The organism is Tenacibaculum sp. M341, from assembly GCF_004337695.1.
Taxonomy (GTDB): Bacteria; Bacteroidota; Bacteroidia; order Flavobacteriales; family Flavobacteriaceae; genus Polaribacter.
Genome location: NZ_SJXJ01000004.1, coordinates 1 through 57,671, shown reverse-complemented (window position 1 = coordinate 57,671; position 57,671 = coordinate 1). Strand labels below are relative to the sequence as shown.

The window sequence follows — 57,671 nt, the reverse complement described above, 5'->3', positions numbered from 1 at the left end:
TAGATGATCTACCTCCTACATTATCAGTATTACCTTCAATTCTTACACGTGCATTCGCAAACGCTTTTGCAATTTTAGTAAACTGAATATCTATTAACTGCTTTGCATTTTCTGTAAGTTGAAATTGACCTGTATTAAAGCTAATACTAACTTTTTTAGATGATAAAGATTCTTTTTTAATTAATTGCTCACTTACTTCTGAGAATTGTTTTTGACCTTCATCTTCATGATTTGCTCCAGTTAATGAAGTTGTTTTCGCTACTAAATCTTTTGTAGATAATAATCTCCAACTTTTAGCTCCAGTAGTACTAAATCCTAAATCATTATACTTCACTTTCATGTCGTTATATAAAGACTCACCAGTTACTCCATTATAATTAGGATTTAATCCGAAGAAATCTTTATTATCTCCATGCGTAGTTAAACGTACATTATTAATAGCATCGTAACAAAAATCTTCTGGTTGAGATAATCCTTCTGCTAAGATTTTAGCAGCTTCTCTTTTTTTAGCGTCTGAACCATTTAATTCAGAAGCACCAATCATCCAACCTTCATATAAATCACGTAACTGTTGTTTGTTATTTTCAATAAAATCTTTCTTAGCTACAAAAACATCTGCAATAATATGAGTTGCATTTTTAGTACTTTCTAATACTCTTGCACCAGCTACTTTGCTTACACAATCTGCATCATCTGGACTCCAAACAACAGCTGCATCAACAGTACCACTTTTAAAAGCATCTGCTGCATCAATTGCACTTGGTACCTGTACTAAAGTAACATCTTTAAAATCAATATCACCCGCTTCTAATAACCAAATTAAGAATGAGTGAGAAGGTGTCATGGGTGCAACGGCAATTTTCTTACCTTTTAAATCTCTTACTTTATTAATTCCTCTACGAGCAACAATAGCATCTCCACCACGACTCCAGTCTGCTTGGAAAACTACCTGAGGTTGGTATTGTGCTAAACCTTCTACTTCTGTTGGAAAAGCATCAATAGTAGCCCACATTAAATCGATATCTCCATTTTTAAATGCATCTCTTGAAGCATCAAAATCATCTATTACTTTAAATTTTACTTTAAATCCGTAATCTTTATAAAAACGAGAATTTGTATTAGCATCAAACCCTTGGTTAAAATATTGTCCACCTGCATAACCACCCCAAGTAACTACACCGATATTAATTACATCTTTGTAACCTTCTTTTGTTTTTCCTCCTTTTGAAGAAGAAGAAGAAGTTACTTCGTTAATTTTATCTTTTACATCTGGATTTCTCAATTGCATTAGTAAAAAATAAACTGCACCTACAATAGCGGCAACTATTAAGATTTTAGAAAATGGAGTAAGCCTCTTTCTTGCCATAATATATTAATTTGATTAATTGTTATAAGTTGAATAAATCAGAATACTGATTATTTTGATCTCTATTTGTTTTTAAAATTGGAGCATCTAAGTCTACACTATGACTATCGTTTACCAATAAATCTTTATCGTTTCCTAAGATTAATGAAACTCCTTCTTTTTCCCATTTGTCAAGAAGTTCTAAACCTTCTTCTTCGAAAACACCATTTTGTAAATCGATAGAATCCATGAAGTTGTTAGACATTTCCATGAAACGTTCCATTTCTCCTATTTTCATGCTTACATCATCAGCAATTGCTTCTAAAGCTCTATCAAACATTTCTTTTTTATCAGAATTACCAGCAATAATATTCATGGCAGATTTCATAGCTGAATGACTGGCTCTAATCGCTTTTCTTTCTTGCTGTTTCACCATTACTTGGTCTTCTATATCTTCTAATAAAATTTCAGAATTCTCATACATTTTGAATAATACTCTGTATAAAATTTCCATTTTTTTATACAACCCATCTAACTTTAAATTAGAATCTTTTAATCGTCCTGCTTTTCTAGACTTCAGAATCATAATTCCTTTTTTGTCTTTCTCTTTAGCAGCACTTGCTAATTTTAAGTTATTATTGATGTTCTTTTTATTTTCATGCATAATTTGCTGTAATCTTTTCATCTGACCTTTCAATACAGCAATTTGTTTGTTCATTTTTCGTAAGTTATCTTTTAAATCATCAATATAACTTTTAAGAATACCTATAGGATCTATCTGAATAAAAATTCCTGTAATCCATCTCATTAATGATTTATAAACGTAAAAAATAAGATTACGCATTTTAGGATCTAAAACAACATAAATTAAAGCTGCTAAACCACATAATAAAAAACCTAATTGTAACGTGTTTTCAACAATATTTATTAAAAAAGGTAACGATTTGTATAAACCATATAAAGCACCAGCACCAAATAGTCCAGTAAGCAGCATTCCTGTTTTTCCTTCGGGTCTTTCCCAAAAAGATTTTGGTTTTAAATTTTCCATTATTTTAAATATTGTTTCATTTTTTCAACATCTTGCTCTAATTGAGATCGTAGGTGTAAATACGATACTTTAAAGTCGTTTCTAGTTTTATCTATTTTAGACTTACTTTCTGCAACCGTCTTTTTTAATTCCTCTATTTGAGTTTGGTGCCTTGTAATCTCTTCAGTAAGTTTTTTTATTTGTTCTGATTTTTCTTTGATAATCGCATCAAATTGAGTGATTTCTTTTTCTTTATCTCCAACATTTGAAGTTAATTGACCTTCAAAAGCTTTTAAAAAAGTAGTGTTTTCATTTTCTAAAATAGATATGTAATGTCCTGTAGATGCTACAAGTTTATCTAAAGTAACTCCTAAAGTTGAAGCTGTAGCAAAAGTAGATCTGAATTTAGTAGCTTCATCCATTGGCATTTTTTCTAAAGCTTTAATCGCTTTTTTAAATTCTAAATAGTCAAAACCTTCTAAATTATTCTTTTCTATAGCTCCTAGTAATTTTTCTATAATTTTTCCATCCACACCTCCTGATGTATCAGTATTAGTGTATGTTTTTGGAGAAACGTTACTAGTTTCTTCTACATTTTTTTGTGAAACCTCTTTTTCAGCTTTCGCTTGTTTCGGAGTTTCTTTCTTTTCCTCTGTAGTTTCTTCAACTATAAAAAGAGATTTTAAGTTTTTTAGCATAAATAAAACATTTTAAAACAAAGTTAAAAAAAATAAGGAATAATCAGTCTTTTATAGGGTTAGCTTTATTTTATCACTTTATCCCAACCTATTTTCACAATCACAAGTAACACTATAAAAATGACCAATAATTGTGTTATACTTCCTATAAAAAAGATTCCTATAAATATTTTTTGAATTAGATACGTAATTAAAAATGTAACCACAATTATTGCAAACAATCCTGATATTTTATCGAAACCAGGAATTCTTTTTAACGGAATTGTTTTATTGATAATTACAAACAACACCAACATTGCAATAATTGGCAGATAATAAGTTAGTACTTCTAATTGCATTAAATTAGCTCGCAAATAGAAAAAATTATAAACCAATAATATGATTGCTAAAATACCTGGTATGGCTACAGCATAAACTAATGCAGTATAGAAATAATTAATAGGTGCTTTAAAATTTTTAGGTGTTACAATTAACATTCCCATCAAAGCCAATACCAATAAAGCGATGTAGTAATTAAGAATTGTAGAAGAATTACTGCTTAATTGGTTTATTAAATCTTGTACTGTCATTTTTTTCTTTGCAATGTAGTAACTTTATCTGAAAAATTAACATACTCAATATAGGTGCGTGTACAATTAGGTGTTTTTATCCGAGTTTCACTTCATATTTGTAATTACCCCAAAAAACATGAATGCACATTTTTTACTTCATTTTACCACTAAATCCCCGCGAAAATACATTGAAAGCTTGTTAAAAAAATAAAAAGGCTACATTTGAGTACAAAAAAGAGTTATATGGAAGCTATTATTTTTCTAATTCTACTTATTGGTTTTATTAGTATTAACAACAATATTAATTCGAAATTTAAAAAACTTGAGAATACTATTGGTACATTAAATGCTCGAATTCGATCTTTACAAGAAAAGCTTAAAACACAACAGTACTCAGCTCCGGAAAAGAAAAGTACTGAACCTGTTATGGTTAAAGATCCAGAACCAATACAACCAGATATTCCTGAACAGAAACCGACTTTTGTTTTTGATGAACCCAAAAAAGAGGAACCTATTAAACAACCTATTGAAAAAGTTTCTTTTGAACATTCTTTTAAAGAAGAGAAAAAAACAATTGAAGAAAAAGCAACTCCAAAACCTCAAAAAACCTATACACCTAAAAAATCTTGGTTTGAAACTTTCAAAGAGAAAAATCCTGATTTAGAAAAATTCATTGGTGAAAATCTAATCAATAAAATCGGAATTCTAATTTTAGTATTAGGTATTAGTTTCTTTGTTAAATATGCAATTGATAAAGATTGGATTAACGAACCAGCTAGAGTTGGCATTGGAATTTTAAGTGGTGCTTTAGTAATGGGAATTGCTCATAAACTGAAGAAAAATTATGCTTCTTTTAGTTCTGTTTTAGTTGCAGGAGCTATTAGTATTTTTTACTTCACTATTTATATCGGTTTTCACGAATATCAATTATTCAACCAAACCATTGCTTTCTCTATAATGACAGTAATTACTGCTTTTAGTGCTTTAGTTTCTATTTCTTATAACCGACAAGAATTGGCTGTACTTTCATTAATTGGTGGGTTTGCAGCTCCATTTATGGTTAGTACTGGCGAAGGAAACTACGTTGTGCTCTTTAGTTATATTGCTATTTTAAATATTGGAATTCTTGCAATCTCATACTTCAGAAAATGGAAACTGGTTACAATACTCGATTTTATCTTTACCATTTTACTATTCTCTGGTTGGCTATTATCAACTATGTATGAAGAAAAATTCTCACATAACGGTGCCTTAATTTTTGCCACATTATTCTATTTCATTTTTAGCATTACCATTGTTTTAAATAATTTAAGAAACAAAGGTGTTTTCTCTAAAATTGAATACTTCATTTTAATAGCAAATACTTTTTATTTCTTCGGAATTGGAATGACTATTTTAAAAGATTTAGATTCTAATTTAACTGGGTTATTTACACTTTCGTTAGCTATTTACAACGTAGTTTATGCGGCTATTTTATACAAGAAATTCGGATTGGATAAAAATGCCATTTATCTTTTAATTGGCTTGGCTTTAACTTTTGTAACCTTAACCGTTCCTATTCAGTTTGAAGGAAATCAAATTACAATTTTCTGGGCTTTAGAAGTGGTATTATTATTTTGGTTATCTAAAAAATCAAAAATTGGTTCGTTTAAAATAGGTGCAGTTATTGTTCAAGTCCTAACGATTATAAGTCTATTTATGGACTGGTATAAATACACTTATCTAGAACAGGAGTACGCCATTGTTTTAAATCCATTATTTATCTCTGGATTTGTTACTAGTATTTCTCTTTTTGTAACCTATCTAGTTTTAAAAGGTGAAAAAGATTTTGAAAGCACTTTATTTATCTTAGATATTAAATTTTATCGATCTCTTATTTTTGTTGTTGGAATTATCATAAGCTACTTAACAGGGCTTTTAGAAATCAATTATCAAGCTTACCAATATATTCAGAATTACTATTCTGCATTTGCTTTACCTATAACATATCATTTTATTGTCATAGCCTTACTATTGTTCTTAGTCACAAAATTCAAAACAGCATTTACAAAAGGAGTACTATTTTTTAGTGTATTATCAATAGCTTTTTATATTGTCTTTGTGTATAGTTTACCTAAAAACGAACTTATTCAGAATTTTGCTTTAGGAACACAAACTAAGTATGCTTTTTACTTTCATTACATAATATTTGCCTGCTTAATTTACTTTGGGTATCAATTATTCAAAAATGCATCAACAAACGAAACTCTTTTAAATAAGAAATGGTTGCCATGGATCGCTGTTTTTGCTATCGTTTATATTTTTAGTAATGAAGTAATGATTCACGGATTATCTTTTTCAAATTCTGTCGATACAACAGAATTAGCAAGCAAATTCTCTGAAGGAAGTGAAAATTATTATGCTAAAAACAGATATATTTCATCTGAAATAAAGGACACTCAAAATCAAATTATAAAAATTGGATATCCTATTTTATGGGGACTTTTTTCTTTTATATTTTTGATTATTGGTATTAAAAAGCAATGGAAAACATTGCGAATTATAGCATTATCGCTATTAGGCATCACTATTTTAAAACTCTTCTTGTACGATATTAAAAATGTATCTGAAACAGGAAAAATAATAGCATTTATTCTTTTAGGTGTTTTAATTCTGATTATTTCTTTTGTGTATCAGAAAATTAAAAAATTAGTTATTGAAGAAGACCAAGAAAACAATACAGATGAAAATATATAACTACATATTTGCTTTTTTCTTTTTATTGAACGGATTTAGCCAAACTCACAAAGGCGCTATTGATAATATTAAGGAAGATGGATTGCATAAAATAAAACTTTCGCAAGAGGTAAGATCGGCTATTAATGATAAGTTTAGCTCTTTTAGAATTAAAGACAAACAAAACAATGAAGTTCCATATGTTTTAGTCTTTAATTCTGATAGAAAATTCTCAAAATTTACGCCAATTACCATTGCTTCTAAAAAGATTATTAAAGACTCTGTTACGTCTATTATTTTAGAAAATAAACTAGGCAAAAAACAAGAGCATATCATTTTAAAAATCGCAAATACAGATATTGTAAAAAGCTATACAATCTCAGGAAGTAATGATGGAGAAAACTGGTTCGGATTGGTATCTCACAAAAGATTAAAACCTATAAACCTGCCTGAAAAACCAGTATTTGAAAAAACCATATATTTCCCTTTAAATACCTACAAGCTTTTGCGTATTGATTTTGATGATTCTTACTCATTACCTATTGAAATTTTAGAAGCAGGTACTTATGAAAGTGAAATTTTTAAACAAAGTCCTGTTGAAGTCAATAGCTATGAATTCAGTAGTACACAGAATAACGAACAGAAAACAACTGTTTTAAACTTTTCTGCTGATAATGCTTCTCAAATCAATTATATTTCTTTTGATATTAACACAAAGTTCTACTTAAGAAAAGCTAAAATATTTGTAAAAAGAGCTCGTAAAATAAAAAAGCGTACAGAAACTTACGATCAATTAATTGATCAAATTGAGCTAAACTACAACAACGATAATACTTTTTCTTTTAGCAATTTAAACGAAAAAGAGTTTAGTATAGAAATTGAAAACAAAGACAATCCTCCTTTAGAAATTACCAATATTCAACTATATCAAAAACCTGTACACGTAATTGCTAATTTTGAAAAAGACAATGCTTATTACATTGAAGTAGATGATTCATTTAATAAACCTTCATACGATTTAGGTAACTTTATCTCAAACAAAACAAAAGGAATAAAAAGTGCTAGTATTACTAACTTTCACAAACTAACAAAAGAGCTAGAAGAAACTACAACTACTTCTTTTTGGCAAACTGCTACTTTTATGTGGATTTGTATTATTGTTGGTGGTATTTTTGTTACGTATTTTGCTTTAAGTTTATTAAAAGATATGGGGAAGAATTAATTCTTCAATTACGAATTACGAATAATGAATTATGAATTTTGTCCTACTTATACCCCCCTTAACTCCTTAACTCCTAAAAACTAAATCAACCCATGAAAACAATTACGTTACTCTTAGCATTTATTTTTTCAGTTCAATTATTCAGTCAAGAAATAACAGGAAAGGAACTATTAGACAAAGCCATTGCATATCACGATCCGAATAATAATTGGAACACTTTTAATGGTACTTTAATGGTTACTATGAAAACTCCTGGTAAAAACGAGCGAAAGAGTGAAATTAAAATAAATTTACCCGAAGAGTATTTTTATGTAAAAGCTTCTAGAGGTGAAAACACTACCGAATACACAGTAAATAAAAATGATTGTACCATCCGTTTTAATGGAGTAGAAAATCCTTCTTCAGAAATTAAAAAAGAACACAACTTAAGCTGTAAAAGAGCCAATTTATTTAAAAACTACTACACATACTTGTATGGTTTACCCATGAAATTAAAAGATTCAGGAACCATTATTGATGAAAAAGTTACTCGTAAAACATTTAAAGGAAAAGAATACTTGGTATTGAAAGCTACGTATACCAAAGAAGTTGGTAAAGACACTTGGTACTTTTATTTTAACCCGAAAACCTATGCAATGGAAGTATATCAGTTTTTTAAAGAAGCAAAAGACAGTGGTGAGTATATTTTACTTTCAGGAGAAGAAACTATCAACGGAATAAAAATGCCAAAAAGCAGAGCTTGGTATTACAATAAAAACGATGGTTATTTAGGTACTGATGATTTGACTAAATAACCATTGTTTCTCATTTATTATCGAGTACACAAAAAATAAGGTTCAGGATATGTTTTTATAGGCAAATTGTTTGTTAAGCAAAAAGCAATATTGGTAACCAAAGCGGCTGCTAAATTAGATCCTACAACTAACTGCGGAGGCGTTATTTTTGCTGAATTCTTTTTGTATGCTTTATAAAAATCGTAAAACCAATCTAGATTCATGTCTTTATTATTTTCAAAATATGTAAGCATATTCTGAATTAACACTAATTCAAACCTACCTGTTTCTCTAGCAACATCGTAAATTTGTTCACTTGTTGGTGTTACAACATAAGCTGCTCCTGCCCAACCAAAATTTAGCGGATGAATTACTGGAACACCTAATTCTTTACAATATTCATCAAACACAAAAGGAGTTTCTAATGTATCAAAATCAATCGCATTGATTGCTATATCACAACCAGACACATAGTGTTTTATGGTATCTGGAGCTAAAAACAAGTGATGATACTCAATTTGAACATCTGGATTAATTGCTTTTAACCTATTCGTAATTGCTTCAACTTTTGAAGTATTTACATCATTATCCGTATAATTCTGTCTATTTAAGTTTGATTGCTCTACTTCATCTCCATCAATGAAAACAAAATTCTCAAATCCTAATCTTAGTAATGCTTCTGCAATTACACTCCCTAAACCAACACCACCAAAAACAATTTTAATATCTTTAATCTTGTCTTGTTCTTCTGGAGTTATATATAACACATTCTTATGATATCTGGAACTAGAATGCATTTCTTCTAACGCTTTATTTTCTGTACTCATTTTATAATTTTAATTTGAAAATGCCATGTGATTCGCTAACCAGTTTTGTATGGTTTTAGCTGTAAGCATGACTGGGTAAGTTGGACTTCCTAAAAAATATCTCTTTTCTCCTATAATTTCCATGTGCAGCCCTAATTCGTCAAAAATCTTATGAATTAAAACATCTGACTCAGCCAACATAATATCGTTATCATTTTTAGCTATATGATTTAATGAATGAAGTAGTAAATTCTGAATAACTTCTTTACTAGAAACTAAAGGAAAATCTCTTTTCAAAATTTCTGAAGCTATTGCCAGTCTTCCTAAATGCCAAACATTTCCTACAGAAAAATCTAGCTTAGTTATTAATTCGTCTAACTGAATATTAAAATCTTTTTCTATAGAAAGTTCTTCGTTTCCTTTTTTGCCGACTTTCATTGTTCCTAAAAAGTTTCCTTCAGCATCTCTAAAACCATAATAAACAGAATTTTCATACTGATTCGCATCGGCTTTATTCATCTCTTTCTGAACTGATTCTTCAGGATTCCAATTATATTTTTTGTGGTAATGATAGGCGTATTTTTTATATACAAAATTTGAAAATGACTCAATATTTTCACTTCCAATTTTATACAAATACATTCCTTTATAAACTTCTACAAGTCTATCTTTTTTCATGGTCTTTTTTCTTCTTTAAGGGGATTAAATAATAAACTTTTTCAAGGCTAAAAAACCTCAAAAAAACTTCTTTTCACGCTGCAAAAGTAAAATGACATCTAGAAAAAAATATCACCCAAAATGGGTGATATTATAACTTGTGAATAATTTGAATATACAGAGATAAATACTACAGGTGTTCAGATTTCACTCTTATAAGTAAGTGATTCAAAAACAACCTCTACTCCTCTAAAACACTGATAACCTTGTCTGGAAAATCGGTAAAACAACCATCAACATTTGCCTCTTCTAATAAAACTTTTATATTTTCTTGAAAAGAAGAAAATTCACCTAATTGATCTGCTCTTAATGTATAAGTATGTACTTTTAATCCTAGTTTGTGTGCATCTGCTACTAAAGATGTAAAAACCCATTCACCATTTTCTTTTTTATCTACAATTTGTTTGTACCAAGGACCTACTCCATCAGCATACGTTGCAAAATGCGAAAATTGCTTTGTTTCTTCAGGAAACTCAATTAACTGTACTAAAAACAACTGAGATTTTAACTCTTTTCGAACTCTTTCTAATTCTTTAGCGTCAAAACACTGAAAAATACATTTATCATCTTTGGTGTTATAACCATATTTAGACAATACATCTAACGTAATTTTAGCTATATCCTTTCCGTTTTTATGATGAAAAGCAGGATTTTTAATTTCTGGATAAATTCCAATTGTATGACCAGTACTCTTATTCAATCCTTGAATTAGTTCTATTTCTTGCTGAAGAGAATGCAATTTAAAACTTGAAATACCCTTTGGAAAACGATTTGGATAAAACTGTTTTCCGTCTTTTGTATTAAAACGTTCAGTAACATTTAATTTTTGTAATTCCTCAAAAGTAAAATCAATAACATAGTAACGACCATCCTCTCTTTTTCTCTCCGGAAAAACACTTTCTACATTGGTAACATCATCTAAATAAATATCATGAATCACAACAGGCACATCATCCTTACTCAACACTAAATCTTGCTCAATATAATCTGGTTGCATAGCATATGCCATTGCTTTGGCAGCTATAGTGTGTTCTGGTAAATAACCGGAAGCTCCTCTATGAGCCACTACTATCTTATCGGTTCTTTTTAATTTTTCTTTTGAATTATCAGATACCTTACAACTACCAATTGATAAAACAGTTAGTATTATTAATACATATTTCATTGTTCTAATACAAATAATTTTAAATTTTATATCCTAACTATTAATCTGTTTGTGTCTTTATCAAAAACACTTTCAAAACCTTTAACCTCAACATTCTTTATTCCTTCTGAACAACACCCTGTTGAAACGTTTTTAGTTGTTAAGATCTCTATCTTTTTTTCATTTTTAATACGAATTAATAAACTGTCAAAATAAGGTATATCGACTAAAGTCTCTCCTTTTTCATTCAAGAAAAATTCACCATTATACTTAATTTTCTCTCCTTCTACAAAGAATTCAAAATCGGATATTTCTAATTGATTACTTGCGATATAATCAGTATTGTCAGCATCATTAACCAATAACATATAAAGTCTAGGTTGATCACAATAAATAGTAGAACAATCTTCTTGATTAGTACAAGAAATTAATAATAGGATTAAAGAAAAAAAATGTATTGCTTTCATATTGATTTAATTTTTCCTGCAAAAATGCTCTAAAAAAAATAAAAGCATGTAAAGTTTGTGTGAAAACTTTTATTACTCACATTCAAAAAAACCAGCTTCAATATTACACATTACAAAAATCATTCTGATTTATACAATGATAATTTTATTTAAACATAAGTTAACATTGTATCACTACAATTAACATATATTCATTATTTAAAGCCTGTTTTTAACACTTTTACACCAAAAACATATATTTTTTTGCATTTTCTCATTTTTTTTCATTGATTTGTCGATCCAAATAACAAAATGTAAACAAAAAATGAAATTAAAAACCCTAATTTGTATTTCACTTTCTTTTCTTATGTTTAGTTGTGCTGTTGACGAAACAGACAACCTGATAGAAAACGAAACCACCGAAGTTAATGTAAGTAACAGAAGCGCCGATTTTTTAGATTATGGAGTGTATTGGTTTAATTCGCAAAACCAATCTGCAAAAGCATTTGACGAAAGAACAAACAGAAAAATAAACGTTTCTTCTTCTTTTTACGATCCTTCAAAACCTACTGTTGTATACTTTCATGGATGGCAATTAAACAGTTCTAGTAACAATTACGAAAGAGAGAATTTTCAATTTGTTGATGCCTCAAATAATGTAAACGTAAATACTGCTCAAATATGGAAGAAAAAGGGATGGAATGTTGCTATTTTCTACTGGAATCAATTTGCTGATGAACTTGAACTTAAAAATGCAGAAGCTAAAATTTGGAGTACTAATGGTAACAAAAAAATGCGTTATCGTTTAAGCGATGGTAGCTACTCTGAAAGACAAGCGCCTACAAATTCATTAGGAATTGAAGCTTTTAACCAACTTAGCGCACTTTTAGCGAATAACACTAGTAACAACATCCGATTTGTTGGACATTCATTAGGTAATCAATTAGCAACTTATACTTCTTTTCTTTTTAGTACTGCGGTTAAAAAAGGAAATTTAAGTGCTCGATTAATGCCTAATAGATTAGAATTATTAGATCCGTTTTGGAGTAAAGGACGTAAAAATTATTTAGGAGATTACAACAACGATGGCTCTAATGATTGGACTGGAGAGCGTGTAAGATGGTATGTACAAGAAATGAAAAACAGAAATAATTTAGCAACTACTTGGTACTCTTCTTCATTAATTTTAAATGCTGGAATTGGAGATTCTAACAATCGTTTAAAAGACATTGCAGCTTTTCAAAGTGTTAGATATTGGTATGTAAATGCTATTGACATTCCTGCTAAACATGTAAATGCTAGACATTCTTATTTCTGGGGATTAGATTTTGACGCTCCTGCTGAAGTTAGAGTAAACTGGCGTTTACAACGTACTAAAACTGGTAGAGTTGCTGCATCTGCAAGTACTTCTACTAGCAGAATCAGGCAAATGATGGGAAGCGCTAACTTATGGGATCAAGTAGAAGGAAGATATACTGCTACACCAGAAGATGACATGTTTCAAATAAAATAGTATCACAAAACAATTTGTATACAAACAAAAAAGATCTGTTGCTTTTTAGTCAACAGATCTTTTTTATGTATAGTGGCTATAACCAATTATCTTCTAATTTTCCTTTTGAGATTTCTTATCGTTGGAGAACTTAAATAATACAAATAAAAGCCAGAAAATATGGTTAACAATCCTAATACAGAGAAAATTCGTAATGTCCAATTGGTAATATGATCTCTGGTTTCAAAATCCATTACGTGTAACATCCATAAAAAGTCAAAACGCCTCCAATTATCATTTCTTACGGTTGTAATTTTTGCTAACTGCGGATGCACATATACTTTTGTATTGGTAGGATGGTCTAAATGAACAGCATACGCAGGCAAAGGCTTCCCTCTATACTCATGTCCTTTAGAAATATCTTTTTCAGTTAAAAAAGTTATTTCCTTTATAGCTATTTCCTCTTTTAATCTACTTTTAACAAAAGCTGTTACCTCTTCTTTAGTAATTTCTTTCTGTGTTGAATAATGATTCTTATTTAACTTTAATAGTTTGCTACCTTTAGACGTATGCAAACGCAACAGACTATCTTTGTTTACAACAATTGCTTCTATTTTTTCTATTGGATCATTAACTATACCTAAAAGCTTTCTTACTGGTTCGTTATATTGAAAAGCAAATGTTTTTTCCGATTTATCAATAAGTGTTTTACCATGAACATCTTTCATGTTATTCCAACTAAAATACAATCCACCAACAGTCCAAAATAAAAACTGAATTCCAATAAACAATCCTAAATAGCGATGAAGTTTACGTGTTCGTAAATGTAATTTTCTTGACATTATATGTGGTGATTAAGTATTATTTAATAAACGAAACGTAAATTTATTTATAAAAAACAAAAAACTCCGTACATAAAAGTACAGAGTTGTTATTTTTTACTAAGTTAAATTCTTTTAATTACAGTACGCTACTGTAAAAAGACCGTCTACAACATTATCTGAGCTAGAGTTAGATTTTACCTTTACCATTATTTGAGAATCGGTTACAGAAGTAATTTCTACGGTACTTTGAAGTACATTTAACGGAGTTTCTCCTTCTTTATGAAAAGAAACATTTGTGTTTTCATATACTCCTACTTTAGCAGGCACTGTAGCTGAAATGTACAGATTGTAATCTAACACCGATGAAGAACAAACTGCAGTTACTTCATTTGTAATATTTATTGAAACATTTTCACCCGAATCAAAAGCTTTTCCGCCTAATGCAACAAAAGTCTCCCCAAACACGCTTCCTTTTAATGGCTCGTTTGAAACTGTACCACCAACATTTTCATCGTCAGAACACGCTACAAAACACACTAACAGAAACAAACAGGTAATTTTAAATATATTTTTCATACTATATGATTTTTTTATGTTTGTAAATCTAGCTAATATCTTCTAATCATGCAGAATAAATGTTTTAATTTTTATAACGCTACTTAAAATCAAGGCATGATATTAACATCTACACAAAAACTATAGTCATTCAGTTTTATTGATATTGTTATTTTTTTCTAGACAACAATGAATTAAAATTTTGACTCAATATATTTTCTTAATTTTTTCTTCTTCTTTTTCTTTATTAATTTTTTTATATCAGTACTCTTTTCTAGAAACTTTTCATTTTTCTGATAAAAATCTATCATTCTATTAGTACCAGATAAAGCTCCTTCAATCTTATTCTTCGAATAATCATTCTCTAAGCTATATTTTGTCCATCCAGCTAAAAAAGACATCAAACACTCTTTACAATCTAAAGGAACTACTCCTCCAATTAACTCTATAGAAACAGAAGGGCTTCCCATCATCCATTTCATTAAGAAAGCATTTACGTCCTTTCTTTTTTCAATATTTTTATCAAGACTTGTATTCTGAATCCAATCTATAGCCTTAAGTACTAAGGCTTCTTGTTTTTTATAATCTTCTTTTGAGTTGAGTTGAACATTTGCAGGTATTTCAATACTTTGACTATTTAAACCTGTACTTAATGCTATGAATAATACTAAAATTACTTTTTTCATATTTATCTATTTTTGGTTAATACTTTCTCTTTTTACACATATTTTAAAACTTAATTATTAAAATATCATGACGATAAAGTTAGATATATTGAACTACATTATCAAATATTAAAAAAGGTTGTTTCAGTTTTACAACCAAAACAACCTTGTATTATATTATTGAAAATTTGTTATCCTACAATATTAATAATCTTTCCTGGTACAATAATCACTTTCTTTGGCTCTCTACCTTGTAATTGTTGCTGAGTTTTTTCATAAGCCATTACTGTTTTCTCAATATCTTCTTTGCTCATATCTAAAGGTAACTCTAAAGTAAAACGCATTTTTCCGTTAAAAGAAACAGGGTAATTTTTAGAACTCTCTACTAAATATTTCTCTTCAAATGTTGGGAAAGGTGCAAAAGCAATAGAACCTTCATTTCCTAATTTGTTCCATAATTCTTCTGTAATATGAGGTGCATACGGAGAAATTAACACTAATAATTGCTCTAAAATAGCTTTGTTATTACACTTTAATTTTCCTAACTCATTTACCGCAATCATAAACGTAGAAACCGACGTATTGAAAGAGAAATTCTCAATATCTTCCTCTACCTTCTTAATTGTTTTATGTAATGTTTTCAATGCATCTTTACTTGGCTCTCCTTCAGAAACCTCAAAATTATCTCCGTTATAAAATAACTTCCATAACTTCTTTAAGAAAGAATACACTCCAGAAATACCTGATGTTTTCCATGGTTTAGATTGCTCTAACGGACCTAAAAACATTTCAAATAAACGTAAACTATCTGCACCGTACTCTTCACAAATATCATCAGGATTTACAACATTAAACCAACGCTTAGACATTTTCTCTACCTCACGCCCAACAATATATTTACCATCTTCTAATTCAAACTCAGCGTCTGCAAATTGTGGCTGCCAGTTTTTTAATCCTTCAACATCTAGCTCATCAGAAGAATTAATCAACTTTACATCTACACGTAACTCTTGTAACTCCTCTGCTTTGTAATTATCTTTTAATCCTAAAGAAACATATTTATTGGTTTCTGCCACTCTATACACAACAGCAGAAGTCCCTAAAATCATTCCTTGATTGATTAGCTTTTTTGCAAATTCATCTACTGGTAAAATTCCTTTATCAAATAAAAACTTTTGCCAAAAACGAGCGTATAATAAGTGTCCTGTAGCATGCTCAGAACCTCCAATATATAAATCAACTTCTTTCCAGTAATCAACCGCTTCTTTACTTACAAACTCACCATCGTTTGTAGCATCCATGTAACGATTAAAGTACCAAGAACTCCCTGCCCAACCTGGCATTGTATTTAATTCTAACGGAAACACACTAGTGTGATTTATTTTTTCATTACTCACAACTAAATTAGTCTCAGTGCACCATGCCCAAACATCAGCATTCCCTAAAGGTGGTTTACCATCTTCTGTAGGCAAGTACTTTTCAACCTCAGGTAATACAATTGGTAAATGCTTCGCATCAATCATTTGAGGCATTCCATCTTTGTAATACACTGGGAAAGGCTCACCCCAATAACGTTGACGACTAAATACAGCATCACGTAAACGATAATTGATTTTTCCATAACCAAATCCGCGTTGCTCCATTTCATAAATAGCCAACTTCATCGCTTTCTTATACTTCAATCCATTTAAGAAATCAGAATTTGCGATCACCGTTTTGCTTTTATCAGAAAACGCTTCTTCAGAAATATCAACACCTTCAAAAATATTCGGAATCTCAATTCCAAAATGCTTTGCAAAAGCATAATCACGCTCATCACCACATGGTACGGCCATTACAGCACCTGTTCCATAACTAGCTAACACATAATCACCAATCCAAATTGGCACTAATTTTCCAGAAAAAGGATGCACTGCATATGCCCCTGTAAACACACCAGAAATAGTTTTTACATCTGCCATTCTATCTCTTTCAGAACGTTTTGCAGTTGCTTCTACATAAGCTTCCACTGCTTCTTTTTGATCAGCAGTTGTAATCTTTGCTACTAACTCATGTTCAGGAGCTAAAGTCATAAAACTTACTCCGTAAATAGTATCAGGACGTGTCGTAAATACGTCTATTTTATATGGCTTCTCGACTGCGCTCGAAGTGACATTATTTTCAACTTCAAAAGTTACCATTGCTCCTTGACTTCTTCCAATCCAGTTGGTTTGAATATCTTTTAAAGGTTGTGGCCAATCAATACCATTTAACCCATCTAATAAACGCTGTGCATACGCAGAAATTCGCATAGACCATTGGGTCATTTTTTTACGAACTACCGGATGCCCTCCACGTTCAGAAACTCCGTTTACAATTTCATCATTTGCTAATACCGTACCTAATTCTGGACACCAGTTTACTTCAGTATCAGATAAAAATGTTAAACGATATTGTAATAATATTTCTTGCTTTTTAGTTTCAGAAAATCCTTTCCACTCATCCGCCGTAAACGACACTATATCTTCATCACAAACTGCATTTACAGCTGCATTTCCTTCTGCTTCAAATTTAGCTACTAACGTTGCAACATCTTCAGCTTTATCAGTGTCTTTATTATACCAAGAATTAAATAATTGAATAAAAATCCACTGCGTCCACTTATAATAATCAGGATTTGAAGTACGTACTTCACGAGACCAATCAAATGAAAATCCGATTTTATCTAACTGTCCTCTATACGTTTTTATATTCGTTTCGGTAGTAATTGCTGGGTGTTGCCCTGTTTGAATTGCATATTGCTCAGCAGGTAAACCAAAAGAATCATATCCTTGAGGATGCAATACATTAAATCCTTTATGGCGCTTATAACGTGCATAAATATCACTTGCAATGTATCCTAATGGGTGCCCAACATGCAATCCTGCTCCAGACGGATAAGGAAACATATCTAATACATAATACTTAGGCTTATCACTAGCATTGCTTGCTTTAAAAGTTTGGTTTGTTGCCCAATACTCTTGCCACTTTTTTTCGATTTCTTGATGATTGTATTGCATCTTTAACTTCTTAGTTTAAAAGATGCAAATTTACAATTCTAGTTGAGATGTGGAAAGTTATTTTAACATCAGTTCATAAGGCAAATATCTGCACTTGGGCGTTCCCTAAAGGGCGGGCTTTCTGCAGTCGCTTTTAAATGTATTTGCCATACATTATAAAGAGCTTCAACAAATGCTTCAATCCCTAACGCAAGGTTATTTTAAACATTAGCCTTTACATTTAAATTCCTTTTTTCCCTGAAAACAGTGGAACGTAATTTTTCTATATCTATTATTTTTGATATTGTAAAATAATAGCAAGCAGTAATTAACTCAAAGGAAAGAATATCAAATGAAATGTACTAGTATTGAAGAGGCTTTAAAAAATTACAATGAAGTTACCAATCTTTATTTAAAAGGTGAAGAATGTCAAAAGGCGTATACTGACGAAATTGAGAAATTTACCAATTTAAAATCGCTTCATTTTTTACCCAGAAGTACAGAATGGTCTGAGTTTCCTAAAAGTTTTAAAAAACTTAATCTTGATACATTACATATTTCTGGTGTTCGTGTTAACGAACTTTTAGGGGTAAATGTAAAAAGTTTAGGTATTAGTATAGCTAACATAGATATGCTACCACTTTGTAAAAACTTTCCAAATATTGAAGAGCTGTCATTATCATTTGAAAAAGCTGAGTTTTCTATTCCAAAAGAAATTGAGCAATTCAAAAAACTTAAGAAACTAACTATTAAAAACGGAACTTTAATAGAGGTTGCTGATGAAATTAAGAATTTAACATCACTTACCACTCTTCATCTAGAACGTTTAGGCTTTGAAGAGTTACCTATACAGTTCACAAAAATTCCAAATCTTACAGAAGTATCTCTAGACCATTTTTTCAAACTAACTCAATTACCTAAAGAAATTAAAAACTGGACTGCGTTAGAAAAAATTTCTTTCAAGTTTTGTTTTAAAAATAGACAAGAGAAAAGTTTTGATGAAGAACTTTTTATAGAAGAAAAACCTATATCATTACCCAAAAATATTTCAGAATTAAAAAGTTTAAAACAATTTCATGTTACTTTTTGCCCTATTCAAAATCTAGATCCTCTTGCTAAACTCACACAATTAGAAGAAATATGTGTTACTCAAGCAAAACTCAATAATATTGATGCTGTTAAAAACTTAACGGAATTAAAAAAATTAGACCTTCAGAATTCTTACGATCTTCATTCTATTGATGCCGTAGCTCAACTTACAAATTTAACCTACTTAGACATTTCTAATGTAAATGTTAAAGATTTACACCCATTGAGTAAATTAACAAAGCTTGAATATTTAAACATTACTGGATCTACATTAGATAAAAGTAATTTTAAAGTAAAAAATGCACTTTTACCTTTGTATCATTTTGAAAATCTGAAAACAATAAAATCATCTCATCTTACAGAAGAAGAATGGGAAAAAAGAGACAAGAATGAAGCTTCTATAAAAAAAATGAGTCCAGAAGAGATTATTGCTGTCTTAGAAAATAAAGATGTTAATCTTACTACTTTAGAAGAAACGCTTTTGGCAATTGGTGATCTGGAATTTGTTTTTGGAGTAAACAAATACGATGCTTATGATAGAACTTTAGCAATACCTGTTCTAGATACTGCGGTATCTTCTCATATTGGTGAACTAAGTGAAAAGGTATTGCAACAATTAATTTCTGTAAGCTTTTCAGATACTGGTTTGTCTGATAGTTACGAGGTAACCGCTATCGTAATTCAAGAATTTATAAACCGTAAATCTATTGAAGGGCAACATCATGTTGTGGACGCATTTCTGAATTGTATGAAGTATTATGATGCGGGTCATCGTCATTATAGTTCTACTGTTCAAGATCAATTAATTGATGATTTTTTACCACAATTTGAAGTTGAACCGCTCGCTAAACTCATACTTTCTTTAGATAGTGCTATAAAACACCCACAATATGGTGATGGAATATGCGAATTGTATGCTGCTATTTTTCCTAAGATGAAAGAAGACAAGACTTATGAAGGTGAAATTATAGGTGACTTTACTAATTTTATTTTTGAGAATATTGATGAGGAAACAGTATTAGAAATTATTGACGATATTTTAACAAAAGATATTTCTGATGAAACTAAAGAAGTTATCGAACAAATTAAACATATTGCTACCAGAACAAATAATGCTTTACAAGGCAAAAGTGCTGGCGATTTTGACGTAATGCTACATGATGTTTTAAAGAGAAATTTGCCTTCGTATTTGTTTAACGAATATGATTTAGAAAGTATCTTTCAAAACTTGAATGTTCAAGAACTTTCTTTTGATCTTCTATTGGATGTTTTTGATTTTACCTTCTTTTCTAAAAGCTACCGAACGTTACAACAACTTAACAAAGTACTTTTTACACTTGATAGCGATCAGTTAACCACATATTTAGAGCGCATTTCTAAAGACAACGAAGAAGTAACCAAAATGCTGATTAAAATTTTAAGCTACAAAGTTTCTAGCATCGAAAAAGAATACGTTAACGATGCTTATGATGATTTTGCTATAAAATTCACATATAAACTACAAGGGAAAACAGCAGAGGATATTGAAAAAGAATTAATTGAAAAAAGAGAGGCTGAATTTAAAAAAGCTGCTGCTAATGATCAGAAAAATGAATTAAAAGAAGCTTTTCAGCAATCTTTAAACACTGGAGACAATGATATTTTTATTATTAAAAGTATAGAAATTACCTCTACAGAGCTATTAAATAACTACGCGTTTGCTATGGCTAATTACACCACCAAGTTATTGATTAATTCTTTAATGCAAGGCGATTTTGCATCTGCTAAAAATGTATTTTTAAATTACACTGAAAAACTACTACCTGTTGTGGGCATGAATCAAAAAGCAGATGATGTGGCATCCAATGCCATTGTACTAGCGATAATGGCTAAAGACAAAGAAGTAGAGAATTTAGTTTTTGAAAAGTTATTACCTGAAAACTTTAGTTACAATGATATCAGTAATGAGGTATTGGCTTTTAACTTATCTTGTTATTATGCTAAAAATAAAAAGAAACAAGAAATGTTAAACATGATTAAACAGTCTTTAAATTTAGGTAAACAACCTTCGCAATTTAAAACTGACCATGACTTTGAACCGTATTGGAACGATCAGGAGTTTATGGAGGTATTGGAAGTTTAATATTTTAAATAGTCATATTTATAAATATACAGTAGTGCTAAACAGAATGGAATAATTCTCTTTGATAATTGCTATGCTTATCGTGACTTGAATAGGAAACAGATATATTACTTTCATCCTGAAGAAGAAAGTACTTTAATCAATGGAAAAAGGTATCCTGGGATACGAGTAGAAGTTAACAATAAAAAATATCATAATACAAAATAAAAAGCAATAGTTTAACATACTCTTTATACAATATGCTTAAAAAAGTGTTATTTTTATTTATATATAGTGCTATGACATAAATTAATTGCGAATTATGTGCTCAAACTCATAATAAATCATCATCAAAAAATAAATTAATGTTAATTAAGGACTGACTATCCATTCTCTTAAAGGAGAAAGTGGAGTATGTGAAATTTGAAAAGCCACTTAAATAAAAATAGAGTAAAATGAGTAAATCAAAAAAAATCTGAAAATCAAAAGAGTAAGATTACAATCAACCAATAAAATTTTAAAAATCATGAAAAAAAGTATTTTATCAATAGAAGGAGTCTATACTCTAAACAAAAGTGAATTAAAGTCTATTTCTGGAGCTTACTCTTCTTGGTGTGACTCTGACCTTGACTGCCCTGAAGATCATTCATGTGCTTGTGGAGGATGCCTTGCGTTTGATGTAGAAGATGATCCTTTTTACTGGAGGTGTTAATCATTAATAAACCTTTTCAGAAAATAACTAAGTAAGTTATTTTAAAATAAAGAATCGAAGATTTATTATTAATAGGTCTTCGATTTTTTATGATTGTTCTCTTCCTAGTTCTTTCGGGTAATAACTGTTAGTAATTAATTCTTATTTATATATTTCTTAGATATATCAATTGCTAAGGCACAGCAATCAAAAAGGCTACCAGTGTTGAACTACTTTCTCTTAATTCTATCGTTTAAATATCTCATTTGAATAATTATCTCTAAATAAAACTACTTCACAAATTCATATGAAGTAGCTTTAATTTTTAATTGATTAAAAGTGATTGAATTCGTCTCAAAAACTTCTCTATTATCTTACAATGAAATTTCTACATCAAAAATCAATTATTTAGAAACTAATGCTATTTAAAGACCAAGTTGTCTTCTTACAATATTTCCAGCAGCTGTTCTTATTCTATTAATAGTTGCTGGATTAAAACTTAAAACTTCAGGCACTTCTCTTTCAGATTGAGCTACTAAAGCTGGAACTCTAGCCAATTGATTTCTTTCTTGCTGAGTTAAAGTGCTAGGATCTCTACTAAAGAGTTGACTAATTCTTATAAATTGCCTAAAACTTCTGTTGTTAGAAAGTCTTTGAGCTAATCTTCTCTGCCTTGGTGTTAATCCTTGTTGATTAGGTGAAGTATTACAAGAAACAGATACCTCTGTTTTATTTTCTGTATTTACTTTATTTATTGAACTATATGCATTATTACTTACTAAAAGTAAGCTAGGAACTAGTAATAAACTAAAAATTGTTTTTTTCATTTTAAAGGTTTTTTAAGGTTTTAAATTATTATTTTTGAATGCATTCATCATAAAACTAAATGAACTTTTACTCTAAAAGAAAGGTATTTAGTTAAAAAAGAGTTAACGAGATAAAGCAGGTAAATTACAGCTAACATCAGGTAATATCACACTTAAAAAACACTCTTGTTTATTTGGTTAATATCATTTTTTTATTTTATAATTTGTTCACACTCAAATGCTCTCCGGTAACAACTTTTAAATCTTATTTTTAATTATATTTTAAATTTTACTCTTTAATTCTTAAACGAAATTCACAAAGTATTACACTACTACTTTTTACTGCAACTACAGATGCTTAGTAACTTACCAATATCTTAAAGCTGAATTAAATACTATCTTTGACTCAAAAGCCATACTGTATAAAAATAGCTATCAATAAAAAGTTCACTTGTGGTTAACATATGTTTACTACGCAAAACAAAAAAATTATGCTTAATATTAAAAGAATTCAAAAGATCAATACGCAAAACATTATCGCTCCTAAAAAACATCATTTACATGCTATTAGAAATGTCTTGTCCAAAAAAACGTTGAATATAAATTAGTGTAACTAGTTTTTACAACTTTTTAAAACATACAACCTCAATAATACTTTGGTATTACTGAGGTTTTTTTGTGCTTTTTTGTCAAAAATGCTGCTGCTGCAATTTTTTTTTGCAGCTTTGCTCTTGTGTAACCGCAGCTTTGCACTTCACCAACTGCAAAGCTGCAACCAACTAAAAGTAACTTTGCGCTTACCAAACCGCAACTTTGCAAAAAATAAAAGCTAAGCTTATTTTTTAATAACCGTTTTTTGCTGATTTTTACTGTTACTACTGCAGTTGTTTTGTGTTTAAAATAATGTTTTGTCTTTCTTTTTACTGCAATCTGTTCATGACACTACTGTGTTAAAATCTTTAATTTATATGCTATTTTCAACGTTTAACTTTTTATGTTTTTGCCTTTACTTTTTGTGCTTTTATAATACATATTACATTTCATTATTAGACTTTCCTTAAAGATCCTTTTTACATGATAAACAATGTATTACCTCCAATTCTATAACAGTATATTATTCGAATAATATACGTATAATATTCAGCTAACAAAAAAGGAGCATTTTACTTTGGTCTCATGAAAATTAACAAAAACTACTGAAATATATACACATATTGCCACTAAAAACTTCAACAATATTAAAAACCCTTTAGATTTATAATATATATGAGTATTTTTGATCTATACATAACGGGAATAAACACAATTGTGTTTAGCCCTACGTTATGTGCAAGGGAAAAAAAATACTCGTCCAATTTTCGGTTGCTGATTAAATTTCATAATAGTTTTTTTGCATCAAAACATAAAAAGATGGAATTTAAAAACTTACATAATCAAGATAAACCATTATTAATCGGAAATGTTTGGGATGTACCAAGTACAAAAACAGCCGAAAAATTAAATTTTCAAGCAATTGGAACTTCGAGTTCAGCAATTGCATCAATTTTAGGATATAACGATGGCGAAGAAATGGAATTTTCTGAATTGGAATATTTCGTAAAGCGGATTGCCATAAACACAAATTTACCTTTGTCAGTTGATTTGGAATCGGGATATAGTCGCAAACCAAAAGAAATCGTTAATCACATTAAAAGATTAGCAAAATTAGGAGCTGTTGGAATTAATATCGAAGATAGTGTTGTTAGCGAAAAACGGATTTTATTAAACGCTAATGACTTCGCAAAGACACTCAAAGAAATAAAGGAAGAATTGGAAAAGGAAAATGTTGGTGTTTTTATAAATGTGAGAACAGATACATTTATCCTGCTTCAAGAAAATGTAATTGAAGAAACAAAAAAAAGAATTCAACTTTATCAAAATGCTGGAGCAAATGGAATTTTCGTTCCTTGTATTGAGAAAGAAAACGACATTAAAGAAATTGTAAATTGCACAAAATTGCCAATTAATGTAATGTGTATGCCTAACCTTCCAAGTTTTGACAAATTAACAGAGTTAGGTGTAAAACGAATAAGTATGGGGAATTTTATTTTTGATAAAATGTACAATCAATTTGAAAAAATAACAAAAGTAATATTAAACCAAGAATCATTTAATTCAATTTTTTAAATGTTAGTTACAGACAACAAAAAAATAGAAACATACTATCAAGCTTTATTAGAAAGAAAACAAAATTTCGTTGGAATCTTTTTTGTTGGTGTAAAAACTACATTGGTTTTTTGTATTGCTACTTGTAGAGCACGCAAACCAAAAAAAGAAAACGTTGAATTTTATACTACATTTAAAGACGCCTTAGATAATGGCTATAGACCTTGTAAGATTTGTAAACCAACAGAAAATGCAAATCAAGCACCAGAGCAAGTCGAAAATGCAATCAAATTAATTAAAGAAAATCCCAAGAAGAAAATAACAGATTATCAATTAAGACAAAAAGGTATTAGTCCAGAAATTGTAAGAAGATGGTTTAAAAAAAATTATGGTATGACTTTTCAAGCTTACCAAAGAATGTATAGAATAAATAATGCCTTTCAAGAATTAAAACTTGGAAAAAACACTACACATACTGCTATAGACACAGGTTATGAATCACTAAGTGGATTTGGCTATACTTTTAAAAAACTTATAGGCAAGTCACCTAAACAAAGTAAAGGAGAAAATCTAATTCTCATAAATCGCCTGACAACACCATTGGGACCAATGTTTGTTTGCTCAACTGAAAACGGAGTTTGTTTACTTGAATTTGTTGACAGAAGAATGCTTGAAACAGAATTTAAGGACTTACAAAAATTACTAAAAGCTAATATTATTTCTGGTGAGAACGAGCATATAAAGCAAGTCAAAAAAGAGATTAAGGAATACTTTGAGGGTACAAGAAAAAAATTTGATGTAAAACTTGAAACACCAGGTACTGATTTTCAAAATTCAGTTTGGTACTGTTTACAACAAATAGAATACGGAACAACGACAACCTATCAAAACCAAGCAGAAAAAATCAACAACCCAAAAGCAATTAGAGCAGTCGCATCAGCAAATGGTTATAATAGAATTTCTATTATTATACCTTGTCATAGAGTAATTGGAAAAGACGGAAAAATGACTGGGTATGGTGGAGGAATTGAACGAAAAAAATGGTTGATTGAACACGAACGGAATAATGCCAGCACATAACAAGGTATAAAAAAACATAGGGCATTTGTGCTAAACCGAAAGGTTTGTGAATATTTACAAAGCCCGCCAAATATAAAAATTGGCATTTTCAACAAAAAAGATAAAAGCAAAATATTATATTTGGCTTAGTACCAAACCGAAACGTATCGCTTATCAACTGCCCTACGTTTCTTATACTGACCGTTGTAAAACATTGTCAAAAACGTCCATTTTATACAATGAAATTTATGTTATAAAATTTAATTTGCTTAAAAAACTATAATGGAGCTTTTTAAGATTAATGATACCGGATTAGGAGTTGATATGTTAATACCTAAGGATAATTTATATCAATTTATTGATTCTTTTTGGTTATTTAATAACAACAATAACACACCTATTAACTATTCTATAGTTCCAGACGGTTTTTTCAAATTAATAGTTATTTATGTTAATAAAAATATACACCAAGTAAAATTAGTTGGACTCTTTGACAAAACAATTCCAGTCACTACACCAGCCAACTCTACTACTTTTCTTATAAAATTTAAACTACTCGCATCTGAGTATATATTTAATCATAAGATTGGTATTCTTTTAAATAATAGAGAAGAATTAGATTATACATTTTGGAATATTAATCAATTTACAGGAAAAAGCATAGAAGGTTTTATTAAACACATAAAAGAAAATTGCTCCAATTTTGATACTATAAAAACTAAAATACCTCAAAAAAAGAAAAAACTTTCAGAATTAATTTACTCAACATACTCTTTAAATAATGTTACTTCAATTGTTAATCAACTTGACTGGAGCCAACGTCAAATAAATAGATATTTAAAAAAACATATAGGAGTTTCAATTAAAGAATATCTTAATATTCTAAAATTTGCAGATACATATAATCAAATTAGTAAAGGGGAATTATTTCCTAACGGAAATTTTACCGACCAATCTCATTTTTCAAAAAGTATAAAAAAACAAACAGGAACCACTCCTCAAAAACTTTACGAGGGTCAAAACGACCAATTTATACAATTACAGCTTACTAATAAAACATAAGTTTGTGCTATACTTTAAAGCACTAACATACTTATGAATAATTTAAGAAAATTAACAGTTACAGGGATATTTATTAGTTTAGTTGGAATTACAATACTTGCTGCTAAAAATATTGGAATTGAAACATCAAAAATTTTAATTCCAATCCTATTAATACTATCTGGAATATTCTCCATTAGCTATTCTAGAGCAAATAGCAATCATAACAAAGCAAAACAATATCATCTATTACAAGGTATTGGTTTTATTGTTTTTGCTTTATTATCATTTTTATCCAAATCTTTAGAGAGTTTTCTACATGTTATTTGTTTTTTTACATTATTTCACGGATTAATAGAATTCTCATTAGGCTTTACAACTTTAAATACTAGAGAAATAAATTGGAAGGTTATCATATACAGGTTTTTGAGTGGTATTTTAAATCTTATAATTGCGTTTGTTTTATTGATGTATACATTTTCAGATGAATTACAAGCAATTGTCTTAGCTGGAATCTCAATTTTGTTAAGTGGAATTTCTATAATTATTTTCTCTCTAAAACTAAAAAAAGTTAAACATGAGACAAATAAATGATTTGAATGAAAAATACAGTAAAAAGGTGATAATTATTCATTGGCTTACTGCAATTCTAATTATTTTTCTTTTTCCAATGGGAAAATATATGAGTGGAATTGAACCTACTGATAAAATGACTTTAATACAAGTACATGCAATATTAGGAAATATAGTTTTTCTGGCTACAATAATTAGAAGTATATTATTTTTTAAAAATAAAAGACCTGAAGATTTAAAAACAGGCTCTAAATTAAATGACAGGTTAACAATATTGATTCATAATGCTTTTTACTTTCTTCTCTTAGGAATAGGCTTATCAGGAATAGCTATAATGATAACTGGTGGCTATGGAGATGCATTGATAAATAACTCTCCTGAATTAATCAAAAATAAAACTGAAATTTTTTCCCTAAAAAGTCATAATATTCTGGCAACTATTATGATGATTTTATTGTTATTACATATAATTGGAGTGATAAAACATTACTTTTTGACTAAAGAGAATACTTTAAAAAGAATTAGTTAACATAAAACGTTTTACAATCGAGTAGACGGCTCTTCCCTTGATTGAGAAGAGTGCGCCTCTCACACCACCCAGCGTACGGGTCTCGTACTGGGCGGTTCGTATTATCAGAATTTTACTTTATTATAATAAGAAAACATACTTTTATAACCTTTTTGGCTTAATCTACTTAAAGTAATAGTAGTACCTAAAATTGGAGATTGAGCAACTGACCAACCTCCCATACGAGTTCGGCTCCAGCTATAAGCTTGTCTTGGATTGATTCCTAAACGTATCAAATTTTTACGTTTACGTTCTGGTTTTTCCCAATCGTGCCAAATACAATATCTAAGACGGTTTCGTAGCCAATCATCTAATTTCTTTAACTTACTTCCTATACTACCTAAGCGATAATTGTAAATCCAACCTTCGTAAGCTTGCCGTAATCGAAACAAACGTTCGTTTACTTTTAATGGTAAGGTTTTCTTGGTAACGTATTTTAACTTGCGTTTCAACGATACCCAAGAAGACTTGCTTGCTATAAGTTGATATTTACCTTTACTTCCCTTTTTTATAAATAGCCGTGAATCCATAACCTAATATTGTAAAATTTATAGGACGACGAATTCCACTTTTAGACTTATTTATTGGTAAGTCTAGATGATCTCGTAAAAAGACATAAACCTCATTCCCTATTTTACGTGCTAATGATTTACTTTTTGTATAAATACTAAAATCATCTGCATAACGAACAAAATTATACCCCTTGTTTTTGAGACATTTATCTAGTTGATCTAGTAATATATTAGACAATAATGGACTTAAAGGACTACCTTGAGGTAAACCTTTTCTTCGTTTATACAAACGATCATTTATCACTATTGCCGCTTGAATCCACTTACGAATCAACCATAAGGTAGTATCACAAGATATTTTGTTATAAATTAACTGTAACACCTTGTAATGAGGTACTTCATCGAAGAAACTCTTCAAATCAATATCTACAATATCTTGGAATCCTTCATTTATATAAGATTGACTTTTTAAAACTGCTTGTTGCAAATTCTTCTTTGGACGGAAACCATAACTTTCTCCTTCAAAGTTTATTTCAAAGTGTAAAGATAGCTGTTGATTTACCGCCTGTTGAAGCCATCTATCAATAACAGTAGGAACACCTAGTAACCGAGTTTTGCCTCTGGCTTTTGGAATGTTAATTCCTTTGATAGCTGAGCATCGGTATTTCTGAGTGTAGATACTGTTTACCAGATCTGTTCGATATTTTATAGAATATCTTTTTAGATCTGAAACATTCATGCCATCAATACCTGAAACTCCTCCATTAGTTATCACACGCTTTAGAGCAATACTTAAATTATGAGGATGTAATACGCTTGCTATCATTTTTAAATAATTAAATTGTTACTCTTCTTGTTCTTCTAAGTATAGGCTATGAAAAAAAAACATTCCTATACGAATCTGAACTTGATAATACGTTCTGCCCTTCCTTACTTGTGAGACCTATGTATATTTATTACAACTCGTTTCCTGTAAGTACTATGGCGTCTGCTGACTTCTCCATTATGCAAACTCGTAGCTATGGAGACCTCCCTCGGTAAGATAAATAGCTTCCAGTCAATCACTGCCGTATCTACTAAAAATACCTTTGCTTGTGGACCTTAGTATGATGTGCTACCTTATCCTAATACTTTTAGCCTCTATATACGATTCCTGTTCGTCAGTACCGACTTTTGTAGTCCCGCTTACTTCACTGCATACCTCACGATAAACCAGCTTGCGGCTTACTAATGGTTATGAACGTTACTCCAACCCATAAGGGACTTCAACCCTCTAGCTAATTCTTCTAAAAAAAATCATAGTCATATTTTAACTATATTTACCATTCAAGGCACACACACTGTATATAGCGCATTAAAACGCGCTATATACTAACCGTTGTGCTTAATTAAGAACAAAATAAATGAAAGATAAACTACGAGTAATAATCGAAGATAACACATCAAAAAAAGGAAAAATCTTTGATTATATTATTCAAGTTTTAATTTTATTATCTCTTGTCGCCTTTTCAATGACACTATCCCGTAAAGTGTGTAAGTTTAAAATATAAAGGGTTTGGCTTTTTTTTAGAGTTGAACCCTTTCTTCAAATATAGTTAAAAATTGATTTAAAATTATTCCCCAGTTTCTAATGGGCATTGTCCATTTTTTAGTTGATTCTCTCAAAGCTAGAAACGTAGATTTCATTACTGCATTATCAGTTGGGAATGAGAGCTTGTTTTTAGTGTATTTTCTGATTTTACCATTTAGATTTTCAATGAGATTAGTGGTGTAAATAATCTTTCTAATTTCCACAGGGAAGTCGTAAAATACAGTAAGTTCATCCCAGTTATCACGCCAACTTTTAACAGCATAAGAATATTTAGATTCCCATTTTTTAGCAAAATCATTTAAAGCAGCTTCGGCAGCATTTTTGGTTGGGGCATTATAGATTTCCTTCATATCTTTTGAGAACTCTTTTTTATCCTTCCATACCACATATCTGCTAGCGTTTCTAATTTGATGTACTACACAAATTTGAGTAGTCGATTCGGGGAATACATTTCTAATAGTTTGAGTAAATCCGTTAAGATTATCGGTAGCTGTGATCAGTAAATCTTCCACACCACGAGCTTTTATATCAGTAAGTACACTCATCTAAAAGGCAGCAGATTCATTTTTACCTAGCCATAGGCCAAGGACTTTTTTTTTGCCGTCTCTACGCAGCCCAACAGCGATGTACATGGTTTTATTTATCACTTTAGAGTTTTCCCTTACTTTAAAGACAATACCATCCATCCAAGTAATTAAATACACGGGCTCTAAAGGTCTATTTTGCCATGCTACAATATCATTACTAATACGATCTGTAATTCTTGATATGGTAGAAGTAGAAATATCAAAATTATAGACTTCGCGGATTTGTTCTTAAATATCCGAATTACTCATTCCCTTTGCATAGAGGCTAATAATGACATTCTCAATACCATCAACCATGTTTTTACGCTTAGGAACTAACATAGGATTAAAACTGGCATCACGATCTCTAGGAACTTTTATTTCGGTTATTCCATGAGAAGTTTTTACCGTTTTATTAGCATAACCATTTCTTGAATTAGTGTTGTTAGAAGTTTGATTTTTGTCATAATCTAAATGAGCATCTAATTCGCCTTCTAAAATTTTTTCAATGCCTCGTTTTTGAATGGACTTGAGAAAATTATTCAGCTCTTCACCTGTCTTGAACTGTTTTAAAAAATCGTCGGTTAAGAAATCTTCTTTCTTCATAAGTGTATAAAATGTAAATTTATAAAAAATAAAATACGGGGGTCGCGACCCCCGTATTTTAAACTTTACACACTTCGTGTGATACTACCAAATTAAAATTGCTACCTTATTATTATTAATTGTTGTAACGATTATTTAGAACGTCACAAAGTTTTATTTGGGTTATACTATCATCTTTAAAAATTTATACTAATTAATTGATAATAAGCTTTAATGATCTATTATTTACGATAATGAAATAAACGCCAATAGCTAATTCACTAACCTCAATAGCTCCATTATTTATTGTTTTTGTAGCTATATAAGCTCCATTAATGTCATAAATACTTACCGTTTCCTTATTATTTACTCCATTTATAAATACCAAATTATTTGAATCGGTAGGATTAGGGTATAAAGAATAGGCTATATTTTGCTCTGATAAAGATTTTTGACCCGATGCTGTGGTTTCTCCCCAATTAAAAGTTTCCCAATCTCGAGCAGTATCTGCAATGGCAGCAAGTTCTTTTGTTGCTAAGTTTAATCTGGCTTGAACATATTTATTATTAAACGCTTTTAATGCTACTTTCCCATTTCCTTTACTTTTCCAAGTAAATGTTTCCCAACCTAATTTATTATTGGTTGAAGCCTGCATTTTACCATTATCATTTATACGGGCTTGTACATATTTATTATTAGCCAATGCTTTAAGATGCACTTTTCCATTACCTGCATTTTCAACTCTAAATTTTTCCCACTGACCTAAACGATTTCTATTTGCTTTAAGAGGTGCATTTGTTAAATTTCTCTCGGCAACAACATATCCTGCTTTACCTTGATTCGCCTTTAACCATATAATTTTTCCATAAGGTATATCATTTGAACCTGGGTTAGGTGTTGGATTTGGATTAGGGTTTGGATTGGGAGGAGTCGTATTTCCTCCAAATTCGAAAGCCCCAATATCTACAGCTCCATTCCTAGAATTACCATCAAAATCAGTATTGGGAGCATTCTGTGTCGTCCCTTTATTTATGGCAGGTGAACCCGCTCTTAACCTAAAATTAGCCTGATTCGCATTTACAAATAAAGGATTAGGCCCCACAAGGTTATTGGAAGTAGCACTTTGTCCGGCTTTAAGATTTAGATTACCACTTTTGTTTTGATAAAGAATATTATTTCTTAAAACAATACCAGTAGCTCTAGGAAAATTTAATAGTATACCAAAACGATTGTTATTATAACAAGTATTATTAACGGCTCTTACATCTCGTATAATACCATTCCCGGCAGGATGATCAAAAAACATAAGACCATCTTCTGTATTGTTATAAAAAAGATTATTATAGATATCAATATCAAAAATATCACCTTTACCTTCAGTCATTAATGCCATTCCTTGGCCTTTACAATCTCTTACACGGTTATTAAAAACTTTAATTTTTTTAGCAAATGGTTTTGCAAAATTCAGAATCCCCGCGGCATCAATATAAATACCTCTTCGTGTCAAACCATGTAAATAATTAAAAGAGATCGTTCCATTTTGTACTCCTAATTTTACATCAATTCCCTCTCCCCCATTCACTGGGTTACCTCCATTAAAAATTTCATTATTAGAAATTTGAAACCCATTGACTCCATTAGATAAAGTAATACATTCATTAAATCCTCCATTACAGGCTTTTTCAACCTTATTATTTAGAATTTTTAAATTTCTAATATTATTAAAGTTACCCGGGTTAGATCTCCAAGGAACACCCCAAGCCGAAATTCCGGATCCAAATGTGTTAAATGTATGGTTATTTCTAATGGTGACATTCGATGCAGGACCTTCGACATAAATCCCTTCTGGAGGACCGTTTTGAGCTAAGATATTTTGAACTCGTAAACCAGAGATTTCTATATGGCTACTTTGTAAGAGACGTAATGAAGTTCCTTCAATAATAGCACGAAGTTCATCACCTGGAAAGGCTTTAAAAACAATTCGATTTCCGTTAGTACCACTACGTCTAATTTGAATTTTATCTCGGTAAATTCCTCTTTTAATAAGCACTACATCACCAGGATTAACAAGGTTAGCTGCTTTTTGAATTGTTTTGAAGGGCCTATTTTCTGTTCCTGGGTTACCATCTGAGCCATTAGTAGCTACATAATAATTTTTTGCAGAAATAATTTGAACTGCAATTAGCATAAGTACAAGACTTGCTAATTTTCGTAAAGAATTTGATTTCATTTCGATTAGTTGTTAAGATTAATATGAAATTTATTTGTGATTTAAAATAAAAACGATAGAGCATTAAATAGTTCTTATTTTAAGAAGGACTGTTAAGTCATGGATGATAGATTTATGATTAATAAAATGTAGGTAAGATTGATTAAAGTAAATAAATTGGGGAATTTATTCAAGATATAACGTTTTAGTTATAAGATTATTATATCTTTTAATACAACTTTAATAAGTTTTATTTAATTAAAAGATACAATGATAAGTTAGTTTTTATCTAAAGTTTAGATAAGTGTAAAATACTTTATAACCTAAGCAAAAAATTGAACTTAGTTAATTAATTAGTTTAGTGATTCAAAAATGTATTCTAACCAAAAAATTATATAATTCTATATCTTAAATCATTAGTTACCGATAAAGATTTGGGATCACACCTAATATGGAAAGATTTATAGGACGACGAATTCCACTTTTAGCCTTATTTATTGGTAAGTCTAGATGATCTCGTAAAAAGACATAAACCTCATTCCCTATTTTACGTGCTTATGATTTACTTTTTGTATAAATACTAAAATCATCTGCATAACGAACAAAACTATACCCCTTGTTTTTGAGATATTTATCTAGTTGATCTAGTAATATATTAGACAATAATGGACTTAAAGGACTACCTTGAGGTAAACCTTTTCTTCGTTTATACAAACGATCATTTATCACTATTGGCGCTTGAATCCACTTACGAATCAACCATAAAGTAGTATCACAAGATATTTTGTTATAAATTAACTGTAACACCTTGTAATGAGGTACTTCATCGAAGAAACTCTTCAAATCAATATCTACAATATCTTGGAATCCTTCATTTATATAAGATTGACTTTTTAAAACTGCTTGTTGCAAATTCTTCTTTGGACGGAAACCATGACTTTCTCCTTCAAAGTTTATTTCAAAGTGTAAAGATAGCTGTTGATTTACCGGCTGTTGAAGCCATCTATCAATAACAGTAGGAACACCTAGTAACCGAGTTTTGCCTCTGCCTTTTGGAATGTTAATTCCTTTGATAGCTGAGCATCGGTATTTCTGAGTGTAGATACTGTTTACTAGATCTGTTCGATATTTTGTAAAATATCTTTTTAGATCTGAAACATTCATGCCATCAATACCTGAAACTCCTCCATTAGTTATCACACGCTTTAGAGCAATACTTAAATTATGAGGATGTAATACGCTTGCTATCATTTTTAAATAATTAAACTGTTACTCTTCTTGTTCTTCTAAGTATAGGCTATGAAAAAAAAACATTCCTATACGAATCTGAACTTGATAATACGTTCTGCCCTTCCTTACTTGTGAGACCTATGTATATTTATTACAACTCGTTTCCTATAAGTACTATGGCGTCTGCTGACTTCTCCATTATGCAAACTCGTAGCTATGGAGACCTCCCTCGGTAAGATAAATAGCTTCCAGTCAATCACTGCCGTATCTACTAAAAGTACCTTTGCTTGTGGACGTTAGTATGATGTGCTACCTTATCCTAATACTTTTAGCCTCTATATACGATTCCTGTTCGTCAGTACCGACTTTTGTAGTTCCGCTTACTTCACTGCATACCTCACGATAAACCAGCTTGCGGCTTACTAATGGTTATGGACGTTACTCCAACCCATAAGGGACTTCAACCCTCTAGCTAATTCTTCTAAAAAAAAATCATAGTCATATTTTAACTATATTTACCATTCAAGGCACACACAACGTATATAAAAAATAGCTTACTAAGTGCAAGACATAAAGTTTTGCACTTTTTTATTACATTAGTTTTAAAAATGAAAATCTAGCTATTCAATACGCTACTTTTCATATACAAACCGTTGTGCATAATTCAAAAACTTTATAATAAAGCATTAATGAGAAAGAATAAAATAATTGGAATTGTAACTATTTTAATCGGAGTTATTATTCTTCTATACAAAGATGCTGGATTTTATGGTTTTGGTGGATATGTTGATAAATCTTGGGAGAACATAATAATAAGCCTAATATTTATAATTATTGGGTTTTTATTAATTAAAAGAAATAAAACTAAAAGGACAAATTAGTTGAAAATACATCAAGCCATATTTGAAAAAACAGAGGAGCTCTTAAAAAAGCATTTGGGAGACAAATTAAGTATTGATGTTGAGAAATATGATGATGGATATATAGAAACTCATATTTCTATAATTGATACTAATTTTTGGGTGTCTTGTGATGATCGGGAATTGACCGTTGGGAGTGGATTTAATCATCGACATTTTAACCCTGAATTTGACGATATTAACGAAATTATTGAGGTATTACTAAATTCTCTAACCAAAAGAAAAAGGATTACTGAATATTATAAAGGCAAATTTCATTACAAAACCAAAACTGAGATTGAAAGTAAAAATGGAGAGTTTTCTGAATTAAGTACTTCACTCACTTGGTTATTTCCTTTCTGGAAAAAAACTAAAGAAAAAGTGGTAATTGAGAAAAGTATAATTGATCAAAAATTGATTGAAAAAGAAATAAACGAAATAAAAAACTATGCACAACAATTTGTATGATTGCATATGCTTCCTTCGGGAAATACAAGAAACGTTGTAACCAATGCGAAAAACGAGCACATGAAAAGAATAATCTTGCTAATAACTTTAACTTTTACAATCAATGTGATTGCTCAGGATGGTTCTGACATAAAATACGTTGGAATAAATGACGTTGATGATTCCTATATCGGAAAATTAGTTCATTTAGATTTTTATAATCGTTCATTCGGAGCTTTTAATCTGAATAAAAAAGACTTGAATGATATAATTAGTATTAGGTTAGAAAATAAAAATATTGAATTTAAAGAACATCGTGTTGATAATGGATTTAATAATTGGTTTTCGCAACAGTATGTTGAATCAACGGAATTTATTGACGGATACAAAATCAGAATTTCTATGTGCAAGATTAAGGAAATTAAGTCTGACTCAATTTCAGTCATTTTATTCCTTGAATACCGAGACATAAACGGAAAAGCAAACTCAGAAAAACCAAATAGAACCGAATGCGAATTTCCGAAAGAAATATTGAGTGAAATATTAGTTCGGAGTTGAAAAGCACTGGTTACAACAATGTATAACCGCAATTACAACGGATTCGACTACGTCTGAATCCACTCAATAATTACCGCTAGCTTTTAAACAATATTTTTAACTTTAATTCTGTAATAACAGTTATAAAATATCACAACATATAAAAAATTTGATTTGATTGGAATAGAAACTATTAACAAACCCATTAACATTAATACTAAAGAAAGCTTAGTTAATTTATCTATGGGAATTTATAATGTATATATAATAGGGGGTTGGTATGTCGATTTGGGGAAGTTTAACTTTTACTTAAATAAAACTAATAATGGAGACATAATTAAACCTAAAAAAACCTTTTATACTGGGAATTTATATTACAAGAATCAAAGAGCTAAACTTAAATTTTCTTTTGAAATAAAAAAGGGAGGGAAATTTCGAGTTAATTTTGAAAATCAGAATTCTCTAATAGTAAAAAAGAGAAGTTTTTTATTAGGTTACTTATTTGGAAAAAAAATTGATGCTAAAAAAATTGAAATCATATTTGAACGAAAATAATTAAGAGGCAAAGAAAAACAGCTTTTTTTAAAACCTTTATAACATATTTGACATAAGAAATGCACAAATTAATAATAATCATTTTTACCTTAATATATAATCTAACTTTTGGACAGGAAAAGGTTTATAAACTGATTTCAAAAACCGAAAATGGAGATATCAATTATGAATCCTTTAATAGTTTTGGCAATTTTGAAATCTATAAAAATGATGGTGTTAAAAAAGCATTTGAACCAATAAAAGGAAATTTCAACTTATATTTTTTCATAGCAGAATTTAAAGGAGCCTCTTTTGATGGAAATCGAAAAACATTTCATGATTATTTGATTTTAAAAGTCAATCCTAAATCTGAATTAATTATTGACGGATTTCAATACACTTTGGAATGGGCTGAACCACCAGCTATTTCTGACTTATACAGAGTGACTGATAAAAATCAAAAACTGACAGATGGAATCAGCTTAGACTTAGTTAAAATGGAACTTGTTGAGTCTGATTACAGAATTGATTGGAAAATAAAACTAAGAGATAAAGGAAAATTAAAAATAGAATAAAACGTCCTACAACAAAAGACGCAAAACATAGCAAATAAAAGCTAAAAATTAAAAACAAAATGGCTGACAAAAAAGTAAATATCGAATTGACTAACGATGAAGCAATAGTTCTTTTCGAGTTTCTTTACAGGTTTAACAAAAATGACGATTTAAGTAGATTTGAAGACCTATCAGAGCAAAGAGTCCTTTGGAATATAGAATCTGTTTTAGAAAAGAAGTTAAGCGAACCATTTCGTGAAGATTATCAAGAGATTCTTAAAAAAGCGAGGGAGAACGTTCTAAATGAAAAATAATAAAAAACTACACTACAACATAGTCCATAGAATATCTACTAACTGCTAAAAATGAAAAAAAAACTGATTTTAATATTGATCTTTTTACCTCTTATCTTACTCGGACAAGATTTAAAATGTTGCGAATCAAAAAAAGATGTAGAATCATTTTTATCTGGTATTTGGAAACCAAATGAATCGAACTCTGAATTTCTTTACAATTATAAAAATGGAGAAGAAACAAAAACTGAGATTAAAGTTTTCTATAAATACACATTTGAAAAAGGTCTAGGTCATTTAACCGAAATGATGGAAACAGATAGCAAAGGAGAATACCAAATACTAGATGACCATACGTTTGTGGATATTATTAAGGATGAAAACGAGTTTAAATTAAAATTCATTGATTTATCTGGTAAATCAACATCTAAGTTGAAATACTTGGATGATAATAAAATGATTTTAATCACAGATAGTAAAGAAGTTGAGTTTATTAAATTAACAGAATAAAAAACTGTTTACAACATATAATATACAGAACGTAATCAATAAATCATTAATGAAAAACGACAAAAAATATAGTATAGACACTTTACCTCCTCTTAATTTCACGGAACATGTAAAGACAAGACCTTTTATGTATATCGGTAGTATTATAGAACTTTTTTTAGGTCTAATAGCTGATTGTACAGAGCTGTTGTTTTTAATTTAAGTCAAGAAGTAAAAACATATGTAAATAGATAATTATGACATATTGTATTATTAATCATTCAGAAATTAAAAGAAAAGAAATTATTGAAAAGTATCCTATTGGTAGATACGGTACACAAGAGCAATTTTCTTTAGATGGAGAAAATTTATTTTCAGGTGTTTTATTAACTACAACAAAATCTAATGGTGGTCAATATTATTATGAAAAAAAGTTATACATAAAAGGTGAAGTTGAGATGGAAATTTTAAAAGAAGGGAATAGTGATCTAATTGAATCAATAGCGTTTTTCACAAGTTGGATTTCTAATGGTTATGAATTAGATTATTACAATAAGTCATTGGCTCATATTCAGATATTTGACATGAATATTCTTATTGAATCTAATGATATGAATATTAATAATAGTTCACTGTTGTATAATGACTGGGATGAATATAGAGAATCATATGATGCATTCTGTTATTCAGGAGACAGGGATGTTTTACCATATTATAATTTACAAAATAAGATAAAAGAAAAAACTATAAGAGAAGATTCTTTCGATAAAAAAACTATAAGATATATAGCTGGTGTTGATATTGGGTATGATGAATTAGATTTAAAAATGGTAGGCTCCATAGTTGTTTATGATTTAAAAAATAAAAAGATTTTACAAAAAGAAGTAGTAAGTCAAGATATTCTGTTTAATTATTGTAACGACTTATTCTCATATAGAGAGATACCATTATTAAAGAAAGCTTTTGATAAACTAAACATACAACCAGATTTATTGTTATGTAAAGGTCATGGAATAGCACACCCTAGATATGTTGGATTGGCAACACATTTAGGAGTTGAATTAAATATTCCATCTATAGGTTGTTCTAGAGATAGGGTTTTAGGAATTTATAAAAGCATAAATCAAGAGTGTGGTAGTTCACAAGATTTAATTTGGAAAGGAGAAGTCATAGGTAAATCTCTTAGAATAAAATCAAAAAAACAACCAATATTTATTTCCATTGGTCATAAAATTAGTTTAGAAACTGCTCATTTTTGGTGTAAGCAATTATATAGAGAAAATATTAAGGAGGAAGTAAGATTACCATATCCACTTGTAGAAGCTGAAAAGTTGGTAGATGAAAATTTAGAAGATAGAACTCATATTGAGTTTATAAAAACAGAAAATTAGATAAAGCTTACTTAGTTCGCCCCTGTTCGCGCCCGAATCCTTTCGGGTGACAGCGGCAACTATTAATAAGCAATCCTATTTTTAATAGTGTTGTTAGACTATTTATTTTCTTTAATAGAGACAATCATTATCTACAGTTAATAAAAACTACAATACCTAATTGTAAGTACTTGAAAAACATCAATTATAAATATTTTTGAAGCAAGTTAGATTTATAGTTTTTTAATCAAATCGTACCATTTAGATTAACCAGACATCTATTAAAATACAATAGAAAATTAATCTATAAAGTGGAGTTTGTGTAAAATATGCACATTTAAACAAAAGAAACTACACTTTTTAAATGGTTACGAGCTACAAATAAAATCAGATTAAAAACTAGTAATAAAACTTCAAAATAGTAACCAAAACTTTGAGATATGAAAAAAATACTAATCTTCGTAACTTTAATTATTTTCAGCGTATTGATCTTATCATGCTCTAATGACAATGATATTGATTCAGGCAACAATGACAATGCCCTATCACAAACACCTCAAGCGATTTCTCAATTTGACAATAACAATTTTGGAATTTACAAAGGTGTATTTATTGGTTCAAGTGGAATAATTGTCATTAATTTAAACAATGATGGAAATGTTTCTGCTACTGTAATCATTGATGGTAGTACTTATACTTTCAATACAAACGATGTTGTTCAAGAAAATCAACAAACAACAATAAATTTTATTAGTGGAAATAATAGCTTTACATTTTCGGTTTCATCAGATGGAACTAATCCAATGATTTCTAATTTAATGATTGAGGGACATCCAAATGCCAATATTTTATTAGTAAAGGAAACATCGGTAATTGTCACTAAACTATTTGAAGGCACATATACTGGAACTGGAGGCAATACAGATGCAGGAATATTAAACGCAATTATTACTAGTAATGAAATGTATGTACTTGCTTATAGCACAACTTTTAATGTGTACTTTACAGCCAAAGGAACAATCAATGATGATTCAACTATCTCAGGAGAAGCTTCAACAGGCACTACTTTTACTGGAACTCTTGAAAATAACGATATGAAGGGTGTTTTTAGCAATAGTCAATCCATAGAAATTGGAACCTGGTCAGGAACAAGAACATTTTAATAGTTTTTAAACTTTACTGATAATCAAATGAAAGGTCCAACCCTTCGATACAGTTTATTTTATAAGATTGATAAAAGAGTTGATATTGAGCAATTTTAGTTATCATTGGGTGTAAAATTAAAATCAGGTTAAAAGCAACCAATACAATAATAATTTTCGACACAACTAAAAGATATATGTTTATCATAGACTTGTAATGCTATTTTCTAAATAAAACGAATTACAAGTCTGAGATAACATATTTTTATTAATATGAACCTCATGATTTCCTGATTACCTTTTCATCAGGAATATATAAATAAAATGTTTTCTCAGTTTCCCAAAATTCAGGCTCTATAATCACACTGATATTAGTCTCTAAACTCTCCCTCAAAATCTCTTTAAATTCATCAACTGATTCTACTACTTGCCACTCCTAAATAAACTTTTCTTTTAATTTAACTAAACCTTCTTTCATTTCTTTTTCCCACTGATTATTTAAAACTTTTTTATCCTTATTTTTTTCTAGTACATTTAACCCGAATTCATAAAAAATAGCACAAAACAACTTTTCCTTTAACACTAATGTACCATATACATCATGGATAACTTTTACCTCATCTTTATTAAAACAATTACCTGTCGCAAAATCTCCTCTATCTAGGTTTGAATAAGTCTCTAAATACGAAACTTCATCACCACCTCCTCCCTCAGAATTTAGAAGAAATTTAATGAATTGAGCTATTTTTTCAATAGGTGTACCTAATAAAAAATATTTAAGTGCATCGTTTTCTGGTTTTAAAACAATACGAAATCCTAATTCTTCTTTTAAATCTTCTTTAAAGTCACATTCTATTTTTTTCATCTCTTAAATGAAGTAAGAAAGCTTTAATAATCCCCTCGCTAACAACCAAAGTCTCTAAGACAGCTCTTCTTTAAAAGAATAGTAAACGGTATCCTCTATAACAGCATAAGTACCACCTCTCATTAAAAACTCATAAATATGACTTGCTGTGTAATTCATATTTACTAATGGTTGAAATAAATATTGTGTAAAAGAATAATAGCTTGAAATACAACTAATAGCCTGATACAATGGATATATTTTAGGCTTTTCATTTACTTTACTTCTTCTAAAATGATTATTAAATTTTTGAGAGAACACATCCCCCATCATATCTTCTTCTACTTCTTCAAAATCTGGATTAAATTTATATTTAGTTGGGAATATGACTTTGCTAAATAAATTTATATTCTCTACATCTGGTTTTCTCTCTTCAAAATCCAATCTTAAAAGTTTTTCCATGAAACCTCTTTTATCTATTGTAGTATCTACAATACCATCGTTTCTATAATCTTTCAAATACCTTATCATTCTTTTAGACAACTTTTTACTACTAACAAAAGGCTTAAAAATAGCTCTTACTTCTTCATCAGTTATATTGTCCATAAACAAAGTATCAAACTCACCTCTTATAATTTCGTCATCTTTTTGACAATAATCCAACCAACTTTTTACAATTTCTCTCATTTAACTAGTTATTTATTCCTTGTTTATCATTCATTAAAATGCTGTTTTAACTATTTCTTTTTCATTTAAGCAATAAAAAAATCCAAAATTAAAAGAAAACTCTTTCAACTTTGGATTTTAATATAAATACTTTGTTGTATACTAAGTACTAATTATCCTTTTACAGGTACAGAAACAATAGTATCTGCCCATCCTAAGTACATAGTAGCACTATCTCCTTCTCCATCAAAAGCAATAGAGAAATTTTCAATTGTTTTTCCTGATTTAGATACTTTTCCTTTTACTCTTACAACATCTTCACTTTCATTGTAAAAATAAGCTCCCCAAACATTTTTAGCAGTACTTAAAATCACTGTCCACTCATTATCACTAGGAATAGTAAATAAAGTATATGTACCAGCTTTTACTTTTTGACCTCCGAACATTACATCTTTGTAAAAAGTAATTTCTGGAGCTTCATTTGCACCTGTTCTCCAAACTTTTCCTGCAGGAGCTAATTTAGACAAAGCTCTTCCTTTTAAGAAAGGACGACTGTAATATACTTTAACTAATTTGTTTGATTCTCTGTAGCTAGCTGGATATGTTGAAGCATCCAACGGACTTTTATCCATGTCTGAGAATTTTTGAGCTACTGCGTCTGTAGAACAGATCAATGCAATTGCAAAAACAACTATTGATAAAACTGATTTTTTCATTTCTATTGATTTAATTATTAAACTTTATTAGATAGTTTGTCTTTAAAATTAAGTATCCTTACTAAAACTGTGTATTAATTTTTTGTGAAAACTTTACGAATTGACTGTTTTAAACCTTCTTTTTAAAAATTCAATCCCTAAAATCAACAACAAACTCACTCCAAATAAAGGAAATACAATACTTAACAACAATAATAGAACTACAATACCTTTGCCTACATTTAACTTTTTAGGCGACTTAGGTATCCCTAATTTTCCTTTCTGTTTTCTATAGGCATAAGAAAATATAGCTCCAATACTCATTATTGTTAAAGCAATAGCTGTAAAAAACAGTAAATACCAATTCCATCCACCAAACTGCCCTTGATGAAATGCCATTAGCCACATTCTTGCTCTCATTAAAACACCCACATCGCTCCAAGTATGATGTTTAATTAACTTACCCGAATACTGATCGAAATGCAACATTTTTTGATCTGATAATGGAAATGTTCTGTTAGATACCGAAAAAGTACTTTTAGGTGACTTTGGTAAACCTACTGTAATAACTCCATTTAAATTTTGCTGCTTTGCAATACGCACCATTTCATCTAATGTCAATGATTTTTCTGACACTGAAGACGACAAACCTCTACCACTCCATGTTTTAGGATAACCTGTATTGGTAACTTTTTGAACCCATTTAAAATTTGCCCCAAAAACATCTGTCCACGGAAAACCTCCAGCTAAAACAATCAATAATAAAATTGACATCCAAAATCCTGTAACTGCATGTACATCTCTAAACAAGGTACGTTTGCCTTCTTTAAAACGAATGGTAAAAACACCTTTTGCTCCTTTTACAAACGGAAACCAAATGTATAAACCTGTTAAAATAAGCACCACCATCCAACTAGCTACTAACTCTACTAATTTGGTACCAACTTTACCTCCCAACAACTCGCCATGTAATTTTCGAACTGTATACATCCAAGTATCTTTTGCTTTAAAAGTTCCTGACACTTCTCCTGAATAAGGATTGATATATAACGATTGTTTTCCTCCGAATCTTCCAGAAATAAACTCAGTGCTCTTGTTTTTTTCTTCGGAAAGAATCATGGAGTTTAATGTTCGTTTCGAGTTATTTTTAGCGATATCCCATTGTGCTTGATAACTTAAAGCTGCTGTATTAGTATTTGCATTTTTTATTTGCTGAATATCTGAAACAACTTTGTTTTCTACATTAGGTTTGAACAAATAAATAGCCCCAGTTATAGATAGTACTAATACAAAAGGCAGTGAAATGGCACCTGCTATAAAGTGCCATTTCCACAACCATTGATTTAATTTTCTATTTTTCATTAGAAGTTATACTTAATTCCGAAGTGAAAAGCTCTTGGATTTCCAATAGAATAACTATTCTCTCCTCTAAACCTGTTATAACTTGCTCTTACAGCATATAATTTATTAAAAACATTTAATGCTTGTCCCCAAATTTCAAAATCGTGATACTCGTAATTTGCTCTGAAATTAAATACATGATGACCATCATATAGTGTTGTACCCAAAACATCGTTCCCAGCAGCATCAACTCCTATTACAGCCTGACCTTCAAAACTTGTATTATACGATCCTACCTGCTCATGCTCTAAGGTTAATGATAACTTTTCGATTGGCTTGTAGTTAATAGACGACATTGACAAGTAGTTTGGTGCCGTTTGCATAGCTGTATTTGAATAATCAACATTATTATCGAAAAAAGACAAGTATGTATGAGTAGCATAACTTCCGCTATACGCAATAGAAAGATTTTCTAAGAAATTATATTTCAATCCTAATTCAACTCCTTTTGATCTTGTTTCTCCGGCATTTAACTGTAAAAAATCGCCTGCATCATCTCTAATAGAAATCAATCGATCATTTCCATCTAAAATATACAAAGCAACGTCTGCCTTAAAATTGTTGCCTACTTTTACATAGGTACCAACTTCGTAACTATTAAACTTCGCTGGTTTTAAATCAAACACTGTTCCTCCTGTAGTACTTTTACTATTTCTAAACAATGTAGATGTTTGTGGTGGTGTAAATCCTCTTGAATAATTTGCGTAAAAACCTACATTTTTATTCAGATTAAAGTTCAATCCTAACTTAGGTGCAAAACTATCGTAAGTAACTTTGGTATCTCTTACTCCAGAAACTCCTTCAATTAAATTATCGTAATCGTAAGTAAACTTATCAAAACGAATTGCTCCTGTAAATGTTAAGCTTTCAATAGGTGAGATTTCAAACTGTGTGTATCCTGCATAATTAAAAATATCTGCTTGATAATTTAAGATGAAATCACCATCATTTTTAGTATATGATATATTTTTTCTAGACGCTACATCTACTACCACATCAATGGTTTCTGCAACATAATCTTGCGGAGAATAATCTGCCGTAGCACCAATAATTAACGATCCTTTATTAAACGTTAATTTGTGCTGTACCAATCCTACATAACTTCTAAACTTGTTTGAATTAACTTCTCCAGTTCCTGTACCTGTTAAAACTCCAATATTTCTATTCTGACGAACTCTGTATGAAGGAATTTGATCCATTAGATTATTTCTGTAAATAAAGTTGAACGATGTTTTATTATTATCATTCCATTGTTTATCTAAAGTAGATCGGAAACGTAATGCGCGTGCTACTCTTTCTGTAAATGTTTGTTCACTATCGTAATTTTCGTTCTGAAAGTTATCTTCAGAAATAGATCCAGCCATATCAGATCTATAATCAATAAAACTTACACTATTTGTCCATTTTAATGTTTCTGAAAAATCATTTACATTTTTAAAAGTAATCGCAAATTTCTCATAATCAGAATGCCCAACTGGTCCGTTATTTCTTTGAATGTAATGTCCGCCAACATAAAAACCATACTTGTCATTTGCTGTTGTAGATGCTTCAGCCTCTAAACGTGTAATTCCTAAATCATTTATTTGAAAACCTAACGATCCACCCAACTCTTTTCTAGGATTTTTAGTAATAAAATTAAAACTTCCACCAATAGCTTCACTTCCGTAAATACTAGATGCTGGTCCTTTTAATACTTCAACTTTTTTAAATGTAGTATTGTTCATTTCAAGCAACGCATTGTGATTAAATACAGCTACTGGACGAATTGGTAAACCGTCTTCAACATATAAAAACAATGATTTTGTTGAAATTGGTGAACGTACAGCCATAAAGTGCTGTTCGTTACTTGAAGCTTTTGATGAACTCATAAAAACTCCTGGCACTTGATTGACTAACTGCTCAATTCCGAAAGCTTTCGTTTCTTTTATTTGATTGGCTGTTAATACTCCAATTGAAGCTGGTACTTCTCTTCTATCTTGGGTTTCTCTACTTGCTGAAACAATTACCTCTTCTAAATCTTCAATTTTATCTGCAAGAGCAATAGTATTAAATTCTGTAACCAATATTACTTTTAATGTTTCGTAGCCTACAGCTGAAACTTTTACTGATGCATTATTCAGTTTTATGGTAAAATTACCTTCAATATCTGTAGCAGTTCCTTTTTTAGCTGCACTAACAATTGTTGCACCTATAATTGGATTGTTATTTTTATCTACTACTTTTCCTTTATATATGGTTTGTGCTGAAATTTTTAAGACCATCATTAATAGTCCTATCACTATCAGTTTTTTCATTTTATCTTGTATTAAATACTATTTTAAATTAATTATTTTAAGGCTATCAATGGCTGGTGTTATCATAGCTTCATACATTAACTCCATCATCTGATATACTTTTTTATCGGTTTTTTCTGGACTACCTCCTTCAATAGGTGGCTGTGCATCATATTCCATATCTAACATAATAGCTTGAGCATAGTTTTTACCAAAATTATCTGCAACTATTGCTAGTGACATATCCATACCAGCGGTAACTCCAGCAGATGTCCAATATTTACCATCCTTTGTATAGCGCTCATTAGCTGGAATTGCTCCAAACTTGGTTAAAATTTCCTCTTCTCTATACCAATTGGTTGAAGCTTTTTTCCCTTGTAGTAAACCAGTCGCTCCTAAAATCCAACCACCTGTACAAACTGAAGTTGTATAAATAGAATTCTTATCAATTTTTTTAATCCAGTTCAATAATCTTCTATTTTGTGCTGCTTTTATTGTTGCAATAGTTCCACCTGGTATTACCAATACATCTAATTTTTGTACAGAATCAATAACTGTATTAACAACAAATTCTAAACCGTTAGCTGTCTTTACCTTTCCTGGTTTTAATCCTATTAATTGTGGTTTTACTCCACTACTACTGAACACATACCTTGGACCAATAAAATCCATAGAATTCACTCCATCGTATACCAGAATACCTATTGACTTAATAGCATATTTTGGAGTATCGAAAACTTGCTTCATAACATCAGCATGATTCTGTGCAGTAACATTGCTGTCTGTTATTTCTTTTTGAGGTGTATTACAAGCTATAAGCATTAAGCTTATGAATACAACAGATAACACTTTCATTACATAGATGAATTAAAGTGAATACTGTAAACCAAAAGTTAATGTTTCTGCTCTTTTTAACTGAATTCCGTTAGGCTCTTGGAATAATGGATATGCATATTCAAATCCAAAACGTACATTTTTAAACTGTCCTTTTGGTACATAAATATTAAAACCTAAACCTCCGTTAATATATTTACCTCCGGAATTAAAAGTGTCTGCTGTAGTTACCATCATCGGATTTAAATTTGGATTAGCTCCATTTACTCTTTCATCTGCTACTACTTCTCCTCTGGCAGAAAAGCTTAACCAATCATTGGTTTTGAAAGCAAACCAAGAGTTTAAATTATAACGGTTACCTAAAGAATAATCAAAATCATTTCTTCCAAAACGATACGTTCCTTTTAATTGTGCTCCCCAAGAAAAATTAGCTGTTTGTCCTAAGTAAGTTAATCCTAAATCAGCATCAAAAGTTCCACTACCAATTTGCATTGGATATGGCAATTGTATTTCATTAGGTGCAGACATTGGAGTTACATCTTTTGCTTCTAATGAACCTGTTGGAATTGAAATAGCAATATTTGCATGTAAAGATTGACCTTTGGCATTGATAAACTTGTACAATGCTCCTAATTTAATATCTCCAAATCCTGAAGACGCTGTAGAAAATTGATTCGTCATTCCTGTAGGCATACGCATTTGTAAATCCATTTCATTTTGAATGTACATTGCCATAGCCATGATCGTAATTTTATCAGAAACTCCGTACATTACACCTAGCATGTGCATATCCATTGGCATGTTTAAAGGAGTCACCATATATCCGCTATCGTGTACCTGATTATTAGTAATATCAGCAGTCCCGTTTAACAAACCTTCCATGTTCATTTTCATGAATCGGTAAGAGAACATAACATCTCCTTTACCATGATAATGATCTCCCATAACAGAGATTGGTGCATGACCATCTGGTCTTCCTGCTGTCCATTGATTTGTTGTTTCTTGTGCGTATAAAGTTTGTGCTATTGCAAATAATACAACAGCTATTTTTATGATGTTTTTCATCTGTCTTGTTTTTTATACTGAATGATTTTTTAGAATTATAAGTTCACTCAGTAACCATCATCAATTTGAATAATTTCAAAACTTAAATTTGAAATATTAAAAATTGACGACTACTTATTTTTTAAAATGTAATTGTGAGGCAAAAGCCAAGGAATTGATTTCTCAACACAAGTTTTAAACTGCATTAACTAACAATCAAACACCTCAAAATTTATAGTGAGATATTTCATTTTTTAGCATGCAAATTTTAGAATAATGAATATTATTCTGTTAAGTATTGAAGAATTTTATGGCTATACCGTTGGTGGATGAAAAACAGCATTTAAGTACAAATAACTATAGTCTACGCTATAATGATAATTGTTCTTTTGCTTTTTATAAGTTGTAGTATTGTTTTGAACATCTAAAACCTCCACAAAACCAATAGGATATTCTTCCATTACAATTCTTAACGAACTATAATCATCTTCTTGCTGTTGTTTTAGTTTTTTCATTAACTGACATTTACCATTACATTGAAGTGCAGGTTTGTCTTTGTTAATACACAAAATTTTAGAAATATAATCGTAGTTAATAGCGTATTCTACAAACGGAGTGATCGGTCGTAACATTGCTATTAAGTAAAGCAAAACAAAAAAATATGTGTGTATTTTAAGCTTCAAAAACGAATCTAATTTCGATTTGCAAAAGTAGATTCGTTTTTTTATTTGAACAATATTTTTAGACTTTTTTTAGTCAAAAACCTCTTCTTTCAAAATCTGAAATTCTTTAACAGAATTGTTGTCTTTTATTTTAATTTTTAAAGTATCTGATACAGATTTTGCACTTCTGTATTCACAATATTCTTTTTCTGTTGTAATCGTTTTTCCGTCAATTGAAATAATTTCAGCATTCACAGGAATTTTAGAGTTATCTGCAGTTGTGTTTTCTGTTATACTTTTTACAGTTAGTTTCTGTTCTTCTCTATTAAACTTCATTCCTAATCCGTTTGTTTTCCAAATAAAATTCTGAATAGAATCATACGGTTCTAAGATTAGTTTTTTATCACTCCAACTAATCGTGGTTTTATACTTTTTAAAAAAACCTAATCCGAGTAAATTTAATCTCGTTGGAGAAACTTTTACAGGCACTTTCTTAATGTTGAAATTCGAATTATTAAACAATACTGCATCTGCTAATACATAACTTTCTGTATCTGCTTTTTTACTCAATCCTCCAATTCCTTCCGACATTCTTCCATAAATTTTCTTCTTTCTTAAACTCAAAGAGTCTTTTATAATATCCTTTTCTTTAATTGAAAGTGTTCCGCTACTTCCTAAATCTACAATAACTCGTTTTGTTGATGTATCTTCTGAGAATTTCAAAAAAACATAAGCATGATGACTAGAACTATTAATTCTCATAGGAATTTCAATTGCGTTCTCATTAATTGGTAAATCGCTTAATTTTTTAGAAACGGTAATTAATTGTTTTTCAAAATCAATTTGCCAATTTAAATGCTTCATCGTTCCGTGACCTATAAGTCCGTAAACATTTTCTAAACAACTAAAGTTAAATGATGTTTCTTTAAAATTTAAATCTTTAAAACCGACATCCTCTACTTTTATCGAATCAATTTTTTTAATACTACTCAAAAATACTCTTCCGGTAGCTCCTATTCCTAGGGCTTTTCCATTGGTTTCTAAGTTTAACTTTTCACTATGATGTTTAAAAATCATATTAGACGCTCCACTATCTAATATAAAAGGCTTTGTTTCTTGGCTATCATTTACCTTAACATCAATGAGCATATGACCAGAAGAAGCGTAATAAAAAGGAATTTTTGTGGTTTCCTTATTAAAAGAAAGTGTTCCTTCTCCTAACTTCCCTAACTGTTTGTAAAAATAGAAAAAAGCTACTACTAAAGCTAGTATTCCTATCACTAAGGTATAACCTATAAATTTTAAAATTTTCTTTATCATAAGTGGGTTTTGATTTTGTTCTATTATGAAAAATCAGGACTATATACTTCGTGTTTCAATGCAAAATGTATTTCCAGAAAGTTCAGCACTTCATTTGCCAAATACTCATTATCTAATGAAACTAACATTTCCTTTCTAGTATGTTTTTCATTTAATAAAGTGATATCTGACCTATAAAAAGTTAGTGATAAATCAGGATTTGCAGCAGAGAACCAAGCCATTTTTTGACTCTTTTTAAAACTTAGAATTGTTACTTTATTTTTGTCTTCTAAACTAATTTTCTTTTTAAATATTAGTTTCCCTAAAAAGTATACCCCTCTGTATAAAGAATTATCTTCTTTCAACAATCCTGTTTTTAAAAAAGTTACGCTGACAACAATTAAAAACAAACACACAAATAACAATGACAAAAGACTGTTTGTAATGTCTAAACTTATTAATTTTATAATAACTAATATTATTGGTGCTCCAAAAACCATTAATATATGTGTTTTTTGATGTGATGTAAATTTACTTTCTAATATTATTTCTTTTTTCATAACGAAGTTTACTTATTAGTAGTAAATCAGCTGTTTTGTAACACTTTAATTATTTATTTTAATTTATTCTAAATAAATAACTATATTTGCAGCCAGAAATAAAGAAGATGATAGTTTTTTATACACCTAAAAAAGAAACACTTACCTTAAAACCTGTAGTTAGTTGCGATACAGCTTGTGCCGCTAACTGTATTAAACCAAAGAATAAGTGTTGTAATAAATACAAGAAAAAAGGCATCAACTGTAAGCGATGCCCTTTAACGTATACTGTAAAAATTGCTTCTTAATTATTCTACTATTAACAAGAAATAATTTCTTCTACCTCTTTGTAATAGCACATATTTATCAGCTATTAAATCAGATTGTGTTATTTTAAAATCTTCTTTTACTTTCTCTTTATTTACTGAAATAGAGTTTTCTTTTAACGCTCTTCGAGCATCTCCGTTAGATTTTAAAAATTGAGTTTTTGCAGCTAAGGCTCCAATCATATCTAACCCTTCTTCTAAATCATTTTTAGTAACTGTCGCTTGAGGTACACCATCAAAAACATCTAAGAAAGTTTGTTGATCTAAACTTTTTAAATCATCTGCAGTAGATTTTCCAAATAAAATATTTGAAGCAGCAATAGCCTTATCTAGTTCCTCTTTTGAATGTACAAATGTAGTTACCTCTTCAGCTAACTTCTTTTGTAAGGCTCTTAAGTGTGGAGCTTCTTTGTGCTCAGCTATTAAATTGTTTATAAACTCTTGATCTAAAAATGTAAATATTTTAATATACTTTTCAGCATCTTCATCAGAAGTATTTAACCAAAACTGGTAAAACTTGTATACAGAAGTTTTAGCTGCATCTAACCATACATTTCCTCCTTCAGTTTTTCCAAATTTAGATCCGTCTGCTTTGGTAATTAACGGACATGTCATTGCATATGCCTTCTCATTGTCTCCATCCGTCATTCTTCTTACCAACTCCGTACCTGTAGTAATATTACCCCATTGATCAGATCCTCCCATTTGTAATTTACAATTGTGAGATTTGTATAAATGGTAAAAATCGTACCCTTGAATTAATTGATATGTAAACTCTGTAAAAGACATTCCTGCTCCAGAATCTCCAGAAATTCTTTTCTTAACAGAATCTTTAGCCATCATATAATTTACGGTAATTCTCTTACCTACATCTCTAGCAAATTCAATGAATGAAAATTCTTTCATCCAATCGTAATTATTTACTAATACAGGTGCATTTTCAGCAGTGCTATCAAAATTTAAAAAACGAGCTAAAGTTCTCTTAATTCCTTCAACATTTTTAGCTAAAGCTTCTTCATCTAATAAATTTCTTTCATCAGATTTCCCAGAAGGATCACCAATCATACCTGTTGCTCCACCTACTAACGCATAAGGTTTATGACCAGCCTTTTCTAAATGAACCAATAAAATTATAGGTACCAAACTACCAATATGCAAAGAATCTGACGTAGGATCAAAACCAATATAGGCACTAGTCATTTCCTTTTGTAATTGATCTTCTGTTCCTGGCATAATATCGTGAACCATGCCACGCCATTGCAATTCTTGCACTAAATTTTTACTCATCTATCTAACATTTTTAGAATGACAAATATACTATTTTAACGAAATTAAACTCTGCTTAAAAAACTGTATTTTGTTTCCTAAAAAACAATTAATTGCATTTATTTTATAATTTTTCACAAAAAAATTAATAAATCGTATTACCAAATAATTAACTTTAAAATTCAGTAAAATTTCGGATATTTGCGTACTATGCGAATATATCCTATTGAAACAGGCAAATTTAAGCTTGACGGTGGTGCAATGTTTGGGGTTGTACCAAAATCTTTATGGGAACGAACAAATCCTTCTGATGCAAATAATATGATTGAGATGACCATGAGGTGCATGTTAATCGAAGATGGTGATCGCCTAACACTTATTGATACTGGTATTGGTAACAAACAATCTGATAAGTTTTTTGGTTATTATCATTTATTTGGCGATTTTTCTTTAGATCAATCTTTGAAGGAATTAGGATTTCATAGAGATGACATCACCGACGTTTTTTTAACGCATCTTCACTTTGATCACTGCGGTGGCGCTATTCAATGGAACAATAACAAAACCTTATTAGAGCCAGCTTTTAAAAACGCAAAATTTTGGAGCAATAATCGTCACTGGAATTGGGCTGTAAATCCAAACCCTAGAGAAAAAGCTTCATTTTTAAAGGAAAATATTTTACCAATTCAAGAAAGCGGACAATTAAACTTTTTACATCTAAATGCAAAAGATGAAATTGGTTTTGATGTTCTTTTTAAAGACGGACATACTGAAAAACAAATGCTACCTAAAATTGAATATAAAGGTAAAACTATTGTTTTTATGGCCGACTTACTTCCAACCGCTGGACACATACCCTTACCTTATGTAATGGGATACGATACAAGACCTCTTATAACACTTAAAGAAAAAGAATCATTTTTAAATGAAGCAGCAGACAATGAATACCTTTTGTTTTTAGAGCACGATGCTTTTAACGAGGTAATTACTGTTAAACACACTGAAAAAGGAGTACGATTAAACGAGAGTTATAAATTTAAAGAGATATTTAATTAATTATAGACATGAGAGTTATAAAACCAACTTTATACACAGTTGCCGTAGCAACAATAGTAGGTTGTTCATCTGTACCTAAAATACAAAACATAATGGTTCCTGCACCTGAAAACAATGCGGTAACTATGTCAGCTAAAAAAGCACCTTTAACAAAAGATCAAGAAAATAATTGGCACCATTTAGATTTAGCTACTGATTCTATTCCTGGAATGAGTGTGCACAAAGCTTACGACTTTTTAAAAGGGAAAAAAGGAGTTGAAGTTGTAGTTGGTGTTGTTGATAGTGGTACTGATTTAGCTCACGAAGATCTTAAAGATGTTGCATGGGTTAATGCTGATGAAATTGCTGGAAACGGTATTGATGATGATAAAAATGGATATGTAGACGACATTCATGGATGGAATTTTTTAGGAAAATCATATAAAGAGCATTTAGAATACGAACGTATTTTATTAAATCCTTCTATTGCTGATGAAGCTACTTTAGCTGAAGTAAAAAAATACCAAGCTAAACAAGTAGAACAGGCTAAGGGGACAAAAACTAGATATGAAGGAATGTTATCTAATGTTGTTTTTGCAGATGATGCTTTAACTAAAAAATTAGGTAAATCAGATTATTCTTTTGATGAAGTATCTAAAATTACTCCTGATACTGAAGAATTAAAATCTGCTATGGGTATTGCTGGTTGGGCAAATTCATACGGAATGACTGTGGCTGCAATTAGAAAAGAGTTAAGCGATGGTTTAGATAAAGCTAAAAAAACTATTAAAGGAGAATTAGATTCTACTGACTACCGTGCTGTTGTAGGTGATAATGCATACGACATTAAAGATAAGCCTGGTTATGGAGATGGAAACATTGGTCATTCAGAAAAAGGAGAATCTCATGGTACGCACGTTTCAGGTATTATTGGTGCTACAAGAAACAATGGTAAAGGAATGGACGGAGTTGCTAATGTAAAATTAATGGCTGTTCGTTCGGTTTCTGGTGGAGATGAGTATGATAAAGATGTTGCTCTTGGTATTCGTTATGCTGTTGATAACGGTGCTAAAGTAATTAACACTAGTTTTGGTAAAGGTTTCTCTCCAAATAAAGAGTGGGTTTACGATGCTATTAAATATGCAGCTAAAAAAGATGTATTGATTGTAAATGCAGCTGGAAACGATGGTAAAAACATTGATATAGAGAAAACATTCCCAAATGATGCTCCTGATCAAGTAAATGAAATTTCTGATAACTTTTTAACAGTTGGTGCTATGAGTTCTAACTATAATGAAGAGTTACCTGCTAGTTTTACTAATTACGGAAAATTAAATGTAGATGTATTTGCTCCTGGTGTTCAAATTTACGCTACTACTCCAGAAGGTGAATATGGTAAAAAGAGTGGAACTTCTATGGCATCTCCTGCAACTGCTGGTGTAGCTGCTTTAATTCGTTCTTACTATCCAGAATTAAGTGCTAGTCAAGTAAAGCATATTATTATGAATTCTGGAACTAAAATAAACTTAGAGGTTATGCAGCCAGGATCTGTAACTGCTGAAAACCCTAATGGTACTAAAGTTCCTTTCTCTGATTTATCTGTGTCTGGTAGAGTTGTAAATGCTTACAACGCTTTAAAAATGGCAGACAAGATGGTAAACACTAAATAAGAAAGAAAATCACAACAATATAAAGAGCATGAAAATGCTCTTTTTTTAATTTAATAAATTTAAAATGAAAAATTACATAGCAATCTTATTTTTAATGATTTCTTGTATTTCTTCTGCACAACAAACAAGTAGTTACTGGCAACAACATGCTAGCTATACTATGGATATTGACGTTGATGTAAAGAAATATCAATACAAAGGAGTTCAAAAACTAAAATACACCAACAATTCACCTGATGAGTTAAAGAAAGTTTTTTATCATTTATACTTCAATGCTTTTCAACCAAACTCTCAAATGGATGCAAGAAACCATACGATTGAAGATCCTAATGAAAAGATGATCAAAGAGGTGGTTACTGCTGAAGGTACTGTAAAAGAAAGTAAAATTATACATTTATCTCCTTCAGAAATAGGATACATAAAGGTAAATTCTTTAAAGCAAAATGGTAAAAAGGTAACTTACGAAACTGTAGGAACAATTTTAGAAGTAAACTTACATACCCCAATAAAATCAGGAGAGACCGTTACTTTTGATATGAAGTTTGATGCTCAAGTACCTTCTCAAGTTCGTCGTTCAGGAAGAAATAACGCTGAAGGTGTGGCATTATCAATGACACAATGGTATCCAAAAATGGCTGAATATGACTTTGAAGGATGGCATACCCCTCCTTATATAGCAAGAGAGTTTCATGGTGTTTGGGGTGATTTTGATGTTACGATACACATAGATAAAAACTATACTATTGGAGGTACTGGGATATTACAAAATCCACAAGAAGTTGGCCATGGTTATGAGGATACTTCTAAAAAATTAAAGCTTCCTTCTGGTAAAAAATTAACTTGGAAATTTAAAGGTGAAAGAATCCACGATTTTGCCTGGGGAGCAGATTCAGAATATCAACACGATATTTTAACAATGAAAAACGGAATCGATTTACACTTCTTATACAAGAAAACATTGGCGCCTAATTTTAAAGAAAATTGGAAAAAATTACAACCTAAAACAGCTGAGTTAATTAATTACTTTAGCGAACATATTGGTCAATATCCATATAAACAATATTCTGTTATTCAAGGAGGAGATGGTGGAATGGAATATGCTCAATGTACTCTTATTACTGGTCAAAGACCTTGGGGAAGTTTATTTGGTGTAACTGCACATGAATTAGCACACACTTGGTTTCAATTTTTACTAGCTACTAACGAAAGTAAGTATCCTTGGATGGACGAAGGATTTACTACTTACATATCTAACAAAGCCGAAAATGAAATCATGAAAAGAGAAAGAGCAAACGCCAATGCTCGTTCGTACAAAGGATATACTTATCTTGCTACTTCAGGTAAAGAAGAACCTTTAACAACTCATGCTGATAGATACAATACTAATTTTGCTCATGACATGGGAAGCTATACTAAAGGAGCTGTATTTTTAGGACAACTAGAGTATATTATTGGTAAAGAAAACACAGCAAAAACATTAAAAAAATATTACGATGATTTTTCTTTTAAACATCCTACTCCTAATGATTTTAAAAGAGTTGCTGAAAAAGTTTCTGGTATACATTTAGATTGGTATTTAAATGAATGGACACAAACTACGCATACTATTGACTATGGTATACGATTAGTAAAAGACCAAGAAATTACTTTAGAAAGAATTGGAGCTATGCCAATGCCTATAGATGTTGAAGTTACTTACACTGATGGAAGCACAGAATCTTTCAATATTCCGATAGAAATGATGAGAGGTAACAAACCAACGAAAGCTAAAGTTTTAAAAGATTGGGGTTGGGCATACCCAACATATTCTTTCAAAGTAGATAAGAAAGTTAAATCGGTAAAAATAGATAAAGAGGAGTTAATGGCAGATGTTAATCCTTTGAATAATTTCTTCACCATAGAATAACAAACACTACATAGAATTATGTCTCTTTAAGTATATTTAACTCAAAGAAATTACAATTCTAATTGACTAGTCCTAAATAACCGTTACAGTTATTTATTGATTAAATATATTAAACATCATCTAAAGCTATAGCTTTAGATGATGTTTTTTTTCGATATGATTTTATTTTCAATTTGTTTTGTA

Annotated in this window: 51 protein-coding genes and 1 pseudogene (1 of these 52 running past the window's edge); 23 read left to right on the top strand and 29 right to left on the bottom strand. The window is 30.1% G+C overall.

Annotated features, from left to right (window positions below):
* From EYW44_RS05510 to EYW44_RS05495, 4 genes are all read right to left on the bottom strand, one after another.
* Window positions 1–1,366 carry the 5' portion of a phosphate ABC transporter substrate-binding/OmpA family protein gene (locus tag EYW44_RS05510; protein ID WP_132722675.1) on the bottom strand. Its footprint begins 191 nt before the window's first position, so only the first 1,366 of its 1,557 coding nucleotides appear in the window; its start codon is at window positions 1,364–1,366; its stop codon lies beyond the left edge, outside the window.
* Between the two features lie 22 nt (window positions 1,367–1,388).
* On the bottom strand, window positions 1,389–2,393 hold the full coding sequence (locus EYW44_RS05505; protein WP_132722674.1) for a PspA/IM30 family protein: 1,005 nt from the start codon (window positions 2,391–2,393) through the stop codon (window positions 1,389–1,391).
* The gene (locus EYW44_RS05500; RefSeq protein ID WP_132722673.1) at window positions 2,393–3,070 is read right to left on the bottom strand and encodes a hypothetical protein; all 678 of its coding nucleotides are present in this window, start codon (window positions 3,068–3,070) and stop codon (window positions 2,393–2,395) included. Before EYW44_RS05500 ends, EYW44_RS05505 begins: the two co-directional genes overlap by 1 nt.
* Before the next feature lie 65 nt (window positions 3,071–3,135).
* On the bottom strand, window positions 3,136–3,639 hold the full coding sequence (locus tag EYW44_RS05495) for a hypothetical protein (RefSeq protein ID WP_132722672.1): 504 nt from the start codon (window positions 3,637–3,639) through the stop codon (window positions 3,136–3,138).
* Window positions 3,640–3,864: 225 nt separating this feature from the next.
* On the opposite strand from EYW44_RS05495, the gene EYW44_RS05490 reads away from it, so the two are divergent.
* The 3 genes from EYW44_RS05490 (at window position 3,865) to EYW44_RS05480 (ending at window position 8,352) form a co-directional block, all read left to right on the top strand.
* Window positions 3,865–6,357 carry a DUF2339 domain-containing protein gene (locus EYW44_RS05490; RefSeq protein ID WP_132722671.1) on the top strand — a complete coding sequence of 831 codons (2,493 nt, stop codon included), beginning with the start codon at window positions 3,865–3,867 and terminating at the stop codon, window positions 6,355–6,357.
* Entirely contained in the window at window positions 6,344–7,558 is a 1,215-nt protein-coding gene (locus EYW44_RS05485) for a hypothetical protein (protein ID WP_132722670.1), read from the top strand. The genes EYW44_RS05490 and EYW44_RS05485 overlap by 14 nt, the downstream gene beginning before the upstream one ends.
* 92 nt (window positions 7,559–7,650) lie before the next feature.
* The gene (locus EYW44_RS05480; RefSeq protein ID WP_132722669.1) at window positions 7,651–8,352 is read left to right on the top strand and encodes a DUF6503 family protein; all 702 of its coding nucleotides are present in this window, start codon (window positions 7,651–7,653) and stop codon (window positions 8,350–8,352) included.
* A gap of 17 nt (window positions 8,353–8,369) precedes the next feature.
* Here EYW44_RS05480 and EYW44_RS05475 read toward each other — a convergent pair whose 3' ends face one another.
* From EYW44_RS05475 to EYW44_RS05460, 4 genes are all read right to left on the bottom strand, one after another.
* A complete protein-coding gene (locus tag EYW44_RS05475; RefSeq protein ID WP_132722668.1) occupies window positions 8,370–9,158 on the bottom strand; it encodes a HesA/MoeB/ThiF family protein in 789 nt (262 codons plus the stop codon).
* A 9-nt stretch (window positions 9,159–9,167) separates the two neighbouring features.
* Window positions 9,168–9,815 (bottom strand): hypothetical protein, encoded by a 648-nt coding sequence (locus tag EYW44_RS05470; RefSeq protein ID WP_132722667.1) that lies wholly within the window; start codon window positions 9,813–9,815, stop codon window positions 9,168–9,170.
* 220 nt (window positions 9,816–10,035) lie between these two features.
* Window positions 10,036–11,019 carry a glycerophosphodiester phosphodiesterase gene (gene glpQ / locus EYW44_RS05465; protein WP_132722666.1) on the bottom strand — a complete coding sequence of 328 codons (984 nt, stop codon included), beginning with the start codon at window positions 11,017–11,019 and terminating at the stop codon, window positions 10,036–10,038.
* Between the two features lie 26 nt (window positions 11,020–11,045).
* Complete coding sequence (locus EYW44_RS05460) at window positions 11,046–11,465, bottom strand: hypothetical protein (protein ID WP_132722665.1); 420 nt, start codon at window positions 11,463–11,465, stop codon at window positions 11,046–11,048.
* Between the two features lie 304 nt (window positions 11,466–11,769).
* Here EYW44_RS05460 and EYW44_RS05455 point away from each other — a divergent pair, with 304 nt between their 5' ends.
* A complete protein-coding gene (locus EYW44_RS05455; protein WP_132722664.1) occupies window positions 11,770–12,957 on the top strand; it encodes a cell adhesion protein in 1,188 nt (395 codons plus the stop codon).
* 86 nt (window positions 12,958–13,043) lie between these two features.
* Here the strand turns inward: EYW44_RS05455 and EYW44_RS05450 are convergent, their stop codons facing one another.
* The 4 genes from EYW44_RS05450 to leuS all read right to left on the bottom strand — a co-directional run bounded on the left by EYW44_RS05450 (window position 13,044) and on the right by leuS (window position 18,018).
* On the bottom strand, window positions 13,044–13,778 hold the full coding sequence (locus tag EYW44_RS05450) for a PepSY domain-containing protein (protein ID WP_132722663.1): 735 nt from the start codon (window positions 13,776–13,778) through the stop codon (window positions 13,044–13,046).
* Between the two features lie 114 nt (window positions 13,779–13,892).
* The gene (locus EYW44_RS05445) at window positions 13,893–14,336 is read right to left on the bottom strand and encodes a hypothetical protein (protein WP_132722662.1); all 444 of its coding nucleotides are present in this window, start codon (window positions 14,334–14,336) and stop codon (window positions 13,893–13,895) included.
* 173 nt (window positions 14,337–14,509) lie between these two features.
* On the bottom strand, window positions 14,510–15,001 hold the full coding sequence (locus EYW44_RS05440) for a hypothetical protein (protein WP_132722661.1): 492 nt from the start codon (window positions 14,999–15,001) through the stop codon (window positions 14,510–14,512).
* Window positions 15,002–15,171: 170 nt separating this feature from the next.
* The gene (gene leuS / locus EYW44_RS05435) at window positions 15,172–18,018 is read right to left on the bottom strand and encodes a leucine--tRNA ligase (protein WP_132722660.1); all 2,847 of its coding nucleotides are present in this window, start codon (window positions 18,016–18,018) and stop codon (window positions 15,172–15,174) included.
* A gap of 331 nt (window positions 18,019–18,349) precedes the next feature.
* Between leuS and EYW44_RS05430 the strand changes: the two genes are divergently transcribed.
* A complete protein-coding gene (locus EYW44_RS05430) occupies window positions 18,350–21,208 on the top strand; it encodes a leucine-rich repeat domain-containing protein (RefSeq protein WP_132722659.1) in 2,859 nt (952 codons plus the stop codon).
* Window positions 21,209–21,713: 505 nt separating this feature from the next.
* Window positions 21,714–21,899 (top strand): hypothetical protein, encoded by a 186-nt coding sequence (locus tag EYW44_RS05425; RefSeq protein ID WP_132722658.1) that lies wholly within the window; start codon window positions 21,714–21,716, stop codon window positions 21,897–21,899.
* A gap of 404 nt (window positions 21,900–22,303) precedes the next feature.
* Here the strand turns inward: EYW44_RS05425 and EYW44_RS05420 are convergent, their stop codons facing one another.
* Complete coding sequence (locus tag EYW44_RS05420; protein WP_132722657.1) at window positions 22,304–22,705, bottom strand: hypothetical protein; 402 nt, start codon at window positions 22,703–22,705, stop codon at window positions 22,304–22,306.
* 1,389 nt (window positions 22,706–24,094) lie between these two features.
* Between EYW44_RS05420 and EYW44_RS05415 the strand changes: the two genes are divergently transcribed.
* The 5 genes from EYW44_RS05415 (at window position 24,095) to EYW44_RS05395 (ending at window position 28,031) form a co-directional block, all read left to right on the top strand.
* Window positions 24,095–24,850, top strand: coding sequence for an isocitrate lyase/PEP mutase family protein (locus EYW44_RS05415; protein ID WP_075344714.1), 756 nt, complete (start codon window positions 24,095–24,097; stop codon window positions 24,848–24,850).
* On the top strand, window positions 24,851–25,909 hold the full coding sequence (locus EYW44_RS05410) for a bifunctional transcriptional activator/DNA repair enzyme AdaA (RefSeq protein ID WP_132722656.1): 1,059 nt from the start codon (window positions 24,851–24,853) through the stop codon (window positions 25,907–25,909).
* A gap of 261 nt (window positions 25,910–26,170) precedes the next feature.
* The gene (locus EYW44_RS05405) at window positions 26,171–26,950 is read left to right on the top strand and encodes a DUF6597 domain-containing transcriptional factor (RefSeq protein ID WP_132722655.1); all 780 of its coding nucleotides are present in this window, start codon (window positions 26,171–26,173) and stop codon (window positions 26,948–26,950) included.
* 33 nt (window positions 26,951–26,983) lie between these two features.
* The gene (locus EYW44_RS05400) at window positions 26,984–27,523 is read left to right on the top strand and encodes a DUF308 domain-containing protein (RefSeq protein WP_132722654.1); all 540 of its coding nucleotides are present in this window, start codon (window positions 26,984–26,986) and stop codon (window positions 27,521–27,523) included.
* Complete coding sequence (locus EYW44_RS05395) at window positions 27,507–28,031, top strand: cytochrome b (RefSeq protein ID WP_132722653.1); 525 nt, start codon at window positions 27,507–27,509, stop codon at window positions 28,029–28,031. The genes EYW44_RS05400 and EYW44_RS05395 overlap by 17 nt, the downstream gene beginning before the upstream one ends.
* Window positions 28,032–28,135: 104 nt before the next feature.
* Here the strand turns inward: EYW44_RS05395 and EYW44_RS22575 are convergent, their stop codons facing one another.
* The 5 genes and pseudogenes from EYW44_RS22575 to EYW44_RS05375 form a co-directional block, all read right to left on the bottom strand.
* On the bottom strand, window positions 28,136–28,600 hold the full coding sequence (locus tag EYW44_RS22575; protein WP_243643605.1) for a group II intron maturase-specific domain-containing protein: 465 nt from the start codon (window positions 28,598–28,600) through the stop codon (window positions 28,136–28,138).
* Entirely contained in the window at window positions 28,566–29,408 is an 843-nt protein-coding gene (locus EYW44_RS05390) for a reverse transcriptase domain-containing protein (protein WP_243643604.1), read from the bottom strand. Before EYW44_RS05390 ends, EYW44_RS22575 begins: the two co-directional genes overlap by 35 nt.
* A gap of 740 nt (window positions 29,409–30,148) precedes the next feature.
* A pseudogene (locus EYW44_RS05385) lies at window positions 30,149–31,345 on the bottom strand (IS256 family transposase).
* 193 nt (window positions 31,346–31,538) lie between these two features.
* On the bottom strand, window positions 31,539–33,554 hold the full coding sequence (locus EYW44_RS05380; protein WP_132722652.1) for a choice-of-anchor Q domain-containing protein: 2,016 nt from the start codon (window positions 33,552–33,554) through the stop codon (window positions 31,539–31,541).
* 534 nt (window positions 33,555–34,088) lie between these two features.
* Entirely contained in the window at window positions 34,089–34,784 is a 696-nt protein-coding gene (locus EYW44_RS05375; RefSeq protein WP_243643603.1) for a reverse transcriptase domain-containing protein, read from the bottom strand.
* 860 nt (window positions 34,785–35,644) lie between these two features.
* Here EYW44_RS05375 and EYW44_RS05370 point away from each other — a divergent pair.
* The 8 genes from EYW44_RS05370 (at window position 35,645) to EYW44_RS05335 (ending at window position 41,049) form a co-directional block, all read left to right on the top strand.
* Complete coding sequence (locus tag EYW44_RS05370) at window positions 35,645–36,130, top strand: hypothetical protein (protein WP_132722651.1); 486 nt, start codon at window positions 35,645–35,647, stop codon at window positions 36,128–36,130.
* Between the two features lie 60 nt (window positions 36,131–36,190).
* Window positions 36,191–36,667: a hypothetical protein gene (locus tag EYW44_RS05365; RefSeq protein ID WP_132722650.1), complete on the top strand. Its 477-nt coding sequence runs from the start codon at window positions 36,191–36,193 to the stop codon at window positions 36,665–36,667.
* 153 nt (window positions 36,668–36,820) lie between these two features.
* Window positions 36,821–37,201 (top strand): hypothetical protein, encoded by a 381-nt coding sequence (locus EYW44_RS05360; protein WP_132722649.1) that lies wholly within the window; start codon window positions 36,821–36,823, stop codon window positions 37,199–37,201.
* A 59-nt stretch (window positions 37,202–37,260) separates the two neighbouring features.
* Entirely contained in the window at window positions 37,261–37,755 is a 495-nt protein-coding gene (locus EYW44_RS05355) for a hypothetical protein (protein WP_132722648.1), read from the top strand.
* Window positions 37,756–37,814: 59 nt separating this feature from the next.
* Window positions 37,815–38,048 carry a hypothetical protein gene (locus tag EYW44_RS05350; RefSeq protein ID WP_132722647.1) on the top strand — a complete coding sequence of 78 codons (234 nt, stop codon included), beginning with the start codon at window positions 37,815–37,817 and terminating at the stop codon, window positions 38,046–38,048.
* A 51-nt stretch (window positions 38,049–38,099) separates the two neighbouring features.
* A complete protein-coding gene (locus EYW44_RS05345) occupies window positions 38,100–38,537 on the top strand; it encodes a hypothetical protein (protein WP_132722646.1) in 438 nt (145 codons plus the stop codon).
* A 236-nt stretch (window positions 38,538–38,773) separates the two neighbouring features.
* Window positions 38,774–39,907: an endonuclease V gene (locus EYW44_RS05340; protein WP_132722645.1), complete on the top strand. Its 1,134-nt coding sequence runs from the start codon at window positions 38,774–38,776 to the stop codon at window positions 39,905–39,907.
* A gap of 419 nt (window positions 39,908–40,326) precedes the next feature.
* Window positions 40,327–41,049 (top strand): hypothetical protein, encoded by a 723-nt coding sequence (locus EYW44_RS05335; RefSeq protein ID WP_132722644.1) that lies wholly within the window; start codon window positions 40,327–40,329, stop codon window positions 41,047–41,049.
* Window positions 41,050–41,464: 415 nt separating this feature from the next.
* On the opposite strand, the gene EYW44_RS05330 is transcribed toward EYW44_RS05335, so the two are convergent.
* From EYW44_RS05330 to EYW44_RS05285, 10 genes are all read right to left on the bottom strand, one after another.
* Entirely contained in the window at window positions 41,465–41,893 is a 429-nt protein-coding gene (locus EYW44_RS05330) for a hypothetical protein (RefSeq protein ID WP_132722643.1), read from the bottom strand.
* Between the two features lie 54 nt (window positions 41,894–41,947).
* A complete protein-coding gene (locus EYW44_RS05325; protein WP_132722642.1) occupies window positions 41,948–42,559 on the bottom strand; it encodes a hypothetical protein in 612 nt (203 codons plus the stop codon).
* A gap of 152 nt (window positions 42,560–42,711) precedes the next feature.
* Window positions 42,712–43,254, bottom strand: a complete 543-nt coding sequence (locus EYW44_RS05320; RefSeq protein ID WP_132722641.1) for a DUF2911 domain-containing protein — start codon at window positions 43,252–43,254, stop codon at window positions 42,712–42,714.
* A 93-nt stretch (window positions 43,255–43,347) separates the two neighbouring features.
* Window positions 43,348–44,595: a PepSY-associated TM helix domain-containing protein gene (locus EYW44_RS05315; protein WP_132722640.1), complete on the bottom strand. Its 1,248-nt coding sequence runs from the start codon at window positions 44,593–44,595 to the stop codon at window positions 43,348–43,350.
* Window positions 44,595–46,928 carry a TonB-dependent receptor gene (locus tag EYW44_RS05310; RefSeq protein ID WP_132722639.1) on the bottom strand — a complete coding sequence of 778 codons (2,334 nt, stop codon included), beginning with the start codon at window positions 46,926–46,928 and terminating at the stop codon, window positions 44,595–44,597. Before EYW44_RS05310 ends, EYW44_RS05315 begins: the two co-directional genes overlap by 1 nt.
* Window positions 46,929–46,946: 18 nt before the next feature.
* Complete coding sequence (locus tag EYW44_RS05305) at window positions 46,947–47,762, bottom strand: DJ-1/PfpI family protein (RefSeq protein ID WP_132722638.1); 816 nt, start codon at window positions 47,760–47,762, stop codon at window positions 46,947–46,949.
* Window positions 47,763–47,774: 12 nt separating this feature from the next.
* On the bottom strand, window positions 47,775–48,806 hold the full coding sequence (locus tag EYW44_RS05300; protein WP_132722637.1) for a transporter: 1,032 nt from the start codon (window positions 48,804–48,806) through the stop codon (window positions 47,775–47,777).
* A gap of 293 nt (window positions 48,807–49,099) precedes the next feature.
* Window positions 49,100–49,417, bottom strand: a complete 318-nt coding sequence (locus tag EYW44_RS05295) for a hypothetical protein (RefSeq protein WP_132722636.1) — start codon at window positions 49,415–49,417, stop codon at window positions 49,100–49,102.
* Window positions 49,418–49,537: 120 nt separating this feature from the next.
* Window positions 49,538–50,767 carry an aspartyl protease family protein gene (locus EYW44_RS05290; protein ID WP_132722635.1) on the bottom strand — a complete coding sequence of 410 codons (1,230 nt, stop codon included), beginning with the start codon at window positions 50,765–50,767 and terminating at the stop codon, window positions 49,538–49,540.
* A gap of 23 nt (window positions 50,768–50,790) precedes the next feature.
* A complete protein-coding gene (locus EYW44_RS05285; RefSeq protein WP_132722634.1) occupies window positions 50,791–51,306 on the bottom strand; it encodes a hypothetical protein in 516 nt (171 codons plus the stop codon).
* 107 nt (window positions 51,307–51,413) lie between these two features.
* On the opposite strand from EYW44_RS05285, the gene EYW44_RS05280 reads away from it, so the two are divergent.
* On the top strand, window positions 51,414–51,593 hold the full coding sequence (locus EYW44_RS05280) for a hypothetical protein (RefSeq protein WP_132722633.1): 180 nt from the start codon (window positions 51,414–51,416) through the stop codon (window positions 51,591–51,593).
* Here the strand turns inward: EYW44_RS05280 and tyrS are convergent, their stop codons facing one another.
* Window positions 51,594–52,898 carry a tyrosine--tRNA ligase gene (tyrS, locus tag EYW44_RS05275; protein WP_132722632.1) on the bottom strand — a complete coding sequence of 435 codons (1,305 nt, stop codon included), beginning with the start codon at window positions 52,896–52,898 and terminating at the stop codon, window positions 51,594–51,596. It lies immediately after the preceding gene.
* Window positions 52,899–53,087: 189 nt separating this feature from the next.
* Between tyrS and EYW44_RS05270 the strand changes: the two genes are divergently transcribed.
* The 3 genes from EYW44_RS05270 to EYW44_RS05260 all read left to right on the top strand — a co-directional run bounded on the left by EYW44_RS05270 (window position 53,088) and on the right by EYW44_RS05260 (window position 57,488).
* Window positions 53,088–53,933 (top strand): MBL fold metallo-hydrolase, encoded by an 846-nt coding sequence (locus EYW44_RS05270; RefSeq protein ID WP_132722839.1) that lies wholly within the window; start codon window positions 53,088–53,090, stop codon window positions 53,931–53,933.
* Between the two features lie 8 nt (window positions 53,934–53,941).
* A complete protein-coding gene (locus tag EYW44_RS05265; protein ID WP_132722631.1) occupies window positions 53,942–55,582 on the top strand; it encodes a S8 family peptidase in 1,641 nt (546 codons plus the stop codon).
* A gap of 64 nt (window positions 55,583–55,646) precedes the next feature.
* Window positions 55,647–57,488, top strand: coding sequence for a M1 family metallopeptidase (locus EYW44_RS05260; RefSeq protein WP_132722630.1), 1,842 nt, complete (start codon window positions 55,647–55,649; stop codon window positions 57,486–57,488).
* The last annotated feature ends 183 nt before the right edge of the window (window positions 57,489–57,671 follow it).

What these genes read in the sequence shown, in the direction of transcription:
- EYW44_RS05390 (WP_243643604.1), bottom strand. Translation starts at nt 29,408, where the DNA reads ATGATAGCAAGCGTATTACATCCTCATAATTTAAGTATTGCTCTAAAG.
- EYW44_RS05265 (WP_132722631.1), top strand. Translation starts at nt 53,942, where the DNA reads ATGAGAGTTATAAAACCAACTTTATACACAGTTGCCGTAGCAACAATA.
- glpQ (WP_132722666.1), bottom strand. Translation starts at nt 11,019, where the DNA reads ATGAAATATGTATTAATAATACTAACTGTTTTATCAATTGGTAGTTGT.
- EYW44_RS05490 (WP_132722671.1), top strand. Translation starts at nt 3,865, where the DNA reads ATGGAAGCTATTATTTTTCTAATTCTACTTATTGGTTTTATTAGTATT.
- EYW44_RS05445 (WP_132722662.1), bottom strand. Translation starts at nt 14,336, where the DNA reads ATGAAAAATATATTTAAAATTACCTGTTTGTTTCTGTTAGTGTGTTTT.
- EYW44_RS22575 (WP_243643605.1), bottom strand. Translation starts at nt 28,600, where the DNA reads ATGGATTCACGGCTATTTATAAAAAAGGGAAGTAAAGGTAAATATCAA.
- EYW44_RS05380 (WP_132722652.1), bottom strand. Translation starts at nt 33,554, where the DNA reads ATGAAATCAAATTCTTTACGAAAATTAGCAAGTCTTGTACTTATGCTA.
- EYW44_RS05285 (WP_132722634.1), bottom strand. Translation starts at nt 51,306, where the DNA reads ATGAAAAAAGAAATAATATTAGAAAGTAAATTTACATCACATCAAAAA.
- EYW44_RS05505 (WP_132722674.1), bottom strand. Translation starts at nt 2,393, where the DNA reads ATGGAAAATTTAAAACCAAAATCTTTTTGGGAAAGACCCGAAGGAAAA.
- EYW44_RS05405 (WP_132722655.1), top strand. Translation starts at nt 26,171, where the DNA reads ATGGAGCTTTTTAAGATTAATGATACCGGATTAGGAGTTGATATGTTA.
- EYW44_RS05470 (WP_132722667.1), bottom strand. Translation starts at nt 9,815, where the DNA reads ATGAAAAAAGATAGACTTGTAGAAGTTTATAAAGGAATGTATTTGTAT.
- EYW44_RS05395 (WP_132722653.1), top strand. Translation starts at nt 27,507, where the DNA reads ATGAGACAAATAAATGATTTGAATGAAAAATACAGTAAAAAGGTGATA.
- EYW44_RS05290 (WP_132722635.1), bottom strand. Translation starts at nt 50,767, where the DNA reads ATGATAAAGAAAATTTTAAAATTTATAGGTTATACCTTAGTGATAGGA.
- EYW44_RS05475 (WP_132722668.1), bottom strand. Translation starts at nt 9,158, where the DNA reads ATGAGTACAGAAAATAAAGCGTTAGAAGAAATGCATTCTAGTTCCAGA.
- EYW44_RS05400 (WP_132722654.1), top strand. Translation starts at nt 26,984, where the DNA reads ATGAATAATTTAAGAAAATTAACAGTTACAGGGATATTTATTAGTTTA.
- EYW44_RS05495 (WP_132722672.1), bottom strand. Translation starts at nt 3,639, where the DNA reads ATGACAGTACAAGATTTAATAAACCAATTAAGCAGTAATTCTTCTACA.
- leuS (WP_132722660.1), bottom strand. Translation starts at nt 18,018, where the DNA reads ATGCAATACAATCATCAAGAAATCGAAAAAAAGTGGCAAGAGTATTGG.
- EYW44_RS05485 (WP_132722670.1), top strand. Translation starts at nt 6,344, where the DNA reads ATGAAAATATATAACTACATATTTGCTTTTTTCTTTTTATTGAACGGA.
- EYW44_RS05430 (WP_132722659.1), top strand. Translation starts at nt 18,350, where the DNA reads ATGAAATGTACTAGTATTGAAGAGGCTTTAAAAAATTACAATGAAGTT.
- EYW44_RS05270 (WP_132722839.1), top strand. Translation starts at nt 53,088, where the DNA reads ATGCGAATATATCCTATTGAAACAGGCAAATTTAAGCTTGACGGTGGT.
- EYW44_RS05305 (WP_132722638.1), bottom strand. Translation starts at nt 47,762, where the DNA reads ATGAAAGTGTTATCTGTTGTATTCATAAGCTTAATGCTTATAGCTTGT.
- EYW44_RS05450 (WP_132722663.1), bottom strand. Translation starts at nt 13,778, where the DNA reads ATGTCAAGAAAATTACATTTACGAACACGTAAACTTCATCGCTATTTA.
- EYW44_RS05295 (WP_132722636.1), bottom strand. Translation starts at nt 49,417, where the DNA reads ATGTTACGACCGATCACTCCGTTTGTAGAATACGCTATTAACTACGAT.
- EYW44_RS05260 (WP_132722630.1), top strand. Translation starts at nt 55,647, where the DNA reads ATGAAAAATTACATAGCAATCTTATTTTTAATGATTTCTTGTATTTCT.
- EYW44_RS05355 (WP_132722648.1), top strand. Translation starts at nt 37,261, where the DNA reads ATGCACAAATTAATAATAATCATTTTTACCTTAATATATAATCTAACT.
- EYW44_RS05350 (WP_132722647.1), top strand. Translation starts at nt 37,815, where the DNA reads ATGGCTGACAAAAAAGTAAATATCGAATTGACTAACGATGAAGCAATA.
- EYW44_RS05320 (WP_132722641.1), bottom strand. Translation starts at nt 43,254, where the DNA reads ATGAAAAAATCAGTTTTATCAATAGTTGTTTTTGCAATTGCATTGATC.
- EYW44_RS05300 (WP_132722637.1), bottom strand. Translation starts at nt 48,806, where the DNA reads ATGAAAAACATCATAAAAATAGCTGTTGTATTATTTGCAATAGCACAA.
- EYW44_RS05415 (WP_075344714.1), top strand. Translation starts at nt 24,095, where the DNA reads ATGGAATTTAAAAACTTACATAATCAAGATAAACCATTATTAATCGGA.
- EYW44_RS05455 (WP_132722664.1), top strand. Translation starts at nt 11,770, where the DNA reads ATGAAATTAAAAACCCTAATTTGTATTTCACTTTCTTTTCTTATGTTT.
- EYW44_RS05345 (WP_132722646.1), top strand. Translation starts at nt 38,100, where the DNA reads ATGAAAAAAAAACTGATTTTAATATTGATCTTTTTACCTCTTATCTTA.
- EYW44_RS05365 (WP_132722650.1), top strand. Translation starts at nt 36,191, where the DNA reads ATGAAAAGAATAATCTTGCTAATAACTTTAACTTTTACAATCAATGTG.
- EYW44_RS05315 (WP_132722640.1), bottom strand. Translation starts at nt 44,595, where the DNA reads ATGAAAAATAGAAAATTAAATCAATGGTTGTGGAAATGGCACTTTATA.
- EYW44_RS05330 (WP_132722643.1), bottom strand. Translation starts at nt 41,893, where the DNA reads ATGAAAAAAATAGAATGTGACTTTAAAGAAGATTTAAAAGAAGAATTA.
- EYW44_RS05280 (WP_132722633.1), top strand. Translation starts at nt 51,414, where the DNA reads ATGATAGTTTTTTATACACCTAAAAAAGAAACACTTACCTTAAAACCT.
- EYW44_RS05420 (WP_132722657.1), bottom strand. Translation starts at nt 22,705, where the DNA reads ATGAAAAAAACAATTTTTAGTTTATTACTAGTTCCTAGCTTACTTTTA.
- EYW44_RS05310 (WP_132722639.1), bottom strand. Translation starts at nt 46,928, where the DNA reads ATGAAAAAACTGATAGTGATAGGACTATTAATGATGGTCTTAAAAATT.
- EYW44_RS05325 (WP_132722642.1), bottom strand. Translation starts at nt 42,559, where the DNA reads ATGAGAGAAATTGTAAAAAGTTGGTTGGATTATTGTCAAAAAGATGAC.
- EYW44_RS05335 (WP_132722644.1), top strand. Translation starts at nt 40,327, where the DNA reads ATGAAAAAAATACTAATCTTCGTAACTTTAATTATTTTCAGCGTATTG.
- EYW44_RS05410 (WP_132722656.1), top strand. Translation starts at nt 24,851, where the DNA reads ATGTTAGTTACAGACAACAAAAAAATAGAAACATACTATCAAGCTTTA.
- EYW44_RS05440 (WP_132722661.1), bottom strand. Translation starts at nt 15,001, where the DNA reads ATGAAAAAAGTAATTTTAGTATTATTCATAGCATTAAGTACAGGTTTA.
- EYW44_RS05340 (WP_132722645.1), top strand. Translation starts at nt 38,774, where the DNA reads ATGACATATTGTATTATTAATCATTCAGAAATTAAAAGAAAAGAAATT.
- EYW44_RS05375 (WP_243643603.1), bottom strand. Translation starts at nt 34,784, where the DNA reads ATGATAGCAAGCGTATTACATCCTCATAATTTAAGTATTGCTCTAAAG.
- EYW44_RS05480 (WP_132722669.1), top strand. Translation starts at nt 7,651, where the DNA reads ATGAAAACAATTACGTTACTCTTAGCATTTATTTTTTCAGTTCAATTA.
- EYW44_RS05425 (WP_132722658.1), top strand. Translation starts at nt 21,714, where the DNA reads ATGAAAAAAAGTATTTTATCAATAGAAGGAGTCTATACTCTAAACAAA.
- EYW44_RS05460 (WP_132722665.1), bottom strand. Translation starts at nt 11,465, where the DNA reads ATGAAAGCAATACATTTTTTTTCTTTAATCCTATTATTAATTTCTTGT.
- EYW44_RS05500 (WP_132722673.1), bottom strand. Translation starts at nt 3,070, where the DNA reads ATGCTAAAAAACTTAAAATCTCTTTTTATAGTTGAAGAAACTACAGAG.
- tyrS (WP_132722632.1), bottom strand. Translation starts at nt 52,898, where the DNA reads ATGAGTAAAAATTTAGTGCAAGAATTGCAATGGCGTGGCATGGTTCAC.